A 57,671-nucleotide genomic window follows, 5' to 3' on the forward strand; every position below is an offset into this window, starting at 1 on the left:
TGTATGGGCTCCTTAGTAAAAGTTTGAACACTTATTACGTTACTTCTGATGGAAGTGGGAGTCCATACATCTGTTGACCTTTCAGGATTAAAATTTGTTCTAACTAAGGACGATTTAATCGTGGCGCGAGGTTTGTAACCTAGTGGGCTAAGTAAAAGCCGAGCAACAAAGAGTTAATCGTCCCTAGGACGAACCTTCAGGCAGCGCGTGTTTGGTATTTATGCTGCGTTATCGCCTATTTATGGGGAATAACCACACTACATAGGCTCTGCCTTGCCTAAATAGCAAACACACTGCTGCAAATTTAACCTCGAAAGATAAACAGGCCCTAACATGTTAATACAGTTTTTTTTCACGCTGCGTAAATACCGTTTACCGGTAAGCCTGCGCGAGTTGCTTGATTTAATTAACGCCTTAAAAAAGGGTGTTATATTTGCCGACGTAGACGCTTTTTACCATTTAGCACGTACCATAATGGTAAAAGACGAAACCCACTTTGACCGCTTCGACAAAGCCTTTAGCGACTACTTTAGTGGTATTGCTGACCTTGATTTGCTCGAGAGCTTAAAGCAACAGCACAACTTACCAGAAGATTGGCTGCGTAAAGAGTTTGAAAAAAACCTTAGCGATGAAGAAAAAGCGCAACTAAAAGCCATGGGTGGCCTCGACGAGCTAATGAAAACCCTAAAAGAGCGCTTAGAAGAGCAACAAAAACGCCACGCTGGCGGTAATAAATGGGTTGGCACCGGCGGCACGTCACCTTTTGGAGCATACGGCTATAACCCCGAAGGTGTGCGCATAGGCCAAGACGGCAACCGTAACCGCCAAGCAGTAAAAGTGTGGGATAAACGCGAATATCGCAATTTAGACTCCGACCGTGAAATTGGCTCGCGTACTATTAAACTTGCCCTTAAAAAACTGCGTAAATTTGCCCGCACTGGCGCCAGCGACACGCTAGATTTAAACGAGACCATTCGCGCTACCGCAAAACAAGGCGGTATGCTTGACGTAAAAATGGCACCAGAGCGCCACAATGCAGTAAAAGTACTCATGCTATTTGATATTGGCGGCTCAATGGATGACTACATTCATACCTGCGAAGAATTATTTAGCGCCGCCCACGGCGAGTTTAAACACTTAGAGTTTTACTACTTTCATAACTGCTTATATGAACACGTGTGGCAAGACAACCAACGCCGCCACTCAAACGTTATCGACACCATGACGCTAATTAATAAGTTTACCAGCGACTACAAAGTAATATTTGTAGGCGATGCCACTATGGGCCCGTACGAAATAGCCTACCCCGGCGGCTCGGTAGAGCACTACAACGAAGAGCCCGGCAGTGTATGGTTACAACGAATCACCAACCACTTTGATAAAGTGGCTTGGCTCAACCCACAACCCATTGAACACTGGCCGTACTATCAATCAATAGGTTTTATTAAAGAGCTGATGAACAACCGCATGTATGCGCTGAGTTTAGATGGAATAAGTAGAGCGATAAAAGAGCTGAGTTAATATTGCTATTAATGTCAGCTCAATGCTCTGATAAGCAAATGTGACACGCAAGCTTAGCGGTTAGTTTTTACCTTGATTGAGGTAGGTTGGTTTGAGCGAAGCGAAACCCAACGAAAAAAGGCAACGTCAATTATCATAGGCGTTTTGCATTATCGATTGGCTAAAAAGTGCCAAGTGTAGGTCGGATAAGCGAAGCGCCATCCGACACAGTAAAATATTTTGCCAATTTATTATCAGCATTTTATATTGCCTAGTGGCTGGAATGTGCCATTAGCAGCCCTTCAAGCCGTTAACCTGAAACTCTGTTGGGTGGCGCCTTCGGCTTAACCAACCTACCTTTTGACGGTACGGTACGGGGTAGGTCGGATAAGTGGCGAAGCCACGCCATCCGACAAAAATGATGAGTTTACTAGAAACAGCCAGACTTACCGCGTTGCCAGTTACTTATACGTTCATTTAATACGCAAACAAGCAGTTTTCAATTACCGCAGTGCCAAGTGTAGGTCGGATAAGCGAAGCGCCATCCGACACAGTAAAATATCTTGCCAATTTATTATCAGCATTTTATGTTGTCGAATGGCTAGAAAGTGCCAATTGCAGTCATTGCTAACGCCCGTGCAGGAGCGAAACGTAAATGCGTCGAATTAACACGCTTGTTATGCATTATTGCCACCACCCTTGATAAGGATCGAACTTTAGAACTAATTCATTAAGGGAAAATGAGTGAGTAATTTTTACTGATACATCTCTAAATTCGGAACCATCGTTTCTCCTAATATACAGATTCTCTGTATTTACGATTCCAAGCAACCCAGTTGGATCTTCAATATTTCCGTCCTTAGAAATTGAGTTTGACCACGTTACTGGAATTTGCTGATTATCTTGATCATATACTTTTACGGTTGTTACAAATACTTTTCGAGCAGATTTATTGAAAAGTGCTGTGCGTACTAAGGGGTCATTATGAGCTTTTTCAGAAAGCCCCACCTGATGCAAGCGTCCTGCTATTAACGTTTCATCCGACTTAATCTCATCGTATATACGTTTAGAAAGGAAGTAACTAAAGCATGCTGAAACAGCAGCGACTACCGCAGCAGATGCTGCGATAATTGTAGTTATGTTCGTGGTTGTGATATCTAGCATATTTCAGTTATCTCGCTACTTTTATTAAGGTGTGCATAACAGTGTAATAGTACGGTCCCTGCGGTCCATATATTAGTTTTTAAAGCCAAACGGGTAAAACCTTGACTTCAGACATTTAAATTCTAACTGTCCGATTATCGATCACTGCTGAACTTCGCAAAAGTGCCATTAGCGGACAGTGATAACACTGTAATTTGCAGCGAGCAAAGCGAGTCCGACAGAATTGCCTCGTTAAAGCTTTGCTCGCCAACATTACTGAATTACTCCCCCGTAGTTCCACACCATCGATTTACAATTGTCATTAAGTCAGCTTCTTGGATCGCGTCATTCGACCATCCACTTGCAAATTTAATATCGTTAGAATTGGGTAATTGTTCAGGTGATAGCTCTCGAATTCGAATTCTACTTGGAAGTGCTGCGGCCTCACCAACAAATATAGCTTCTCGTCTTGTAAGGGCTGATAACATTTTGGTTAAACCGCTTAAGCTATCAGGTAAAAACTTTGATACATGTTCTTGATCACTGGAATTCGACAACCTAAGAACAATCCAAGAGTTACACTGAGAAAGAACTGTACTTTCAACATCCGAAGGCCTTTGAGAAATAAGACCTAGTCCTAGCCCGTATTTCCGACCTTCTTTTGCAATACGACGAATAGCATCTTGAGCTTCTTTATATTGTGCTTCGCCATGATTCGGTACATAACGATGTGCTTCTTCACAGACAAATAGTACAGGGTCTTTCTCTCTTTCATCCCTTGTTTGCCAGAGCTTGTATTGAAATAGAAGGCGAGATATTAATGCTGTCAACGGTCCGGCTACTTCGTTTGGGAGACCTGATATATCGATAATACGGATATCTTTCCCATCCGCTTCACCTACAAATTGTGACAATATTTCCTGTAGCTTAGGCGAAGACTCCTCAGTATATTCTTTCAATAAAAAACTAAGTTGAGGGTTGGAACGAAGGACTTTGAGTTTTTTAAGTATATTATCAACTTTATCTCGGCCTGCAGATGCCGCTAAATGATCTTGTTTCCCCGCCTTACGGCCCTGAACCTTGTCAATGTGCTTTACAAATTGTGTCAACTTAAACGGAACTGGCTTATCTCTATCAAAATTCAAAACCTGCTCTTCAGTTTTATCGACGCTGAGTGCTGCTTCAGCCCCTCCATTTGGCTCTGCTCCGATATCCTGAACATATCCGGCTTCAAGTAATCTAGCGTAAGTGATTGCCTCGTAAATAATATTGTTTTGAGATGTAGCCTCGTGTTCAGTCTTACCAATAATCAATGATCTCAATTCATCACTAGACATCAGCCAATAAGGCAATTTTAAAAGCTCTGCTTCATCATCGGCTACAGAAGCATCATTATATGCTCGGTATACTTTTGCCCTATCACCAAAAGCACTAGCATATTCACCATGTGGATCAATCATTACAATTCTGGGCTTCAATGTTGTACCTTCTGGCTCATGATCTAAAACAGAATGTAAAATTGAAGCAACTGTTCCTGATTTACCGGAACCTGTAGACCCTAATATTGCAAAGTGATGACCAAAGAGTTTATCAATATTTGCTCTGCATATTGCATTGTTACCACCGATGTAATTACCTATGGGTACCATAGGAGTGATGGCTTCATCTTGAGCATTTGATTCCGCAGCTTTATATACAGCCTCTAGTTCATCATTAAGGCAGATATAAGCACTTTGAAGGGGCAAGGGATAAGTCTCAACACCACGGGAAAAATGAAGTTGAGAATTTTTGTTAGACCATATTCCTTGACCAAACAAGTCAGCTTCTAAAATACGAGCATCATCCGCAGCATTAATTATTTGACTAGTGTCATCAGAAATCAACTCTGATCTCATTTTAAGCGACCTAACAAAAGCAAATAGTAGCTTTCTGCCAAAATGAACTTTAATGATACTACCCATTTGGCCCACGGAATAAACTTGCCCATCAACAGCACGAATCAATTCGTTCACATTATCATCAATTTCTATACGTAAATTATTGCCGGATACCTCAATAATTTTCCCGATTTTTAGCTCTGTCCTTGCTTGGAAAACATTCTTCATGATACGTCCCCTGTTTTTATGAACTGAGTTAGTCCATCAAAACGCCACCATGTATATTTACTATCATCAGATTCAGCCAAAGGAGTTGTTGAATTATGATAAATTCCCAATTCACCAGCGACATACACTCTAGAACCAATCTTAGGACAGCAAAGCCAAGCATCTAAGGTTTTATTAATAACGACTCCATCTTTCGGTGCTTCTTGAATAAAAGCAATAACTGTCGTTTGGTTAGCTTCACTTCTTAACGCACTTTCTATTTCAGCGTTAATATGGTCATCCCCAAAGCTGTAGCCACAAGTAATTAATGTATTTTGCTGACCATTCATGAGAGTTTTTCGTAAACCTAGAAATAAACTGGCAAATGGATCTTTCTGCGTTTCTACATATTTTGTTGCTTGAGGGTAAATCATAATATTTGCAGGGTCTGATAAATATTTAGTTCCATACCGTGCACGCACTAGCCCTAAATTATTATCTCGGTGCCAATCTATCGAACCATGTAGTTTATATAGATGATAGGTATTTGAATCTATAGCGGTATTTGAAAACTCTTTTTCGGCATTCCAAAAACCTACAGCACCTCCTGAAAATCCATCGCATACAACTTTTTTGTGTAGAGCTAAGGCATCCTCTAGTAATGTGTCGTAATTAGTAGTAAAAAATGTTGTTTTTGAGCGTCGCTCTAGATTTGATTGGCTAATCAATAATGCTTCTATAAATTCAAAATGAGGTTTTATTTCAATAATTGGATTTTCTGCTTTGCCAACTTCCTCTTCTACCCCGTAGTTAGCATTGGCACCCACATATCCATATCTAATAATCCCACCAATAGCCTTAATGATTTCTAGATATAGCTGTTTTAACTCATCAGATGTATAACTATTAGCGCCAAGGTATGCGGTTTTTTGTTTTGAGCGCTCCGCGATAGCGAGAAGATCACCTAAGTGGCTCAAGTAATGTTCAACATGGCAGTCTTCGGTTAAGTCCTCTTTTAAAGAAGCCAAAATATTTTTTTCTTTAGCACCTGAATATTCTTGGATGATTTCCTCAACGCGATTAGTCAATGGATACATCAAAGGTATTTTTGAACCGAAGCTTATTCCAGCCCCAAAAAGCCAATTTTGTCTGCTTTGCGAGCTTAAAAGCTGCTTCAAGTTTTCCAATCTATTGTCAAATTCTTCCATAAGTTTCTCTCAATATTTTCGCTATAGAATACTCAATTAGGTGCAGGTGTGAATCGCATTAACGCTCAAATCCAATTCTAGTTAGAATACTACCTTGTAGATTATACAAACCACTTGGTTTACCTATCCCGTTGTTTCCTATACTTGTTTCACTCTCAATTACACTATTAAGAAACCGAAATATTTTTTCTGAGGGTTTTTCTTCACCTTCACATTGCGCTAACTCAATTAGAGCATCGTCTTTAAATTTCTTTGCGCCAATTACTGCTAGTTCATTTTGATTAACTCTGGTTATCTCAACTTTAGCTCCTAACTCTTGGTCTGGAACAATTTCATATTGATATAAATGATACTCTCGGGTTTGAGGACATTGCACACCTAAAATAAACTCTGCCTGATAAGCAGTAAACAACCGACTCATAGAGCAATGCTCTCTAGCTTTGTTTAATACTGCTTCAATAGAATGGCAGATTACTTGAGATACATACTCGGCGGTCAAAATTGTGTCTAAGTGACTATCTAAAAACATAGAGTCGTCATAATCAGTTTGTCTTAGGTGCTTATTAGTTTCACAAGACATCACTATTTGATAACTATCATTGTAATAAGTAGGAAATAGCTCTGTTAAATGGTTCTTCATTGAATTAATCAGATGCTGAGCAACTAAAGAGCTTCCAGCAAACGCAACACTACAAGCACCTTGATAACTATTGCCTGAGTAACCATTAAACCACTCACCACAAAAATTTAATCCTTTAACACGAATTGGAATCTCAATTACTTTTTTAAAGCCTTTAACTAAGACATGGTTGTTCTGTGTGATATGGGAGTCTGATGCAAAATAAATCCCTTCTTCAAATCCTCCTGAACTATGACCAGCAAGTACAAGTGTCATTTAAACTCCTTTGGCTGCTAACATCTTTATCAGCGGACACTTTCCCTATTTTGCGCGAAAACGTCCTTATTTCATGAGTTTCTATTAATAGCAAATAGTGTAAGTTATTGCCACCTATAAATATTAAGCCTAGTAAAGGTTATTTTACTATATAAAAAAGTGATAGTTTTCTCTGAGGATTACTGAGCTAACTATAGCTCCCCCCGAACGTCTGCTTCTCGCTCTAAGCTGACTATCAACGCTGCTAATTATGGGTATTTAGCTTCTAATCAGAGACTTCAAGATTGCAGGCTAAATTTAGCCTACAACTTATTAATTACGTGCTTAGCAACAGCAAGTGGCCTGCCAACTTTGCAACCCCCACCAAATCAAGTATTCAGTGATTGCTCGTTTTACTATGGGTCCTTCGTCTCGCACCTAAAATCACATCATCATCCACACTACAAATGCCACAGAAAAACCGACTAAGTACAGTAGCCCTACCCAGCTTAAACTTTTAAGTAGTACGCCGTGTTTAATGCTGGGCTCTGAGCGCACAAGGCTAAAGTTTAGCCAAGCAAATATAGGAGTGGTTACAAATGACAGTGTCATGGCAAAGGTAAGCATAGGACCTAAGGCTGATTCAAAAAATAAAATAACCGCCATACCAGCAAGTGCTTGCAGTATTAGCCATGTATTTAAGCTGTGTTTTGATTGCTTAAAACCAAGTAATTTATGCGATTCGTTTAAAGTACGCGCATAACCATCTAGTACCGTTAATGTGGTACCAAACATACATAAAAAAGCGATGGCTGATACTAGCGGCCTTGCCCACTCGCCAATGGTAAGTGCGTACATATCAATAAGCTGTTTGGCAAAAGCGACCCCACCGAGTTCTATATTACTGCTTTGCCCGTATTGCACTAATACACCTAAGCTAAAAAACACCAGCGCTAAGCCTGCGGTTAACCAGTAACCCACGTTAAAGTCGAACAAGCCTTCGCGTTTAGATATTGTTTGTTGTGCTTGTTTTTCCTTTAACCACAGTGAGCTAAGTGCGGATATTTCAATGGGGGCGGGCATCCAACCCATTAGTGCCACCATAAAGCTAAGCATGGCTAACTCATACGGTGAAGGGCCTACATAGTCAGCAGGTGCCATTGGGCCATTACTAAAGGCAATAGCAAGTGCTATTAATGTTGCTAATGTAAGTAGCCCCATAATGCCTTTTGCCACGTTATCTAGCGCTTTAAAGTGCCCTAGCAAAAGTATGGTTAAGCACACGCCAAGTAAAATCCAACACAGCAGTGTTATTTCTATTGTGATAGGTAGTGCGTAATGCAACAAGCTTGCGGTGAGTAATAATACGCCTGCGGTATTAACGATAGCGGCAACAACATTTAGGACAATGAAGCTGTAAAAATAAAATGGCCCTTTGCTTTTATAACCCTCTACTAGGCTATTTTTGGTAGCGAGTGTGTACTCCATGCCAAAGCGAAAAAATGGGTACTTTAAAACGTTTACTACTAAAATAAGCCAAAATAATTGCCAGCCAAATATGGCTCCCGCTTGGGTTGATGCCACTAAATGTGAACCACCAATTGCAGCGGTTGCCATTAGAATTCCCGGCCCCAATGCATTTAAGCGAGTTTGCCAATTTGATACTACAGAGCGCATGTGTGTACTTACTGTTTATTTATAATAATGAAATAAATTACAGAGTTTTAACGCAAAATGAAAGCTGAAAAGTATTAATAAATGAGGGGGTAAAACGAAGCTAATAAATAATGGTTTTAGGCCCTAAAAGTTAGGGCCTAAACTCTAAAAACGTTAACGAAGATCCATCTCTTGGATGATTTCGTGTGCAATTTCTGGGGTTGTTATTTCTGGTTTTTCATGCAAATTAGCTTTAATTTGCCCTTTGCGATGTTTTAGTGACGTATCTAGTTTTTTTGCGGCACTACTAATTGCTGGATACAGCACTTCGTTTTCGCCCTTAACCGATATACGTGCACCTTCGTAAATAGTGCTAATTTCCGCTTGAAGCTTGTTGTGAACTTTAGAAAGAATAATGTCGAGCGCGATCAAAGATGGAAAGTGATTCGCTATTTTTGAAAACTTTTCGTTTACGTGTTCTCTAATTGAATCAGTAACGTCAACATGGTGACCTGTAAGATTAATTTTCATTTTATATCCTTTTATGTGTTACTTCATAGTTAGTATTGGGGGCAATATGAATTAACACAAGGAGAAATGTAACTATTTAAGCAAATATTTGTTAGTAAAGCTGATTTAGATCACTCACTGAACATTAAACATGCAAAAGCCCGCATTATACGGGCTCTTTAAGCGGTTAAATAACATACTACCCGCGTTATATTTGTGCTATTAATCTGTGTATGAACAGCAATAATCAGCAAAGTCGCTTACTTTTACCTTAAAGCTTACGTTTGCATCAACATTAAATGATTCGCCCGCATTAAATGTTTTCCACTCGCTTTCACCTGGCAATAAAATATCCCACTGCCCTGCTAATAATTCCATACATTCTTTTTGGTTAGTGTCGAACACAAACTCACCTGGTTGCATAAAGCCTAATGTTTTTGCTTCACCACTGCCTAATAAAACGGTTCGGCTTGACACTTTGCCATCAAAATACACATTGGCTTTTTTAATTACACTAACATTTTCGAACTTTGACATATTTAGCTCCTGCTAATAATTTAAGATTTTTATTTATAAATTTTATCGCACTACCTTGCCTGATAGCTTACTTTCTTGCAAGGAAAGCAGTATTGCTTTAAGTGAAGTTGTTTCATATTCGTGCATAAAAAAACCCGCAACATATGCGGGTTTTTCAATTGCTTACTTTATTTAATCAAAGGCGATTAAAAAAGTTCGTTTGCTTTGTTTACTATGTTCTCAACAGTAAAGCCAAAGTGCTCAAACAGCTCACCTGCAGGCGCTGACTCACCAAAGGTAGTCATACCTACTACTGCGCCATTTAGGCCAACGTACTTGTACCAGTAATCAGCAATACCTGCTTCTACTGCTACGCGGCGTGAAACAGATGCTGGCAATACACTTTCTTTGTATGCTGCGCTTTGCGTTTCAAAAGCATCAGTACACGGCATAGATACAACACGTACCTTTTTACCTTGCTTGCGTAGTTCGCTTGCAGAATCTTGTGCTAGTTGCACTTCAGAACCCGTTGCAATGAAAATAAGCTCTGGATTGCCGTCGCAGCTAAGGATGTAACCACCCTTTTTAACGTCGCTCAGTTGCTGTGCGTTACGTGCTTGTTGCTCTAAACCTTGGCGAGTAAAGATTAGTGATGTAGGACCGTCTTTACGCTCAATAGCTTGTTGCCATGCAATTGCCGACTCAACTTGGTCACATGGACGCCAGTTGTATAAGTTAGGCGTTAAACGCATGCTTGCAATTTGCTCTACTGGTTGGTGAGTTGGACCATCTTCACCTAAACCAATTGAATCGTGCGTGTATACAAAAATGCTTGGTTGCTTCATTAATGCAGCCATACGTACGGCATTTTTTGCATATTCAACAAACATTAAGAACGTAGCACCGTAAGGAATAAAGCCTTTATGCAGCGCAATACCATTCATAATTGCCGACATACCAAACTCACGTACACCGTAATAAATGTAGTTACCGCTTGCATCGTCGCGTGTTAAGCCTTTAGAGCCATCCCAAATTGTTAGGTTTGAGCCAGCTAAATCGGCAGAGCCACCCATAAACTCTGGTAATAACGGGCCAAATGCGTTTAATGCATTTTGCGACGCTTTACGCGATGCAGGGTTTGCAGGGTTTGCTTGCAGCTCTTCAATGTACGCTTGAGATTTTGCAGCCCAATCGCCTGGCAGTTCGTTGTTAATACGACGCTTGTATTCTGACGCTAGCTCTGGGTATGCTTTTGCGTATGCTGCAAATTTTTCGTCCCAGCTTGATTCAAGCTGTTGACCTTTTTCTTTGCTATCCCATTGTGCATAAATGTCTGCAGGGATTTCGAATGCATCGCCAGTCCAACCTAAAAATTCGCGAGACGCTTTAATTTCGTCCTCACCTAGTGGTGCACCGTGACAATCGTGGCTACCCGACTTATTAGGTGAGCCGTAACCAATAATTGTTTTACAACAAATTAGTGATGGCTTATCGGTAACACTTTTAGCTTCTGCGATTGCAGCACTTATAGCATCGCTGTCGTGGCCATCAACACCGCTAATTACATGCCAACCGTACGCTTTAAAGCGAGCTGGCGTATCATCGGTAAACCAACCTTCTACTTCGCCATCGATTGAAATGCCGTTGTCATCCCAAAATGCAACAAGTTTACCCAGACCTAATGTGCCTGCAAGTGAACCAGCTTCATGAGAAATACCTTCCATTAAGCAGCCGTCGCCCATAAATGCATAGGTAAAGTGATCAACAATATCGTGACCTTCACGGTTAAACTGTGCAGCTAGCGCTTTTTCGGCAATTGCCATACCTACTGCGTTAGTGATTCCTTGACCTAACGGGCCCGTAGTAGTTTCGATTCCTGGTGCATAACCGTACTCTGGGTGACCAGGTGTTTTTGAATGCATTTGACGGAAGTTTTTAATTTCGTCTAACGGTAAATCATAACCCGTTAAATGTAATAAAGAATAAATAAGCATTGAACCGTGGCCGTTCGATAATATAAAGCGATCTCGGTCAGCCCACTCTGGGTTTGTTGGGTTATGTTTTAGATAATCGCGCCATAATACTTCTGCGATATCTGCCATGCCCATAGGGGCTCCAGGATGACCAGATTTGGCCTTTTGTACTGCGTCCATTGACAAGACACGAATAGCATTTGCAAGTTCTTTGCGAGATGGCATGAATTCTCCTACCTTAATATATTTTTGCGCGGGTATTTATGTATTCGATTATGCCGCCGTATAACTTGGCGACTAGTGTATAGTCCATTCTTACTTATTGTAGGGGCGGTGTGCAATTAAAAACCCATAATAATAGGTCATTATGAATATTTTTTGAGACCGAAAAGTTATTAAATATTTTATTTAGACGTCTAGGCGTAAAAACACTATGCAAGGTGTTTTGTTTTCGATAAAATACGCCCCTTAATTTTTAAGCGCTAATACCGACGTTTGTGAAGCGCAATATTTGTGAGCAGAAATACAATGGCAAAACATTTATTTACTTCTGAATCTGTTTCTGAAGGTCATCCGGATAAAATCGCCGATCAAATCTCTGATGCGGTACTTGATGCTATCCTTGAGCAAGATTCTCATGCCCGAGTTGCGTGTGAAACTTACGTAAAAACCGGTATGGTTATGGTTGGTGGTGAAATCACTACTAGCGCATGGGTTGATATCGAAGAAATTACACGTAAAACAATTCGCGACATTGGCTACACTAATTCAGATATGGGTTTTGATGCAGATTCATGTGCAATTTTAAACACTATTGGTAAACAGTCTCCTGACATTAACCAAGGTGTTGACCGTACTAGCCCAGAAGAACAAGGCGCTGGCGATCAAGGCTTAATGTTTGGTTACGCATGTAACGAAACTGAAGTACTAATGCCTGCTCCTATTACCTACTCACACCGTTTAGTGCAGCGCCAAGCACAGGTTCGTAAAAGCGGCGAGCTTAACTGGTTACGCCCAGATGCAAAATCACAAGTTACGTTTGCATACGAAAACGGCAAGCCAGTAGGTATTGATGCTGTTGTACTTTCTACGCAGCACAGCGAAGATATTTCACAAAAAGATTTAATCGAAGCGGTGATGGAAACTATCATCAAGCCGGTACTTCCTGCTGAGCTAATTACTAGCGCGACTAAGTTTTTTATTAACCCAACAGGTCGCTTTGTAATTGGCGGACCAATGGGCGATTGTGGCTTAACCGGTCGTAAAATCATTGTAGATACCTACGGCGGCATGGCTCGTCACGGTGGCGGTGCTTTCTCTGGTAAAGATCCATCAAAAGTTGACCGTAGTGCTGCCTATGCTGCACGTTATGTTGCTAAAAACATTGTTGCTGCTGGCCTTGCTGATAAGTGTGAGCTACAAGTATCGTACGCTATTGGTATTGCAGAGCCTACGTCTATAAGCGTAGAAACCTTTGGTACCAGCAAGCTAGAAGAAAGCCGTTTAATTGAGCTTATTCGTGAGCACTTTGACTTGCGCCCTTACGGTTTAATTAAAATGCTTGATTTAGAGCGCCCTATCTACCTTCCAACGGCGGCTTACGGCCACTTTGGTCGTGAAGAGTTCCCTTGGGAGCGTACTGATAAAGCAGAAGCACTTCGCGCTGCTGCTGGTCTTTAAGCCAACATACTATTAAAAATATAAACGGCCCTTTTAAGGGTCGTTTTTATATCTAAAGCTTATTATTCAAGCCGTGAAACATAAATCACTCTCGAATTGTTTTGCACTTTCGGTATATACTCGTTTTACTATAAAAGCTTAGGGAATTAAAAATGGCCGACAACTTTCGTGTTACCTTTGTAGGACTCGCTGAGGGCGTTGACAGCAAAGCTGTTACTGCCATGCTTGCTACTAAATTAAAAACATCAAATGAAAAAGTGTCGCTTTTTTTTAATGGTAAACCGCTATTTGTGCCAAGCAATAAAGACAAAGCCCTAAAGCAAGCCAAACTACTTGCCAGCTTAGGTATTAAAAGTAAGCTGCAGGCTGTTACCAACCCTAATCAAAATACTCAACTGGCAAGTGCAACGAGTAGCCAGCGCGATGACAGAATTTTTGATGCGCTTGATTACATTACCAGTAGCTTAATTCGCCTTGAAGAAAAACTAGACGAGCTTGAACAGCGCCTACCCGAGGTTGAAGCCACAGCAATTACCGATGAACACATAGAGTGGCAAGACGATGATCTTATGCTTGATGATGAGTTGCTCACACCACTGCAAAAACGCAGTAATGTGTTGTTATATTCACTCATAGCAACTGTGGTTACTTTGCTTATTTTATTAGCAATATATTTAACCGTCCCTAACTTATTCTCTTTTTAATTACGGGGTGAAGTCCTAAAGTGAGCAATAAACGTGCAACAATAAGAGCATCTGTCCGCGAACTGCGTAATAATTTATCAAGTAACCAACAATTAATTGCCGCCCAATCGCTAAAAGTGAATTTTATTCAATACTTAAATGGCAAAAAAAACACTAAAAAAGAGCATATTGCCATTTATTTTAGTAACGACGGCGAGTTAGATACCTCATTGTTAATTAATGAGTTGTGGGATAAAGGGCACACCCTTTACCTACCTGTAATCCACCCCTTTAACGGGGCTAATTTACTATTTCAGCGTTATGAAAAAAACTCACCCATGAAGGCAAACCGCTATGGTATCTTGGAACCTAAGCTCAATTGTACTCAAATATGCCCGTTACCAGAGCTTGATTACCTACTTATGCCATTAGTGGCATTTGATAACCAAGGTAATCGCTTAGGAATGGGGGGTGGGTTTTACGATCGGACATTGGCGCGGCTACACCAGCAACACTGGCAAAAGCCGCAACTTATTGGTTTAGCACATGAATGCCAAAAAGTAACAGCTTTACCCATAGAATCATGGGATGTGCCACTTAAAACAATTATCACCCCAAATAAAACCTACTGTTGGTAAAGCGTTACTTTGTATACCAGCAGAAATTTTTGACATAAATGAGCATAAAACAATGACACAAGACGAATTAAAAAAAGCAGCTGCTTGGGCAGCGTTAAAGTTTGTAAAAGAGAACACTATTGTAGGCGTAGGTACAGGCTCAACGGTTAATCACTTTATTGATGCACTAGGCTCAATAAAAGACACCATTAAAGGTGCAGTTTCTAGTTCAGAAGCCTCAACAGCTCGTTTAAAAGCGCTAGGCATTGAAGTATTTGAACTTAATGACGTTGATGTTTTAGATGTATACGTTGACGGCGCTGATGAAATTAACGCCCATAACGAAATGATTAAAGGCGGCGGTGCAGCCCTTACTCGTGAAAAAATAGTAGCAGCGGTAGCTAAACAATTTGTGTGCATTGTAGATGACACCAAATTAGTAGCAACCTTGGGTGGTTTTCCACTGCCGGTGGAAGTTATACCCATGGCACGCAGTTACGTAGCACGCGAATTATTAAAACTTGGCGGTGATCCTGTGTATCGCCAAGGTGTAGTTACCGATAACGGTAACGTTATTTTAGATGTACATAATTTAAAAATTACCCAAGCTAAACAACTTGAAACACAAATTAATCAAATTGTTGGCGTAGTTACCAACGGCCTATTCGCAGAGCGTGGCGCTGATAAAGTGATTATCGGCACTAAAAATGGGCCACAAATTAAATAGGATGAGGTTATGAGTAAGGTATCGTTGGCAAAAGACAAAATTAAAATTCTTTTGCTTGAAGGTGTTCACCAAAGCGCTGTTGAAACGCTAAAACGTAACGGTTATAGCAACATCGACTATGTTAAAACATCCTTACCTGAGGACGAGCTAAAAGAACGTATTAAAGACGTACACTTTGTGGGGCTTCGTTCTCGTACTCATATTAACCAAGCTGTGTTAGAAGCAGCTGAAAAGCTCGTTGCGGTTGGCTGTTTTTGTATTGGCACCAACCAGGTTGACTTAAATGCGGCGCGCGAACGTGGTATTGCAGTATTTAACGCACCATTTTCTAACACCCGCTCGGTTGCAGAGCTTGTACTTGGTGAAATACTGTTGCTATTACGCGGTATTCCTCAGCGTAATGCTGCTGCACATCGTGGCGGCTGGTTAAAAACCGCAAACGGCTCGTTTGAAGCTCGTGGTAAAACATTGGGTATTATTGGCTATGGCCACATTGGTACCCAGTTAGGTATTATGGCCGAAAATATTGGTATGCATGTTGAGTTTTACGATATTGAAGATAAGTTATCACTTGGCAACGCTAAGCAAGTACATAATTTAACTCAGCTATTACAACGCTCTGATATTATTACTTTGCATGTACCTGAAACCCCACAAACTAAGAACCTTATTGGCACTGCCGAACTTGCGGTTATGAAACAAGGCGCTATTTTAATTAATGCGTCTCGCGGTACTGTAGTTGATATTGATGCATTGGCAGAAGCGCTTACCGATAAAAAACTCAGCGGCGCAGCAATCGATGTATTCCCGGTTGAGCCTAAATCTAACGATGAAGAGTTTGTATCGCCACTGCGTAATTTCGACAATGTTATTTTAACGCCGCACATTGGTGGCTCAACTCAAGAAGCGCAAGAAAACATTGGTATTGAAGTAGCTGGAAAACTAGCTAAATACTCAGATAACGGCTCAACTATTACTGCTGTTAACTTCCCTGAGGTTTCACTACCAGAGCTTGCTAATCGTAGTCGCTTACTGCATGTACATCACAACCGTCCTGGCGTATTAACACAAATAAACCAAGCGTTTGCGCAGCACGGTATTAACATTGCCGCGCAGTACCTACAAACAGATGAGTCAATTGGTTATGTAGTTATTGATGTAGATACCGACCACTCAGAAGTTGCCCTTAAAGAGCTAAGCGCTGTTGAAGGCACGATAAGAGCACGTATTCTGCATTAACTAATTTAAGCTCTAGAAAATTTTAAGCCGCGTTTGCTTTATAACAAACGCGGCTTTTTTATTGCCCTACTTAGCGGTAAAACTAATTAAAAGAGTAATAAATTTAATTTTGATTAACGGCCTGCTCTATTCTTTTATCTGGCACTAACCATAGCAGCGCCACTGCTACATATATTACTTGTGCTAACCATGGTGCTACAAATGCTACGCCTACTGCCGATAAGTAAAGCGCCATAGACACTTTGCCTTTCCAGTCTGCACCGATTGCTTTGCGCAATACAGAGCTGCAGCCATCTGTCGCCATTATGCTGCGTTGTAAAATATTATACGCAATCGCCGCCATAAACAGCACGGCACCATAAGTCGCGGTAGGTAGCGGCTCAAAGTGATTACCTCCCATCCAACTGGTCGAAAACGGGAATAATGATAACCAAAAAAGTAAATTTAAATTTGACCACAATACCCCACCCGAAACACTGCCAGCAGCGTGTAATAAATGATGATGGTTATTCCAGTAAATCCCTACGTATACAAAACTTAAAACATAGCTAAAAAAGTTAGGGAGCATAGGCACAAGTGCTTCAATTCCCGCGCCTTCAGGTATTTTTAGCTCCAATACCATAATGGTAATAATAATTGCCAACACACCATCACTAAAAGCTTCTAATCGACCTTTTCCCATCTGTAACCCCATTCAACTTTAAGTAATTAGTTTGAGCCTTAATGGCTATTTAATATGATAAATAACAGTTTTTGTAGTAATGAATACTAACGATTAAATGAGTGCTGGTAAACTAATTGTTAATTTTGAGAGTTAACACCTAGTCTAAACGCAAAATTTACGCATAAAAAAGCGCGAGTTAAACTCACGCTTTAATTATGTGTATCGTGCTATCATTTTTAACTGATATCGCGATTGCTATAGCTACTTTTAGTCGCCTTTAACTTCTAGATTAATGTACTCTACAAGCTTTTCAGGCTGGCCTATTAGCATCATTATTTGTTGGTTAACTTCCATCATAGTTTTGCCTTCAGGTAGTTTTGCCGACACGCTAAATGAATTTAAGCCTTTAACAAAGCCGCTAATCGCTTCTGCAATTTCTTCAGTTACTGGCGCTTGCTGTAGCTGCTGCTCAACCATCATTTGCATTTGCTCAACACTCATACCTTGCTTAATAAGCTCGCTTTCTAGCAATGCTTTAAGCTCGCCTTGGTTATTAAGTTCAAAGTTAACACTGCGCGGCTCTAACTTACTCATAGCTTGCATTATTAGCGTTTGCTGCTGTAATTCTTGCTCATAAGTTAAAGGTTCGCTGCCCGCTGCTTGCTGCGCTTTACTGATCGCAAGCGATGCATCCATAAGTGCTTGTGTGTTTGCCAGACCCATATTCATATTAAAGCTAACAATGTCTTTTGCATCTAACTTAACTACCACATCGCTGTCGCCCGATTTTTCATCGTAATCAAGTGATGAATGTAAATCGTAACTGGCCGACGCTAACATAGTATTTGTATCGGCTGGTAATTTAGCCACAAAGTCTTTATTAAATTGAAAGCTTTTTACATCAAATGTAGTGTGTGGTGAAATTTTATCGGTTTCGTAGCCTGTCACTTCAATGCTTTGAATACTGGCAACATTATCGCCTTCAGAACTAATGACTTCCATATTGCTAATTTCTACACTATTGGAAATAACACTAGCCGATAAGTCTGCATACTTAAATGTAGCGCCGGTTTGCTCGCTCACTAGTGCTAGTTGCTTATCTATTTCTGCACGTACTTCTTTAGTGGCTACGTGATTTGCATAACTTACGCCACCAACACCGGCAGCTACAATTGCTGCAGCTATAACTAACTTTTTCATGTTATTTCCTTATTTAAGTCTTTATATAAATTGTTTCAGCTCAAGAGTAACATTGCAGAACATCACCGATAAGCGTTTTTGCTAATTAATTAAACTAAGTAACTCATGTACTGTTTTTATCGGGGTGATCTTAGCGCCCAGCCCTTCCATTGATTTATGGTAATTACGAAATGGAATAAATATTTCCGTAAAGCCATGCTGCGCAGCTTCTTTAACGCGCGGTACGCCACTGTCTATTGGGCGTACGTCGCCATTTAAGCTCAGCTCTCCCATAATACAAGTGGTACGTGGCACAACAAAATCATTTAAGCTGCTAAGTAGCGCAGCAACCAACGCTAAATCTATACAGGTTTCTGATTCATCAATTTTTAAGCCACCCACTATATTAAAAAACGTATCGTGAAATATTTTAGTTTTTGTGTGCTTACGCAGTATGCCGGTGAGCATTTTTATTCGGTTCATGTTTAAACCAACGCAAACACGCTGCGGAAATTCCGCCTCAATCTCAGTGGTTAAACATTGAATTTCGAGTAATAAATTACGATTACCTTTACGAATACACGTAATTGCAGAGCCAGGTGAATCTGTAGTTGAGCCTGATAAAAATATTTCGCTGGGGTTATCAACGCTGAGCATACCGCGTTCGCACATTCTAAAAATACCGACTGTATCTATATCACCAAAGCGGTTTTTATTTGCTCGTAAGGTACGAATTTGCCCATCGTTAGTATCTATATGCAATAGTGCGTCAACTATATGCACCAGCGTTTGCGGACCAGCTATTTCGTTGTTTTTATTTACATGGGCAATAATGAACATAGTGACATCATTTTGCTTACAGTATTGCGTAAGTGCTTGCGCGGCACTTTTTACTTGCGAAGGCGAGCCTGGGCTACCGTTAGCTGTGTCGGTGACCACTGCTTGAATGGAGTCTATTACTGCAAACTTAATTTTATTTTTATCGAGTTCTTCAATGATGGTTTCAACACTGGTTTCGGAAAGTAAATAAAGCGCATCAGGGTTATAATTTAACTTTAAACGATTCACTCTGTTTTTAAACTGCGATAAAGATTCTTCTGCGGTACAGTAAAGTGAGGGCATGCGTTGTGACATTCGTGCCACTAAATCAGATAACAAGGTTGTTTTACCAGCCCCTGGATCGCCAGAGATTATATTAACTGACCCCGTTGTTACACCGCCACTTAAAACACGATCGAGCTCGCCAATTTCAGTTAACTGTTTTTCAGTTTCTGCGGTAGCAATATCATTAATTTTTTTAGAACCGCCACCAATCCCCCCAGCATAACCACCTACACTTACGCGTGCCGATGCTTTTTTACTTTGCCCTGCTGACGGTTTAAATTCTGCTAATGTGTTCCATGCACCACAGCGGCATTGACCTTGCCAACGTTGGTAGTTCATGCCACATTCGGTACAAACAAACTCTACTTTTGCCGCTTTAGCCATTTATAACTTTACCTACTATTCTTTAATTTTAAAAATACTTAATGTTAAGTGCTTATTTTACCATTTTAAACTTTCGCCTAACAATGAGTCATACCAACAAGATAATTTAGCACTACTATTATTATCTATAAATGCTGTTTTCTTTTTTACTATACTTTAGGGCATACTTATTGCTTGAATAATAGTTTAAAGTAACTTGCCAATAAATTGGTATTTAACACATAATAACAAGCGCTAAACTGTAGTTACTCGAATAATCGTACCTATATTAACAACAATAACACGATACGACATTTATTGAGTTTTCTAATAAATGGATTTAATAGTATACCTACTTTTTTAATTAGACGGTGATGGTTTTATAAATGGCTGAAGACATACTGCTCAAGCACGAAGATCTTATATCTGAATTAAAACATTATTTAGGCAACCCTAAATTTGATTTAATTTTTAAGTCTAAAATAGCTGGGCTTACAAAGCCTGAACAGTTTTTAATGAAAATGGAAATGACACGCTTATCTCAGCCGATAGCGCGCTTTATTGACTTACGTGGTTTAGTGACTGGGCAGGTAAAGCCTTATGATCACAATGGCAAACAACATTTCATGGATGAAACAGCGATTGAAGTATTTGAAGCTGCGCTAAAACAACACGGTGGTTATACTCTCGCCGTTTATGAGGCAGTGATGAACACCGAAAATAATCATCGGGTGTTACAACGCAAAGCCACAGAAAAAATTGCAGAGCAAGCCATTGATGACTCCCTTAATACAAATATTATAAAGTTTGCCTCTTATGAAAACCGCCGTGAAGAGCGAATGAACTATTCAATTAAAGTAACGGTTGAGTACAACGACAAAAAAAGCATTGCTGCTAGCACTTCCGATATATCCCTCAGTGGTTGTAAAATAAAGCTAGCCACTCGTTATGTGCTAAAAAAAGGGCATTTAATCGCCATGCGTTTGGTAGGCCTAGAGCAAGACTTTGAGCTAGGTTTAAAAAATGGCATTCAGTATGAGGTTGTCGCCGTAGAAAATATTTCTAAAGAGTTTAATCATATTCGTTTAAAACGCACCTTTATTGAAAATAATGAAGCATTTGATAATTTTTTAGAAAGCTTTATCCACGGTAATAAACGTCGCTATAAAGTAAACCTTGATAATACGCTCGATGCTGTGGTTTCTAAGGGTTACGAGCAATACTATATTCCACGCGTCACCTCTTTATATGTATTTTTAAGTAAAAAAGACAATGTACTTTATCCTAGCTTAAGTCTAACCACAGAAAACAACATTTTTATTCAACGTTACTTTACCGATGAACGCCAAAACCCTTGTTTATACAGTGTGCTTAATGAGCAACGTATTAATGCATTACTTTTAAAACAGACTCCAGTTAAAGAAGATTATTTATATACTTTTACTCATATTTCAGCGGGCAAAATTTATTATTATTCTGCAACACGTAATGAGCTTGAACAAAACCCTCAGCTAAAAAACTTATTTTTAGCTTTTGGCAGTCAAAAAGACACCTGGCAGTGCTTTAAAATACAAATTATGCCAAGCCATCCAGATGACTCATTTATTCCTTTATCGTTACCAAACACTGTAAGTAAAAATATTGAAAAGCTCAATAAGCCGCCTTCTCCTCGGGTAGAAGGGTTAGTGAAAAATGTAAAATATATGGTGGTACTAACTGCTATTGGTAATAAAACTGAACAGCAACACTATCAGCAATTAAATTACGATAAAGCTTTGATTAATCAATTGAAGCATTTTGGCCATAGCAAAAGTAAGTCTGCGCCTTATTTAGATATTGTACCTTTAGAGTATGTAAATCTTCGCTCTGATAAGCGCTACTTATATAAAACGAATGTGTCGATTAGCGTAAACGATGAGGTAGTACATGGCCTTACTCGCGACTTTTCGGTTATGGGCTTGCAGCTTGAATGCAAACAACCAGTAAGCTTAAAAAAAGGCGACATTGTTTTACTCTCGTTTCCTGACTTACAAAAAATAACCAAAACATATCAGCTTTGTGAGCTAAAGTACGAAGTGATGGCTGTAAATAAGTCGTTCACTATTATTAATTTAAAAGCCAGCCGAGTTGCCGACTTACCCCATGCTGGAGTGCTGTTTTTTACGCAGTTAATTAACAGTAATAAAGATAAACTAAAAGTGTCAGAAGAAGCGCCTAAAGTGCCTGGGCTCTCTACAGCACTTAGAAATATGGTAACTAAAAGCGTTTGCCAGTTCCCACTTTATTTACATAAAGAAGGAGCGCACTTTAAAGCAGGTGCAATTGGCTTTGGCTTATACCCTAGCCCACTACATGTGCTTTTACAAAACTTTGGTTTGTTGGGTAATAAAACCGATTTATCGAGCATTATTACTGATGAGCAAATCGTTAATGTGATCACCCCACAGATAAAAGATCTTAGCCGCCAAGATCCGCCAAGCGCCTTTACACTTGTGATTAATTTTGATCCCCGTAAGGGCAGTATTTCAGAGTCTATTACCAGTTATTGCATAGCAGGTGAGGATTATAATGATTTTCAGGAACAAATAAGCAAAGGCTTAAAGTCGAATCTTATTTTTGTTATGCGCTTGTATATATCACGTACTGGACGCCCAGATACCGATTATTTATCTAACGAACTAAAATATGTGAGTCAATATGCGCTGCATAAAGCAAGGGAATTAGAAGAGGCATTGTGGTCTGTAGCGGGTGTCGGTGATATTGTCGATATCACCGAAGAAGCCTTAAGCCATTTAAAACTTGAACAGCAACAAGTTGACCAAATGGGTCGCCGCAAACTGCTTTGGCTAAACCGCCTGCGTTAAACAGTAGCCTCACTATTTAATGGTATAGCTAGCATATACAGTAATTGTAATAACGAGCCTTGGCAAATAGCTGCTTGGGCTTGCTCAACCACTTTTGCTTTACCATGTACTGCTACACCTAGCCCTGCTGTTGCCATCATTTTTAAATCGTTAGCCCCATCGCCAATCGCCACTGTTTGCGACTTTATTAATCCCAGCTGTTGCTGTAATGACTCTAAAATAACGGCTTTTTGCTGTGCATCTACAATTGTGCCTAATACTTTACCTGTGAGCTTATTATCTTTAAATTCAAGCACATTAGCGTGTACTTCATCTAAATTGATTAACGCTTGTACTTGCTCTGCAAAGGGTACGAAACCACCTGACGCAATGGCTAAGTGCCACTGATGCTGTTTAAGTATTTGGCAAAGCATTTTAATACCCGGCATTAAAGGTAAATTATTTTTTAACTCATCTATTAAGCTTTTTTCAATTCCGGTAAGTTTAGCGACGCGCTGATTTAGGCTTTCACTAAAATCAAGCTTACCAGCCATTGCCAGTGCTGTTACCGAAGCAACCTCATCGTATACGTTAGCTAAGCGTGCAATTTCATCTATGCACTCAATAGTAATAGCGGTTGAATCCATATCCATTACCAATAAACCTGGCTCATACAAGTTGGGTGGGCAAGCTATTTGCACTAGCTGAAAATCAAGTGTGCTGGAAAATTGTTGTAATACTAGCGGGTTAATCGGCAGCTCTGCTTGCTTAATATAAAAACACAGTGCCGCTGGTAAACTTAAGTCGGGCTGATACTGGCAAAGCCCTGTAACGGTTTGATTATGCTTCGCAAAAAAATCTATTATGGCTTTAATATGGGTAATACTAAAATTGCCAGCAAAGGCAATACTAAATAAACCTTGGTGTTTATTAGGTAGGTTTTTTAACGGTAAAAACACCTCATCCTGATAGCTAAACCATTTATTTAATACTAACTGCGTTAATGGTTGCTCAGCACCAGGCTGTGCCATGTTCGTTTGCGACATGGATTCTCCGTGAATTTTTTTGTTATCCTGATAGCTACTTACAAAATGTTAAATATATTACTTGCGCTAAATTCGCCATCAGGTGGGGTTTAAGGTTATAGTATACCCAAACAACTTGGGTATAGCATTTGTAACATCAAATCAAAATGCTGTCAGTAGTATATACGGTGACTATGAAAAATAACCATCTTAAAAACCCTATCACTGCCTCACAAAAAAAACGCTTAGTGCGTTTATTGCTTGCTACTGCCTGCTTAATATTACTGAGCTGGGTGGGCATTAATAGTAGTTTTCAAAGCCATCAATTACTTTATGACAGTGCCGATAGTACGGCAAAATCGCTCACCAAATTTATGGCATTAAATGCTAAAACCCCGTTAATTGAAAAAAACAAACCGCAACTTAATGCATTATGTAACAACATAAGCAAAGATGAATTTGTACTTTCAGCCACAATTTACGACCAGCAAGGCATGCTTATAGCCAGTAGCGATAATTGGCAATCGCTGCATGTTAGCGGCCAGCTATCTGAATCAACTCCTGGTGTTAGTAAACTTAAAACACCGTTTATAGAGCCCGTGGTAAGTGACGACGACAGACCTGTTGGTTTTGTATCTATTACTTATTTAACCCGTGCGGCAGTTACATCTAGCCACAATCATTTTCATGACTTAGGTCGCCAAGTATTATTAATGTTGGTAATTGCATGTATTTTTACTTGGCAATTTGGCCGTGGCTTAAAAATATGGCAGGTTAATCGTTATATACAAAAAACATCACAGCATGAGTCGTAAAGCTCTGTAGCTAGTTGCTCTTTGTGTTGTTTGGGCTTTAATTCACACAATACATCAAATACCCGCACTATTTGCAGCGGCGTATTGATCTCCCCTTGATAACCACATAGCGGCATTGATGGCGAGTCGGTTTCAAGCACTAGGTGCGATGTATTTATATTGGCAATTACATCGCGCGTTTTGACCGCTCGCGGGTAGCTAATAACACCGCCTACACCGAGCTTAAAACCTTGCTTAATATAATATTGAGCTTGTTGAAGTGATCCCGAAAACGCATGAATAACCCCTCCATACTTAGGCTTACAACGCTTAAACGACTGCGCTATTAAATCATGGCTTTGCCTATGATGCACAATTAACGGTAACCCTAGCTGATTAGCCAGTGCTATTTGTTGTTCAAATAAAAAGGTTTGTTTGGAGAGGTTTTCAATACTTCGATCTAGACCGCATTCGCCAATTGCCACCAGCTGGTTTTTATTGGCCGTAGCAAATGTAAATAGCAGCTCTATATGGGACTCTTGATGCTGATTTAAAAAGTAAGGATGCAGTCCTGCAGCTATTTTTACGCCTGCAAAGTTAATTTTAAATTCAAGTAATGCACGCGATTGGGCCAAACTAATACCGGGCACCACAAACTGCTCAACTCCCTTTGCTACACACTCGCTAATGAGTGACTCGCGGTTTGAGTCAAACTCTGTAAAGTCGAGGTGGCAATGAGAGTCAATAAATTGCATTGTTACTTACTCATCGATTTATTAAGGGTTTAAGCGTGTAATTTGCCAGCTGTTGTCTGCTTGGCGCTGATACATAAAGCGGTCGTGCAGGCGGTGTGCCCCACCTTGCCAAAACTCAATTTTTTGCGGTACAACACAATAGCCACCCCAAAAGTCAGGTAAAGGAATTTCACCTTTAGCAAACTTGTTTTTCATATTGGCAAAGGTTTCCATCAACACTTTACGCGATGAAACTGGGCGACTTTGTGCTGATGCCCACGCTGCTAGCTGGCTTTCTTTAGGGCGAGATAAAAAGTACTTAGCCACCGCAGAAGTAGGTAAAGGTTTAGCCTCGCCATACACAATTACTTGGCGTTCCATAGGGTGCCAAGGAAAGTGCAGCGATATTTTATTATTACCTTTAAGCTCCTGCGCTTTGCGCGAACCTGTATTAGTAAAAAACACAAAACCATCATTATCTAAATGCTTAAGCAATACAATGCGCTGCGAAGGCTGCCCGGTATCATCAACTGTCGCCACTACCATAGCGGTTGGATCAGGTAAATTACTTGCTACAGCGTGCTCAAGCCAGGTTTCAAACTGTTTAAACGGATCATCAAGCAAGTTATCTTCGCTTAACGCGTTTTGCAGGTATTCACGACGGATATCTTCGAGTTTCATAATAAATCCTTTAAATAAAGCGTTAGAAAAGAGCTTAGAGTAACGAGCTTAAATAGTGATGCTAGTAACAACAAACATCAAGCTTTAGGTACATTCGATACCGGTAAACACAAAATTTTTAGTGTATGCGATAGCAATAAACATCGAGCTTTAGGTATATTCGATAGCAATAAACACAGAGTCTCAAGTTTATGCGATAACAATAAATACAGAGTATCAGGTGTATCGTTGGGTTTCGTTTCATTCAACCCAACCTACGGTGTAAAGCGTTACATCTGCAAGTGTAGGAGTGCTAGCAAGGCGGTAGAACTATTTATGCCAAGGAGCATACGGTTTGTATGTGACTTAGGCTAAAAAAGCACGACAACGCAGCTAAAGCGAACTACACGCAGCAGACAGTTCACCTAAGTAGTTTAGCCTAAGACAAGGCGTCCAATCCGGCTTATCCCTATGAGCATACGGTTTGTATGTGATTAGGGTAAGTCGGATTGGATAACGCAGTATTAGGTTAAAATACGACGGTGATTACATTTGCTCCATGACTTCAATGCCTAGTAAGTCTAATCCCGTCTCTAATGTTTTAGAAACCAAATTACATAACACTAAACGGCTATCACGTACGTTTGGCTCTACGCCTTCTTTAAGTACTGGGCAGGCTTCGTAGAACGTCATATATAAGCTTGCTAGTTCATATAAGTAACCACATAGTACGTGTGGTGTGGCTTCGCTGATCATTAAATCAAGTACTTCTTCAAGCTGCAGTAACTTAAGCGCTAGCGCTTTTTCTTGCGGCTCTACGATAGTAACGTTTGAATTTAGTGTAGCTGCATCAACGCCTGATTTACGAAAAATACTGCGTATACGCGTATAGGCATATTGTAAGTAAGGTGCTGTTGCGCCTTCAAAGCTTAGCATGCTGTCCCAGTTGAAAATATAATCACTGGTGCGGTGCTTAGAAAGGTCGGCATATTTAACTGCGCCAATACCTACTTTGCGGGCAATTTCGCTGCGCTCTTGCTCTGATAAATCAGATTCACGCTCGGCTAATTTTATTGCTGCGCGATTAATCGACTCTTCGAGTAAATCGGCAAGTTTAACTGTGCCACCGGTACGGGTTTTAAATGGTTTGTTGTCGGCGCCCATCATGGTGCCAAACGGGCAAAACTCATAGCTAGTTTCATCGCGTAAAAAACCAGCTTTACGTGCTGTAAGCTCTACTTGGTTAAAGTGCAGGCTTTGGCGCGCATCAACAAAAATTAAGATACGATCGGCACCCAACTTATTTGAGCGGTAATCACATGCGGCTAAATCTGTAGTTGCATATAAAAAGCCGCCACCCGATTTTTGTACAATAAATGCCGATGGTTCGCCATCTTTGTTTGCTAGTTCATCTAAAAATACAACCTGTGCGCCTTGCGACTCCACGGCAATATTTTTATCTTTTAATAAACTAATAATGTCATTTAGCTCAGCGTTGTATGCGCTTTCAGCCATAATATCAGCTTGTGTAAGCGTTACATTTAAGCGCTTATATACTTCTTCAGAGTGCTTAACTGAAGTGGCAATAAAAAGCTTCCACAGTTTTTCACAATGCGCGTCGCCGCCTTGTAATTTAACTACATAATTACGTGCTTTGTCGGCAAAGCCTTCTTCATCGTCAAAACGTTTTTTAGCGTCGCGGTAAAAGGTTTCTAAATCGGCAAGTGCTACTGTATCTAAATCTACGCCTTGGCTAATTTGATCTTCTAAATGCGCAATCAACATACCAAATTGTGTGCCCCAATCACCCATGTGATTTTGACGCACAACGCTATCGCCTCTAAATTCAAGCGCACGCACAATCGCATCACCAATAATGGTTGAGCGTAAATGGCCTACGTGCATTTCTTTAGCAAGGTTTGGCGATGAGTAATCAACAACCACTTTTTGTGGATTAGCGTGTTCATTAACCGCTAATTTTGCATCACTGTTCGCCGCTTTAACGCTTTGTGCTAAAAATTCAGGCTTTAAATGAATATTTATAAACCCTGGGCCGGCAATTTCAGTTTTTTCGGCAATGTCGCTTACATCTAGGTTATCAATAATTTTTTGCGCAAGCTCTCGTGGGTTGCTTTTCATTTTTTTAGCCGCGCCCATGGCAGCATTAATTTGGTAGTCACCAAATTGTGGACGAGTACTTTGTGTAACTGCTGGGTTAGTATCTGCTGGTAAGCCTACAGCTGTCATAGCGGCAATGGCTTTTTCTACTAAAATAGTACGAATGTTCATATTTTTTACCTTAATAAGCCCGCCAAAGCAGGCTTTTAAAATTTTACTAAGCTGGCTTTAGTTTTCGCGTGTATGGCTAAAGGTGACTTCTGGGTAGCGCTCTACTGATAAATTAAGGTTTACACGGCTTGGCGCTATGTAAGTTAAATTATCGCCGCCATCGAGTGCTAAATTACTTTCGCACTTGCGCTTAAAGTCTTCAAACTTTTTAACGTCGTCGCTACTTACCCAGCGGGCTGTATTTACGTTAACCCCTTCGTAAATTGCATCTACGTTATATTCTGCTTTTAAGCGCGCTACAACCACATCAAACTGAAGTACACCTACTGCGCCTACAATTAAATCGTTGTTTATTAGCGGTCTAAATACCTGTACAGCACCCTCTTCTGAAAGTTGTACTAAGCCTTTTAATAACTGCTTTTGCTTAAGCGGATCACGTAAACGAATACGGCGGAATAATTCCGGTGCAAAGTTAGGAATACCACTAAACTTAAGCTTTTCACCTTGAGTAAAAGTATCACCTATTTGAATCGTACCGTGGTTATGTAAACCAATAATGTCGCCAGCAAATGCATCACCTGCGCGCTCACGATCGCCAGCCATAAACGTAACCGCATCAGAAATACTTACTTGTTTGCCAATTCGCACATGATTCATTTTCATGCCTTGGCTGTATTTACCCGACACTATGCGCATAAAGGCAATTCGGTCGCGGTGTTTCGGGTCCATATTGGCCTGAATTTTAAATACAAAGCCAGTAAAGTTCTCTTCAGTGGCAACTACTTGGCGGTCTTCTGTTTCACGTGGTAATGGCGTTGGCGCCCATTTAGTTAAGCCGTCAAGTACATGGTCAACACCAAAGTTACCTAGTGCTGTACCAAAATAAACTGGCGATAGTTCGCCGGCTAAAAACAGCTCTAAATCAAATTCATTGGATGCGCCAATAACCAGCTCTAGCTCATCGCGTAATTGCGCGGCAAGATCGTCACCAATAGCATCAACCAGTTCTGGGTTATCTATCCCTTTAATGGTGCGCACGTCTTGAATTTTATGACCTTGGCCAGTTTTATATAAAACCGCTTCATCGTTATGAATATGATAAACACCTTTAAAGCCTTTACCGCTACCAATTGGCCAAGTAATAGGCGCACACGCTATTTTAAGCTCGGTTTCAACTTCGTCAAGCAGCTCCATTGGGTCGCGTATATCACGGTCACATTTATTCATAAAAGTAACAATTGGCGTAGTACGCAGGCGTGTTACTTCCATTAATTTACGCGTACGGTCTTCTACACCTTTGGCCGCATCAATAACCATTAAGCACGAATCGACTGCTGTTAGGGTACGGTACGTATCTTCTGAGAAGTCTTCGTGTCCAGGTGTGTCGAGCAGGTTAACCAAGGCGTTTTTATACGGAAACTGCATTACTGAGGTAGTAACAGAAATACCACGCTCTTTTTCCATGTCCATCCAGTCAGATTTAGCATGCTGGTTAGAGCCACGGCCTTTTACTGTACCGGCTTTTTGGATAGCTTGTCCGAATAAGAGTACTTTTTCGGTGATGGTGGTTTTACCCGCATCTGGATGCGAAATAATCGCGAAGGTACGTCGTTTATTAATTTCACTGAGGAGATTTTGCTCTGCCATTAAAAAAGTTCTTTTAGTTTGAATACGGACATTTATGTATGCTGACGTTTCAGAGCTAATATTGCTCAACCCCGAAAGCTCAACACACCCTAGGAAGAACCCAATTTGGCTCCTCACACGCGATCCGTTATGTTAATCGTAATTGAAGACTATTTTCGCTGATCTTCACTCTATAAACAATCAATGCTTAGTTATTAACTGATTCTTTTTTTATTAACTCTCCCAGAGCGCGTATTTACTCAATTATTGTCCTAAATTGTGCTTAGTTATAAATATTACCAGCACAATAAACAAACGCTAAGCTTGAGTAATATAGCTGTAAAACATATTATTACTAACATTACATGGAGGATGTGTTGTTTGGTAATGAAAACCAGTAAGTTAAGCATTAGGTTATTATGGTATATAACGCCGTTAGTTATACTTCCGCTGTTATTTTTAGGTGGTTTTACGCTAACTAATGTAACCAACTCAACACAAAAACAAGCTGATTTAATTATGAGCCGGTTTGTTGAACAACAACAACAAAAAGTATTTAACTATATTGACTCATTTCAATCCACTGCCAAGCTATTATCCACCTCACCCGTATTGAACGATTTTTTAGCTAACGATTTACATGCTGATGGTGGCTACACCTATCGCCTAGGTGCGTTAATGGATGTGTTTGCCAGTTATAGCGAGGCCTATCCCGATATTATTAGCATTAACTTAATGTCGGTAAATGGCAAAAGCGATGCCTACTACTCAAGTAATTTAAGCATAGCGCCAAAATCGTATCCTTTTTTTGACAAAGTACAGCAAAGTAATTTAAGCCAACAGCAGTTTATGATGCAAAAAGCAGATGGCACCACCAGCTTGTATTTTATTCAGCGTATTTATAGCATTGACTACTATCTTAAGCGCCCACAACAGCTTGGTTTTATAGTACTGCATATTGATCCTTCTATTCTTAACACCAGTATTTTAGAAGCCCCCTACAACAACACCCTCAACTTACTCGTTAGTAATGAGGGGAAAATTTTATTTAGTTCCGATTATAATATTCGTGGCCAATATATTAGCGAATTTGAGCTCAACCAAGTACATAACTTAGCCGACATTGGCTCTTTATCAACCATAGAGCTTTCGAGTATAGATAAAATAGAGCGGATGATTTTTGCGGTGCAAATGAGCGGTGGTTATTATGTATCGACTATTCCTAAAGCCGTTTTGTATCAATCGGGTAAGGCTATTAGCTTAATTACCGGCTTAATTGTTATTATTTCGGTTATTACGCTGCCAATACTTATTTTTATTGTAGTGCGTAATTTATTACTTAATCCTATTGAGCTATTAGGTGCAGCTAGCCACCGTGTAGGTGATGGCGATTTAGGTGTTTCACTGCCCGCGCACACCGATGATGAAGTAGGCATATTGTTTAACGACTTTAATCACATGGTTAATCAAATTAGGCATTATCAAGAGCAATTAGAAGAATATAAACATCACCTCGAAGACAAAGTAGAAAGCCGTACCAAAGCGCTAGAAACCATGAACAGCCAGTTAGAGCTTGCGATTGGCCAAGCAGAGCAAGCAAATCAACTTAAAAGCCGCTTTTTGGCTAATATGAGCCACGAAATTCGTACCCCACTCACCGCAATAATGGGCTTTACCGAACAGCTTTTACATAACGATAAAATCACCAACAACAAACAGCATTTAGGCACTATTTTACGCAACTCTAAGCATTTACTAGAGTTAATAAATAACATTTTAGATTTGTCTAAAATTGAAGCCGAAAAAATTGCTGTAGAGCAAGCCCCACTAAATGTAGTGCGCTTAATGCACGACATTGAGTCAATTATTGAACCGCTGGCACAACAAAAAAAGCTAAAGCTTAGTATTAATTATCAACTCCCGTTACCACACACTATAAACAGCGACGAAACCCGCTTAAAACAAATACTGATCAACATTGCCAGCAATGCAGTTAAGTTTACCGAGCAAGGCCATGTATCTATAACGGTTCATTACCTAGCAAGCCAAGAGCTGATGTTTGTAATACAAGATAGCGGAATTGGTATGGTTGAAAGTCAAATTAAGCGCTTATTTACTCCTTTTGAGCAAGCAGACGCTACCACAACCCGTCGCTTTGGCGGCACCGGGCTTGGGCTATGTATTTCAAAAAATTTAGCACAACGTCTTGGCGGTGATATAACCGTTAAAAGTGAATTAGATGTAGGTAGCTGCTTTACTATAACCATAGCCTGTAATTTACAAACGCCATTAGCCGATAACCTGTTTTTAGAGCAATCCAATCAACTCATTCCAGAAAAAGATCCGCTGCTTTCCTTCGCTAGTAATAATTTTGATGCACATATTTTAGTGGCCGAAGATAACCCCGATAATCAATTATTAATAAAGCTGCTGCTGCAAACTTGGGGATTAGAGCCCGACATAGCAAACAATGGCGCTGAAGCGGTAGAAATGGCGCTAGTAAACGACTATCAGTTAATTATTATGGATATGCAAATGCCAGTAATGGGTGGCCTAGAAGCGACTAAAATATTACGCCATGCAGCATACGACGGCCCTATAATCGCACTCACTGCGAATGTAATGAACCATGACGTAGACACATATATTGCTGCAGGATGCGACAAGGCTTTGGCGAAACCTATAGATAAAGATGCCCTAGAAAGCGTATTAGTAAGTTACCTACACCTTGAAAAAGACAATCAAAATAAATGGGACGACATACTCAAAAGTGAAAAATTCCAACAAATAAATGCAAATTACGTCGCTAACCTGCCAACTTATTTAGATGAAATAAAAAGCTTACAATTTTCGGGTAACTTAGTCGCATTACGCACATTAGCACATAATATAAAAGGCAGTGCTGGGTGTTTTAACTTTGATGATATTTATCACTGTGCTGCGCGTTTAGAAGATCATTTAAAAAGCGATAGCAAAGCCGCGTTAAACGAATTAACAGCTAACTTAATTAACGCTATTGAGCAGGTTATTAGTGAGCAAAGTAAGCCGGTATAAGTTATCGGCTTACTGCAACAATATTCTTTATACAGTTATCACTGCAAACTCTTCACTACAAAATATTATTGAAAGTTTAAGCCCAGTGCCATGCCCATTAAAATAGCGTCTTCAAATCCGTTTTTAGCAGGATTGTCGCTTGGGTAATAGTTTTTACGCACTGACATTTCTATAAAGCCTGCATTTTCGTAGAGCTTTATTGCGGGGATATTTGATTCGCGTACTTCTAAAAATAAATTTTCAGCATTTTGCTGCTCACCATAATCAATAAACTGGTTCAGTAGCTGTTTTGCAATGCCTTTTCCTTGCTCGCTTGGGGCAACGCAAATATCCATCAAGGTAAAGTCGGGCCCGGCCTTTTCGCCAATATAAAAACCTACCATGGTATCACCGTTAAACGCTGCTAAATTAAAATAGCGCCCACCAATACATGAGCTCATGGTATTTAACGTCCACGGGTGGCTGTGGCATGCGGTTTCTATAGCCATTAATTGCGGTATAGCGGTTGCGTCTACTGATTTAAAGTTTATCAAGATGGTCACTCATTAAAGCCCATAAAGCACGTTTATCGGCAGTACTTAGCTGTGAATTTGTTAAAGCTAACTGATCGCCATGTAATTGCATTGCCGTGCCTTGTATTACACTATTGATGGTAATGGGGGCTATGGCACGCTTTATATCTGCAAATAACTGGCTTGTGAGCGAAATAGGCTCAGGCGCGACGCTGTTTGCTTTAGTGTCAGTTGCTTTATTATTTATTGGCTGGTTATTAACCGTTTGATAATGCTGATTTAATTCGAGGTTTTCTATACCAAAAACAGCTGCGTAACGTGAATGCATAACGACTCGATGAAATTAGTAAGTAAGGTAATATAAGAAGTAATAAATTCGATGTAAAGAAGAAATGGCAGGGGCGGAGAGATTCGAACTCCCAACCGTCGGTTTTGGAGACCGCTGTTCTACCAATTGGAACTACGCCCCTGCAATACCGACGAATTATAGAGACCTTTGGCCAAAGGTAAAGAAAAAAATCATCTTTTTGGTTTGATTGCCTTTTAAATAAACAAAACGACGAATTAGCAGGCTAATTCTTCATTTTTTAATTACTTAGACTCAGGCAAATATTAATAGCCGAGCACTAAATTAATTATTTTTACGTTTTGTGAATAAAAATATAATAGCAATAAAGTGCTGTAGCTTACTTTATCTCACTGTGCTGATACTACTATTTGTTGTGGTTCAATAAAACTAGGCACTAATTTAGATAGTTTGCTAATAACTTACTGATAGCTTGCTGATAATTTGCTGATAATTATTAGATGGTTTCTAGGCAGCTTTTAGATACTTTTTAAATAGTTTTTACAATTTGAATAACTCAAGCTCCCTGCCTTACTAATTTTAGCATGCTCTTAAATCTTCGCTATTCCCTTTAAACTTGCTCTTGTAGCTAAATTATCACCTTCAAACCATATTGATAAGAACAAAGCGTACTATTCCGCCCCCCTTTGGCTATCGCCTTTTGGCGCATTTTTAGAGCCATGCTGGTGATAATATTACCGGTTACACAAAATAAAATGTAAAGCCGATAGCATTGACACAGAGTCGATTCCTCCTTACCATTGGAATAATAGACCAGTCGTTATAATTTGAGGTGTTTTAGTTATGAGTGAAAAAGTAAAGCCGAAAGACGTTCTAATTGAGACGGCATCACGCTTATTTAGAGTGCGCGGATATTGCGGAGTGGGCCTAAATGACATAATTGAAGAAAGTGGCGTACCTAAGGGCTCCTTGTATTACTACTTTCCAAAAGGCAAAGAGCAGTTGGCGACTGCTGCAATTAACAATACTAAAAGACTTGTTATGGAAGATATTCAAAAAAACTTTGCGGGTGTATCCAATCCAATAGATGCTTTTCAAGCTTATGTTTATGAATTATCCAGAGTGTTTGGACAAGGCGGAACCCCTCTTGGCTCTCCAATTGGCACTATTGCTGGAGAAAAACATTCCACTAGTGAACCTATTCGCTTGGCGTGTGAAGCGACCTTTAAAAGTTGGCAATCTATTTATACTGAAAAGTTTCTTGAAGCAGGCTACACAGAGCAACAGTCCACTAGTTTAGCTACTGTTTTTCATGCGTTAACTGAGGGCGGTATTCTCTTAGCTTTAACAATGAAAACGGGCAAGCCGCTTGAAACAATAGCAGAGCAAATTCCCTCATTGCTTATTAAAAAGTAAATTTAAAAAGTAAATAAAGTATCAATCAACACAGGTCAATTTAGTTAATCAGCGAAGAGAGTTTTAATGTCTACAATTGCATATGAACAAGATAAAACAGTTATAAGACCAGTCCCTATTCTAATATCCTTTTTAATTGCCGGATTCATTGGCTTATTTAGCGAAACAGCTTTAAATATGGCACTTGGCAATTTAATGAGTGAATTAGATGTTGTTTCCTCTACCGTGCAGTGGATAACAACAGGTTACTTACTGACTATGGGGATCCTCATTCCCGTTTCTGCACTATTAATACAATGGTTTAGTACACGGCAATTATTCGTTGCTTCGTTACTTTTTTCGATTATTGGGGCGATAGTTTCCGGTATAGCCCCCTCTTTTAGTGTTTTGCTATTAGGTCGTATTATTCAGGCAATCGGAACCGGCTTATTAATTCCCTTAATGTTCCATACAGCCCTCATCATTTTTCCTGTTCATAAAAGAGGCACTATTATGGGATTGATTGGCCTTGTTATGATGACAGCACCGGCTGTTGGACCAGCTACTTCGGGGCTAATTATTGAGCTGTTGAGCTGGAATTGGATTCTTTGGTTACTCATTCCGTTTCTTGTTTTTTCATTAGTATACGGGCTGGCTTATGTGCAGAACGTTTCTGTTTTGAGTAAGCCTAAAATAGATGTGCTGTCAATTTTGTTATCGACTGTCGGGTTTGGTGGCATTGTATATGGCTTTAGTATTGCGGGTGAAAAAGGATGGGGGAACTTACTGGTAATTAGTACCATTATAATTGCGCTAATCTCTCTTATTATATTTTCGTTAAGACAGTTTAAACTCGATAAACCAATGTTAGATTTACGTACTTTAAAATATCCAAAGTATACTTTAGGTTTATTGAGTGTATCTGCCACATTCATGATTATTTTATCAACCATGATTCTTTTGCCTTTATATTTACAAATTGGCCTTGGATTAACTGCGCTTACTGCTGGCCTTGTGCTTATGCCAGGTGGAATAATAAATGGGGCTTTGTCTCCGATCGCGGGGCGCATATTTGATAAGTTTGGCTCTAAGTGGCTACTTACACCTGGCTTTATTATTATGATTATTACGCTATGGAATCTGTCGAATGTAACCACAGAAACCTCTATTGCAATGGTTATCTTTTTGCATTCATCTCTCATGATTGGCGTAACATTAATTATGATGCCTGCGCAAACAAATGGTTTAAATGAGCTCCCCAGAGAACTATATGCTGACGGGACCGCTTTAATAAACACTTTACTGCAAGTATCAGGCTCAATTGGCACCGCCTTGGCGATTACAATCATGTCGGCTTCTCAAAATAGTTTTTTGGAAAACGTGGCCGATCCATCAGCGCCCTCTGCAGTAAGTAGCTCATTAACAGCGGGTGTACAAACAGCGTTTATTTTGGGAATTGTACTTGCGATTAGCGGGTTAATTATGTCGTTCTTTATAAAGTCATCTAAAAATACTTAAAGTAATATTAGCAACAAAAAAGCCCATGAAATCATGGGCTTTTATTTTTATATACTGATAATACTAGCTAGTAGCTAACGCGCGATTATTCCCACTCAATAGTTGCAGGTGGTTTACCCGAAATATCGTAAACAACTCGCGAAATACCATCAATTTCATTAATGATACGGTTTGAAACCACACCTAAAAATTCATATGGTAAATGTGACCAGCGCGCGGTCATAAAGTCGATAGTTTCCACGCAGCGCAGTGATACAACCCAATCGTATTTACGCGCATCACCCATAACCCCTACCGATTTAACCGGTAAAAACACAGTGAACGCTTGGCTTACTTTATGGTAAAGCTCTGCTTTGTGAAGCTCTTCGATGAAAATAGCATCGGCGCGACGCAGTAAATCACAGTATTCTTTTTTAATTTCGCCAAGTACACGCACACCTAAACCTGGTCCAGGGAAAGGATGACGGTAAAGCATGTCGTACGGTAAACCTAGCTCTAGGCCAATTTTACGTACTTCATCTTTAAATAACTCACGTAGTGGCTCAACTAGGCCCATTTTCATGTCAGCTGGTAATCCGCCCACATTGTGGTGCGATTTAATTACGTGTGCTTTACCGGTGGCAGATGCCGCAGATTCAATTACGTCTGGATAAATTGTACCTTGCGCTAACCATTTTGCATTTTTAAGCTTTTTAGCTTGCTCATCAAATACATTAATAAACGTGTGGCCAATGGCTTTACGCTTATCTTCTGGGTCTGACTTACCAGCAAGGTCATTTAAAAATTGCTCTTCGGCTTCAACTTTAACAATGTTTAGGCCAAACTTATTACCAAACATGTCCATAACTTGCTGGCCTTCGTTTAAACGAAGTAGGCCGTTATCAACAAATACACAAGTTAGCTTTTCGCCAATTGCACGGTGAATAAGCATAGCCACAACCGATGAATCAACACCGCCCGAAAGACCTAAAATAACTTCGTCATCGCCAACCGTTTCTTTAATGCGCTCAATGGCATTATCGATAATTTTTGCTGCAGTCCATAATTTTTCACAACCACAAATATCAATAGCAAAACGCTCTAATAAACGCTGCCCTTGATGTGTGTGCGTTACTTCTGGATGAAACTGTACGCCGTAAAAGCGTTTTTCTTCGTTCGACATTGCCGCATGCGGACACGTAGATGTTTTAGCTGTGGTTTTAAAGCTTTGTGGAATATCCATTACTTTATCGCCATGGCTCATCCATACATCTAGTACGCCATTGCCGCCGTCGGTGATATGATCTTCTATCGCATCAAACAACGCACAATTACCCACTTTTTCTACTTGGGCGTAACCAAACTCTTTTTTATCAGAGCTGTGTACACTGCCGCCAAGCTGAGCTGCCATAGTTTGCATGCCGTAGCAAATACCTAGTACTGGCACACCAGCATTAAATACATATTCAGGAGCGCGTGGGCTGTTTTCAAGTGTTGTCGACTCTGGGCCACCAGAGAGAATAATACCTTGTGGGTTGAACTCGCGAATTTGCTCTTCGGTCACATCCCATGCCCACAGTTCACAGTAAACACCAATTTCGCGCACACGACGGGCAATTAATTGAGTGTATTGTGAACCAAAGTCTAAAATGAGAATTCGTGAATCGTGAATGTCTTTGCTCATGGAGTATCTCGTAAAGTCAGATGCTAAATAATGCTACTGATATAGTGAGTAGCTATTTAAAAAGGGCTAGTAAAACTAGCCCATAAATTGATGTAATTACGGCTGATTAGCCTAAACGGTAGTTAGGTGCTTCTTTAGTGATTTGCACGTCATGTACATGCGACTCACCCATACCAGCTGAAGTAACACGTACAAACTGTGGTTTGGTGTTTAGCTCTTCAATAGTGGCACAACCGGTTAAGCCCATTGCGCTACGCAGGCCGCCCACTTGCTGATGGATAATAGTTGCAATAGGACCTTTGTACGCTACGCGACCTTCAATACCTTCTGGTACTAACTTGTCGGCTTCGTTTGACTTTTGGAAGTAACGATCTGATGAACCTTCTTTTTGATCCATCGCGCCTAACGAGCCCATACCACGGTATGATTTGTAGTAACGGCCTTGGTAAAGCTCTACTTCGCCAGGTGCTTCTTCAGTACCAGCAAGCAAAGAGCCCACCATTACACACGATGCACCAGCAACAAGTGCTTTTACAATATCGCCAGAAAAACGAATACCGCCATCGGCAATTACCGGAATATCGCGGCCTTTTAAGCCATCAACAGCATCTGAAATAGCCGTAATTTGTGGCACACCACAACCCGTAACAATACGCGTAGTACAAATAGAACCTGGGCCTATTCCTACTTTAACCGCATCGGCTCCAGCGTCTGCAAGCGCAACAGCGCCTTCTGCTGTTGCTACGTTACCAGCAATAATTTGTAAGTCTGGGTATTCTTTGCGGGTTTTCGCAACGCGGTCAATAACACCTTGAGAATGGCCGTGCGAAGTATCGATAAGTAATACGTCAATACCTGCTTCTACTAATGCAGCAATACGCTCATCAGTACCTGCGCCAACACTCACAGCAGCACCTACACGCAAACGACCTTGGTCGTCTTTACAGGCATCTGGTTTTTCTTGTGCTTTTTGGTAATCTTTTACGGTGATCATGCCCTTTAGTTTAAACGCATCATCAACCACAAGAATTTTTTCAATGCGGTGTTCGTGCATTAAGCCTAAAATCTCTTCGCGCGCAGCACCTTCGTTTACAGTAACTAGCTTGTCTTTTTTAGTCATAACAGTAGAAACAGGCTGTTCAAGCTTAGTTTCAAAGCGCATATCACGCCCTGTTACAATACCAACAAGATTGTTATCGCTATCGGTTACTGGAAAGCCCGAAAAACCTTTTTCTTGCGACAGCTCAAGTGCATCTGCAATGGTTAAGTCGGCAGTTACTGTAATAGGATAAGTAACAATACCCGCTTCATAGGTTTTAACTTTACGAACGTTTTTCGCTTGTTCTGCAATAGTCATGTTTTTATGAATAAAACCAAGACCACCTTCTTGCGCAAGGGCAATAGCTAAACGAGCTTCGGTAACAGTATCCATAGATGCTGAAACAAGCGGCAAGTTAAGTTTGATTCCACGCGTTAAGCGAGTTGAAATATTTGCCGTATGTGGCAAAACAGTAGAATGACCAGGTACTAAAAGTACGTCATCAAAGGTAAGAGCTTCTTTAGCGATTCTAAGCATTTTGGCAACTTCTCACATGGTGGATCTAAGATAAGGAATTGCGGCCAAATTTTAACAGCGTTGCTGGCACTAGTAAATCATATTTTGTAAATATTTATGATAAACTAGGGTTATAAATAGTTTTTGGTAGTTTTTTATGTTTTCGAAGCCTTTGCAAACGATTTACACCGTGTCACGCCTTAATAGAGAAATACGCGCCCTACTCGAGCAAGGCTTTGCCTCGCTGGTACTAACTGGCGAAATTTCGAACTTTATTACTCCGGCGTCTGGGCATTGGTATTTTTCGTTAAAAGACGATAAAGCACAAATAAAAGCAGCCATGTGGCGCGGCAATAATCGTAACCAAAGTTACCGACCCATTAACGGTGCGCAGGTAACGGTAAAAGCGCGCGTTTCACTTTATGAACCACGCGGCGACTATCAACTTATTGTTGAGCATATGGAACCTGCTGGCGAAGGACAACTTAAGCAAGAGTTTGACGCCCTAAAAATGCGTTTAGCCGCTGAGGGGCTATTTAGCTCGGTTTATAAAAAACCTCTACCGCAAAACATTAACCGTATCGGGGTAATAACCTCTGCAACTGGCGCGGCCATAAAAGATATTTTAACCGTACTAAAACGCCGCGCACCGCAGTTAGAAGTTATTATTTACCCTGCTATGGTGCAAGGTAAAGACGCACATCTGCAGTTAATTAAACAAATAGAGTTGGCTAATATTCGCAGCGAAGTAGACGTGCTTATTTTAGGGCGTGGTGGCGGCTCTTTAGAAGATTTATGGTGTTTTAACCATGAGCAACTTGCACGCGCTATATTTAATAGCCAACTGCCTATTGTGAGCGCGGTAGGCCACGAAATCGACACCACTATTAGCGACTATGTAGCCGACGTACGTGCAGCTACGCCTTCTGCGGCGGCAGAGCTGGTAAGCCCTAATACGCAAGAGTTACATAATAAAGTAACTCAGCTAGTTAACCGTCTTGCTAATGCGTTTAAACACGATATGAGCGAAAAGCGCGCTCAAGCATTACAACTACAGCACAGGTTAAATTTATGCCATCCGCGTAATCAGTTAAATCAAAAAGCGCAGCGCTTGGATGAGCTAAGCATTGCACTACAACAAGCTATGCGTAATAGTTTATATCAACAAGAGCGCACCCTTAATAATTTAACGCCTAGATTAATGCGCCAATCACCCGACAAAAAGCTCACTCAAGCAAGTCACCAACTCGCACAATTACAAACTCGGCTTAACCAAGCAATACAGCAGCAATTACAGCAAGCTAATAACAGCTTAGCACTGCAGGCAAGTCGCCTAGATTCGGTAAGTCCACTTAATGTATTAGCGCGAGGCTATAGTATTACAAAAACAGATAAGCAAAAGGTGGTTAAATCGGTAGCGGATGTAAAAGTCGGAGATACTTTAATTACTGAACTGGTTGACGGCACGTTACACTCGCAAGTACTAAGTTAGCAGCGTCTTACTCTTTAGTGCTCACTATAAAGTCTATCTGTTCATCGGTTGAATTTGACGAAGTGAGCTTAAATTGCTGCCACCATGGCATTAGCGCTAACTTATCGTTCAGCTCGCGCCACTGCACATGCCCTTGCTGATTAGTTTTATCGGCAACTAGGCTAAACTTACAAAGTGTTTGTTTGCACTCTAAACTAGTTAGTTGCGCGGTATTACTTAAATCGCTGGTAATTAAAAAATCAGTTAGCGCGGTTTCTACTTCGTAGCTCCACTGGCTATTTTCATCCTCAGCTATAAACTTCTCTTCTAACTGCTTAGCAAAATCAAGCTGATCTAGTTGCGCTAATTTTAACGCTTGTTCAACGCGTTTAAGTTGTTTGGTTTTAAGCTCAAGCTCATTGGTAAGCGTGGCAATTTTATGCGTATATGGCGCAATACTCTCAGCCTGAAAGTTACCATCGGCAGGGTTAACATGCTCGTCAGTACTATTGAGTGACTCATCGTTAGCTTGCTTTATAACAATACTTTTATAAGGAAACGGCTGGCTTTGTTGCGCTTGAATAGGCATAGAATGTAAAAACAAAAAGTAACCACTGGTTAATCCTACGCCTAAAATAAAACAGCACAGGCCAAGTAAGTTACTTTTGTTTAGCATTTTAAATTGCTCATTACTTTATAGCATAGAGCTAGTATGCGATTCATTTTCAGGCTCAGGTTTAGCTAAAAAGTTTTGGTTCATACTTTTTGCAGGGCATTCGCAATCTGGGCGACCAATAATTTTTGCCGGTACACCTACCGCTGTAGTGTGTGGCGGTACATTACTTAGCACAACAGAGCCTGCGCCAATACGCGCGCCCGCACCCACTTCAATATTGCCTAATATTTTAGCCCCAGCACCAATAAGTACCCCGGCTCTAATTTTAGGATGACGATCGCCTTGTTCATTGCCCGTGCCACCTAAAGTAACCGACTGCAGTATTGATACGTTATCTTCAATTACCGCCGTTTCACCAATAACAATACCGGTTGCATGGTCAAACATTATTCCTTTACCCACTTTACAAGCAGGATGAATATCAACGCCAAATACTTCTGAGCTACGGCTTTGAATAAAACGCGCCAACTCTTTACGGTTTTGCGTCCACAAACAATTAGCTAAACGATGCGCCTGAATAGCATGGAAACCTTTTAAATTTAATATTACCGTAAGGTAAGTTTCGGCTGCAGGGTCACGATCTTTTACCGCTTTAATATCGTGAGCAACGTGCGTTAGCATACGCTCACACCTTACAAACGACTGATCAAATAGCTCACGAATAGTAAATGCCGACACCACCGCATCTGCCAATTTATTAGCAACAATAAAACTCAGCGCCGCCCCTAAACATTCATGGTTCAAAATACACGAATAAACATGGCTCGCTAAAAGAGGTTCGCGTTTTACTACTTCATTTGCTTCGCTGCGAAGCTGTTGCCAAATTTCATGTCGCATATTACTGCCTTTGTTGATCAAAAAGAGCCTTTTGCTAAGTTTAACGGATTTAGCCGATAAGGTGTTAATTCCTTCTTTATTTTATCTGGTTATTAGATATAACCGTAATGAGCATAAGGTAGTACAGCAAAGCCCACATTAGCTTAAATCTGTCACTTGCACGCTATTTTTACCGGCTATTTTTGCTTTATAAAGCAGTTTATCTGCTTCATTAAGTAAATCTTCAGCGCAGCTGTTATTACTTGGTATTATGGTCGCTATTCCCACACTTACAGTAACTATTTTACTTGGTAATGAGTGCTTATTTTCGATATTTAGTGCCTTTAATTGCGTAACAATCCGATCTATGTTGGCCGTTGCTTGTAAAGAGTTTGTATTGCCGTAAATTAATACAAACTCTTCGCCTCCAAAACGTGCACATAAGTCGCTCGGCCTTTTACTATATTGCTTTAACAAGTTAGCAATTTGTTGTAAGCAAACATCACCTTGTTGATGACCATAGGTATCGTTTAACAGTTTAAAATTATCTACATCTATCATCGTAATTGATAAAGGCAGACCTAAACGCTCGCAGCGCCTCCACTCACTATTTAATACGCTATCAAAATACCTGCGGTTAGCAATTTTCGTCAACCCATCAAGTCTTGCCAACTGTTTAGCTTTATTTTCGGCCTGTTTTCGCTCGGTTATATTGTTATGGTTAATAACATAGTATTCACTGTTATTATGACTAAATGGCATCACCCTCATCATAAACCAACGTTGTTCATCATCGCTGTGACATGGATATTCTAAATAAAAATCAGCCTGTTTATGGCTTATTACAGCAGTAATTCCCTTCAAAGCACTGACACCAAACTCATCGCCTTGTTCAGCCGCCTTTTTGCATTCATGTAAATAATTATACTGTTGTGACATAGCTATATAATTACTGCTATTTTGTACGCCAAAAGATTGCCAACTTTTATTTTCATAAATAATTTCACCAACCTTATCAATAACCACAATGTGATCAGGTATGGTATTTAATATCGATCGTAAAAATACTTTGTCGTCTAACATCTCTCCTCCATACCTATTTAATGTCACTTTATTTACTGTAATTAATAACTCAAAAAAGCAGTTTTTAACTAACTAAAAAAATACCCCGAATATATCGGGGTATTTTACTAAGTTAATTTTAATTGTTGCACTAATTACTTACTTAAATACTTTATCTACTGCTATTACTGCAATATTTTTTGCCGGAATAGCTAATTTGTAATCGGCAATCACTTTATCTTCTGCAACAAGCTCTGCTGGTTTATCGGTATTATAAACCATTGGCGATGTTTGCTCAGGCGCTAAACGCTTTTGCATATCAGCGCCGTCACCGGTAATAAATACATAATGGATATTATCGGTTTGTAGATTATCTTTAATAACGCGGTTTACATCCTTTACTGTTAGCGTTTTAAGTTTGTTAGTTACGTAACTTACAAAGCTGTCGGTGTTGTAAAACTCGCTATCAAGTGCATAACCTAGTTGGCGATTTTGGCTTGCCACCATTTGCGGCACAAAGTTAATTAAAAAGTTACGTGTGGCTTCAAAGTCGTCTTCACTCATGCCATTTTTAATTAGCTTATCAAGCTCAAACAAGGCGGTACGAGTCGCAAAATGCGCATCGTTATTAGAGCGAAGTGGGCGTAACCACACTTGAAATATTTGCTCAGAGCGCCCTAGGTTTGCATCAGGCTTAGTTTGAAACATACCACGCGGAAAGTATTCAATGTACGCGTAATCGCCATAGTTCATGCCACGGGTTTCACGAACACGCTCATATAAAAAGCTGTTAGAACTACGGTGCTCACCAAAGTAAGAACGCACTAACCACAGTGCAGTCCAGTCCTCACTACTTCTTATTGTATCAATTGGAAAACCAAACGATACCGCTGTCGACTGCGCACTCTTTTCAACAATAGTAGCATGATGGCCTTTAAGCTCAGGCGCATCAGGAATACTTAAACGGCTTTGCTCGCCTTTAGGCAGGCCTGCTAAATCAGCTAACATAGTGGCTTTTAGTTTTTCCGGTACTGCACCAATTAAGCCAAGTGTTAGCTTAGATTGCGTAAGCTCTGTGTTATAAAACGTTTTAACATCATCAAGCGTAAGTGCTTCTAAATCTGAAATATCACCATAGTTGTAGCTTTCATAAGGATGGCCTTTGTAAAGCGCGCTGTAGAGTACTTCTTTACCTAGTTCTTCATCGTTAGATGCTTTTAAGCCCGATTTAATACCGTCAATTAGCTCTTTTTTAAGGCGCTTAAAGTCATCTTCTCTAAAACCGGGATTAAGTAACTGATCGCTCACTAATGCATACCACTTAGCAGCGTTATCTTTATGAATACGCCCTTGAAACGACAGCATTTCTTTATCTATTTGATAACCAAAGCTACCTGCCAGCGGATAAAGTGCTTGTTTAATATCTTTATAGCTTGTTGATTGTGAGCCACCTTGCGCCAGCATAGCTGCAGTTAATGCGCCAAGGCCTTTTTTACCTTGCGGATCGGCAGCAGCCCCGGTATTGAATAAAAAGTTAACGTCAATTAATGGCGAGCTGTTAGTTTTATCTAGCACTTTAAATGCAGCAGCCTGAGGTGCTTGCTCCAGTTTTGCAACCAGTGCGTTTAAATCAACCTCTTGCTCAAAGTTTGGCGCTTTATCAAGTGCCGACATAGTCACGGTAGTGCGTGCATTATCAACAAAATACTTGTTAGCAATTGCTTTAATATCTTCAGCTGTTATTTCATCTGAGGTTTTATATAGCTGATTTATTACCCTAGGGTCACGCTCAAAATGCATATAGCTTGCAAGGGTTGCAGCAATTGCTTGCGACGAATCTAAACCATTTATAAAGCTGTATTTAAGGTTAGATTTTAAGTCGCTGAGTTTTTGGCTATCTACTAACTCAGTACGCGCTTGGGCGTAGGTACGATTGATTGCATCGCGTACTTTGGCTAAATCGTCTGCTTTTTCTACTTTTACAAATACATGCAGTAAACCCGGATCTTTGGTTTCTGGGTTATAGCTAAACATTTGGCTGGCAATTTGTTTATCTACCACTAGCTCTTGGTATAAATCTGAGTTGTTTGAAAAATAAAGCTGCGAGAGTAAATCAAGCGCAGCTCTGTCTTTTTTAGCCGGCTCCCACGCAGTGCCTTTATACGATACTAATAACCAATGCCCTGGTAAGCCTGGGTTTTGTTGATGACTATACTTTGGCGCTTGCTGTGTTGGCTCTGCTTTAATGTCGGCAACATAGTCACCCTTTTTCCACGCACCCCAGTGCTTTTTAACCATAGCCATAGTGGCTTTTGGGTCTACATCACCCACAATTACAAGTGATACATATTCGGGCTTATAAAATTTGGCAAAAAATTCTTTACCATAAGCCATTTGATCAGGCATGGCTTCTATGTCTTTAAAAAAGCCCATAGTGGTGTGTTTATAAGTGTGTTGCTCAAAGGCCTCTTCGCGTACTGCGCTAAGTAATTTACGCACTGGGCTGGCATTATTTTTTAAGTACTCGCCTTTTACCGTTTGCGCTTCGGTTCTAAATTGCTCTTCGGTATAGGTTAAGTTTTGAAAAATATCAGCTTCAAGTTCAAGTACTTTATCAAGATGCTGCTTTGAAAAGTTTAAATGATAGTTAGTGTAATCGTTGGTGGTGTAAGCGCGGTTATCAACGCCAGAATTTTTTAAAATACTTGAATACACAGCCTCAGGAAATTTTTCAGAGCCTTTAAACATCATGTGTTCAAAAAAATGCGCAAAGCCCGTTTTACCCGCTTGCGTTTCATTACGTGATCCTACCGATACAGGAATTTGCAACGAGACTACATCAGGGTAATCGGTTTTAACCACCATAACGCGCAAGCCATTTTCAAGCTCTTCTAGTAAGTAGTCTTGTGAAAAAACGCCCTCGCCCGTAGTGTTTGTTTGTTGTTGTGTTACTGCTTGGCTCGTTTGATTTTGTTCAATAGCGCAACCCGACAGTGCCAGCGATACCGCTAAACTGGTTGCTAAAAATTTAAATTTCATTGTTTTTCCTTTTATAGCAATCAATTTTAATCGCTAAACGTTGAGCTAGTTTAATAAAAAGTACCATCTGATTATGCCGCAAAGCCGCCAATAATAAGAGCCTAAAGCGTTGTTATTATGTAAACAACTGTATCAAATTTACTAATTGGTAACGAGCTTGTATGAATAAACCTCACTACGATTGAAAAACTTTCATTAAATAAAGCTATCTAGCCATCTAAATGGCTGCTATATTAATTCCATCGTAACAAACTAAGCTGGAATGAGGATTATGGCTTTATCACTTCAAGAGAAAATAGAAGATAGCAATCAAGGCGTATACCTTATTGGTACTACGCCGCCAAAAATTGGTACCGATAAAGCGCAACTAAAAACCATTGCAGAAAAGCTATTGGGTCGCCTACACGAAATTGAATACGACGGCGTAATAATTTACGACATTCAAGACGAAAGCAGCCGTACTAATCAAGCGCGTCCGTTTCCATTTAGGCAAACTGTCGATCCACGTGAATACAGCAACCTATTACGTGGCTTATCGCACCTTGATGTAATTACCTATAAAAGTGTGGCGCAACGCAGTGCGAACGAGTTTAAAGATTGGCTAAGTGAAACTAAAAACGACTACGATTTAAAAAATATTGTTTTAGTAGGTAGCCCATCATCGATAGGCGATATAAAACTAAGCCTACCAGATGCGTATAAAACGCTGGCAGAGCAATCTGATGACTTCTTTTTAGGCGGCGTTACTATTGCAGAGCGTCATTCTAATAAACGTAATGAACACGAGCGCCTAATAGAAAAAACCGCTCAAGGCTGTAAGTTCTTTATTTCGCAAGCGGTTTACGACGCACAAGCAACAATAGAGTTAATAACTAGCTATGCACGTAGTTGTAAAGCACAAGGGCTTGAGCCTAAGCGCCTTATTTTAACTTTTACTCCGTGCGGCGGCGAAAAAACCTTAGAGTTTATGCAATGGTTGGGGATCTCAGTGCCAGAGGCCACTAAATGGCGCATGCTTGATGCGAACAATACGCTGAGTGAGTCGGTACGTATTTGCCGCGAAAATCTCGATTTAATACTTAAAAGCTGTGCGCATTTAAACGTGCCGCTGGGCTTAAATATAGAAAGCTTAACTAACCGTAAAGAAGAAATTGACGCATCAATTAACTTATACCGCTTATTAAAAGCCACCATGGAATTAAATCTAGCTGAAAAGTTAATAGCTTAAGGGCTAAGCATTTAATACAAAACCAGATTAATTAGTTACACTCTTTGGCAAGCCTTATAGCTTGCCTTTTTTTATTTTAAATTTGAGAAGTAACGTATTTAGTTAAAGGTAAGGGGGAATTAGCAGTTATGTGCTAAATGCATTTTGCGCTTTATTATCAATGTTAACTATGTTTACTTTTGTTGCTGGCCGCTTTTGTTACTAACCTTTTGCCCTGAATAGCTTTTTAACGCAGCTCCCATAGCAGCGCACATAACACCAAAAATAACTCCTTCGTTAGATATAAACCTAAAGCTGGTAAAAACATCTAATAAACTTATTATTGCCAGCGATAAAACTAAACCTATGCCTGAATACAGCAACCATATTTTAGTAACTTTGTTCATAAATTAATTCCTTTTAAATGCTAAATTTAGCCTAATACAACCCCGCGGCTATTTTTCGGGGTCGTATTATTTCACTGACAATTGAAAGCCAAAACTAAAAAACTGTTATTTACGTCTTCTACTTGGCTCTCTTTGTCCTGTAATGCGTTTTTTATCGCGGTCTTTTCGTGATTTATTGGTGTTTTTGCGGTTATCTTTTGGCTTTTTGTTTGGATCTGGCTCGTAGCCTGCTAGCCACTGTGGCGTTAAGCGGGTATCTAACAGTACTTCTATTTCTTCAAGTAACCATTGCTCGTCAATACTTACTAGCGACATTGCAAGCCCTTGCTCACCAGCGCGACCTGTACGGCCAATGCGATGTACGTAGTCTTCGGCTATGTATGGCAGTTCAAAGTTAATTACAAACCTAAGTGTCGGAATATCCAAACCACGTGCGGCTACATCGGTAGCAACTAATACACGGGTAATGCCTTCTTTAAAGTTTTGTAGTGCACGGTCGCGTGCGCCTTGTGATTTATCACCATGGATTGACTCGGTTTTTAAACCGTCTTTACACATTTCTTTAGCCAGTTGGTCGGCCATTTGTTTGGTGCGAGTAAAAATAAGCACTTGGCGCCAATTTTTCATGCCGATCATGTGCGATACCAGCTCGCGCTTGCGATCCTCGTCTACTGAGTAAATTACTTGCTCAACCTCAACTGCTGCTGAGTTGCGTTTATCAACTTCAACTAATTCTGGGTTTTTAAGTAGTTTTTTACTAAGCGCAAATACGCTGTCATCAAAAGTCGCCGAAAATAACAAAGTTTGGCGATCGCCTGGAATATGGCGCAATATACGTTTAATTTCGTCAATAAATCCCATATCAAGCATACGATCGGCTTCATCAAACACCAGTGAGTCAACACTTGAAAGCACCACACTGCCTTTAACAATATGATCGAGTAAGCGCCCCGGGGTGGCTACTATTACTTGCGCATCTTTTAGGGCTTTTATTTGTGGGCCTATGCTTGCGCCGCCATACGCTAATGCCCCTTTAATATTGGTGCCTTGGGCATATTTTTCAAAGCTGGCAAATACTTGCTGAGCAAGTTCGCGAGTTGGCGTTAAAATTACCACGCGAGCAACACCTGGCTCATCTTTTTTAGGGGTGTTTAAAAGTTTGTGTAGCAGTGGTAGTACAAACGCTGCGGTTTTACCTGTGCCAGTTTGTGCACTGCCCATTACATCACTGCCCGCTAAAATAGGCGGGATGGTTTTAATCTGAATTGCGGTAGGTTGAGTGTAATTATTTTGCTCAATCGCAGTTAATAACAACGGGTCGAGATTAAGTGATGAGAACGTAGTGGCAGACATAGGCTTAGCTTTAAAATGACAAAGAGCGCTATTGTACTCATATTCACTCATGCCGTAAATTAGAGTGCTTGAGAAAACTATTTAATCGTATTTATCTGCTTTTATTTGTGCCAATAAAAAAGGCGCTAAATAGCACCTTTTAAAATTCATCTCGTTTTTAAGCTGGTTTTAAATTTGCTTTGCGCTCGTTGTAAAAAGCAATCAAATCATCAACCGTAGCTTGGCAGTACTCGCGAATACCCGATACCACCATGTGCTTTTCACCAAAACCCACTTTTTTACCGTTTTCTAGCAAATTAAAGCGCAAAGTAATTTTGCCGCGTTTACCTGCGTATTCAAAACTAGGCTCTGCAAATTCAAGTGTCGGTGCACTAATTTCAACAGTATCAAGATTTATAATCATCGATTCGTAAATAATCATCGGGCGTGCAGGGTTAATCATTACCTCTTGCTTACCCATGAGCGGAATAATCACGTGCGGAAACGCCGCGCCTGAAAACTCAACATAATTTTTAATTAAGCTATTAGTAAGTGCTGGGCATTTGCTGGTTTTACCTTCGCGTTTTACCTTTAAAATTACTTTATCGCCGTTTGTTACATCAAATTCATCGGCCTCTGCAGGGAAGCTAAGTTTGGTATTTTCGTCAACCATACCCGCAAAAGTAAACTCCATGCGTTCACTAATACCGTAACGATCTAATACTAATGAAAAAAGTAAGTCTCCTGGAGCACAAAATTTCTTCGCATCTTTATCGTGAAGTGGGTTGTAATCATCAGCAATACACTTGGCGAAACGACAGCCTTGCTCACGAGAGATCGAAACATAATCAGCATGTTGCTGATAAAAAGGACTTAACATAGGGTGTTCACTACTTAAACGGCTTATAACCTGGCTATACTAACAGAAAAAATAAAATGAGAGGTCGAATCTGTTAGATTAGTTACTAAATAAAACAGAGTAATAAAAAAATAATGACTTTTTATTTATTAGCATTATCGATTATATGTGTTTTTCCGTACTGTAAAGTATCAATAATACGGCAACCACTTTGGCACTACTTAATGGCTTTAAGTGTTATATGTGCGTATTTTGAGGGTTATATAAATTTATATGGACTGCTCAGTACTGGGCTTTACGTTGTTTTATATCACTTTGTGCTATATACAAAGCAAACAATAATACGCGCTATTTTAAGCACTGTGTTTATAGTTTCCTCATTGGCATTAGCGCTTCATTGGGTGCCTGGTTTTAACAACCTTCCTATTGCTATAAACGAGCATATTACCAGCGATGCAATTGCTTTTACCCTTTATGCTAATTTTGATAAAGCTATGGCTGGCCTCTTTCTTTGTGCTTACTTTTATTCAAATATAAAGCCTTTAAAAGCAGAGTCTAAAAAGACGACTTCATTAATTAACCCCCCTATTTTAATAATTATTACTACCATTTTAGCCGCACTTACTGCAGCTTTAATGCTTGGGCTGGTAAGCTTTAACCCTAAGGTTCCTGACTTCTGGTTAGCATTTATTGCTATAAACCTTTTATTTACCTGTGTTGCTGAGGAAGCTTTATTTAGAGGCTTATTACAAACCAAGCTTAGCCAAATTATTACGCCTACCCGCTTGGCAATATTTGCGCCTGTAATTACTGCAGGTATTTTTGCTTTGGCACATTTTGCTGGGGGAGTTAGCTATGTATTAGTTTCATTTATTGCAGGTTTGGGATATGGCTATGTTTTTTATAAAACGCAGCGTTTAGAGTGGGCTATTTTATGCCATTGGTTAGTAAATATTTGTCATTTCTTTTTGTTTACTTATCCTATGCTAAGTAAAACCGAGTGCATATAAAGTCATTTACAAATACTAACAATTTACTCAGTAGTAAACATTGCCCACATTCGATTTTGTTAGTAATTTACTACTTCAAACAATAAATTAAAGGACTAATTAATATGCTACGTTTTATGGCAATAATAACTGCACTGGCTACTTTAAGTGGTTGCTCAAACATGACTTTTCATACTGATATAGACAACGACGTTTTATCTCAAGAAATTGGTACCTACGTTAATAAAAGAGATTTGCAGCAGTTTTACAGCGACCAAGAAGCACACGAAAGTGGCGCTACACTTTTAGGCCGAATAGCAGGTGAAAGCTGTGATGGCGATGGTATGGGTAACAATAATGTAAGCTATAACCGTTCTAAATCAAATGCTATTGATTTACTTAAAGCTGATGCCATGCGCAGAGGCGCAAATGCTTTTACTATTAACTCTTGTAGCGAAACCTCTGTATCGTATTGCGACCTATCTGTTTTATGTACCGGACAGGCCTACGACTATTAATAAATCATATATTAAGTGCAAAGCTCAGTAGCACACGCTTTCCAGACTCGATTTTAGATACGCTGTGTTCGTACTTATCGGGCCTAAATAAATACACCCTATTAAACCAGTTAATAATACATTTAGCGCATTTAAACACCCCACCGCTTTTAGGTTTTACTAATACAAAGTTGAGTTTGTAATAGCGCCCTTGCTGCACCGGATCAATGTGGTTCATTACGCTGTGATTAGTTGGGTAAGTAACAAGGTTTATCGAAAATGTATTACTGCTAAAAATGGCTTTGTTTTTAACGGTTGCAATCATACGGCCTCCTATGAGTTTATATGCCGCATTGTAGCATTTAGTAAATTATGAATGCTTAGACTAAACAATATCAAAATACGATGTCATATAACTAAACAACCTGAAACAAAAAAGCCGAACTTATTTACTAAGCTCGGCTTTTAAAAATGCATTATTTAGCAATTATGAACTTGGGTATTCGCGGTAGGCACGTTCGATATTTTTAGCCTGCTTTTTAGAAATACCTAAATGCGCCAATGCTACACGTAAACGAGCACGCGATAGGTCAGAGCCTAATATTTCCATAGCATCAAGCACAGAGGTAGATGACGTTTTACCCGTAATTGCCACAAAAATCGGCTCTAAAAAGTCTTTAATTTTAAGCTCGTGGAACGTTGCTACTTCTTTTGCAATGGCAAAAATAGCTGGTTTATCAAAGCTACGTAGGCCTTCTAGCTGCCATACAAAAAATTGTAGTGCTTGGCGAATTACGTCTTCATCGGCTTTGCCCGCTGTTAATAGCGCAGGATCATAAGTAGGTATACCACCAACAAAATGCCCAGCTAAGTCAACTAAGTCCGACAATGTGTTAATACGTGCTTTGGCTTCTGGTAATACTTTAGCTAGCATTTCGCCATTAAACTTCCAATCAACAAAGCGCTGAATTAACTGCTCGTCAGTTAGGTTTTCGCGGATCCACATGCCGTTTAACCAGCTAAGTTTATCTACGTCGAATACTGGGCCACCTAGTGATACGCGCTTCATATCGAAGTTTTCAATCATTTCGTTAAGAGTGAATTTTTCACGCTCATCTGGCATTGACCAACCCATGCGGCCTAAATAGTTAAGCACGGCTTCTGGCAGGTAACCCATTTCTTTATAGTAGTTAATAGAGGTTGGGTTTTTACGCTTAGACAGTTTTGACTTATCTGGGTTACGCAGTAGCGGTAAATGCCCAAGTACTGGCGCTTCCCAACCAAAATCTTCGTAAAGTTTTAATAGTTTAGGCGCTGAGTTAATCCACTCTTCGCCACGGAAAATATGGCTAATTTGCATATGGTGGTCGTCAACTACGTTCGCTAAAAAGTAAGTTGGGAAGCCATCAGCTTTTAATAGCACTTGCATATCGACGTTTTCCCACGGGATCTCAATTTCGTCGCGTAGGTAGTCGTTAAATTTAAAAGTGCCTTCGCTAGGGATTTTCATACGTATAACGTAAGGTTTACCCGCTGCTAGGTTTGCTTTAATTTCGTCGTCTGTGTGGTTTAAGCCACGGCCGTCGTATTTAGGGCGTAGACCTTCTGCCATTTGCTCTTCGCGCATTTTATCCAGCTCTTCGCTTGTTGCAAAACAGTAAAATGCTTTGCCGTCGTCAACGAGTTGGTGTGCGTATTTTTTGTATAAATCGCTACGCTCAGACTGGCGGTACGGGCCAAACTCACCGCCCACATCTGGGCCATGATCCCACTCGAGCCCTAACCAACGCAAACTATCCATAATTGCTTGCTCTGACTCGGCAGTGCTACGTACTTGGTCGGTATCTTCAATGCGAAGTACAAATTCACCACCTTGCTGTTTAGCAAAACAGTAATTAAATAAGGCGATATAAGCGGTGCCAAGATGCGGGTCGCCAGTTGGCGACGGGGCAACACGGGTGCGAATTGTCATGGTAATGTCTCTTTTAATAAGTGAGATGGTAAAGTTATTTATGCTGCTACTTTGTTTATATAAGCAATAATATCGTTTGATTCGTATAGCCAAGTTACTTGGCCATTTTGCTCGATGCGCAGACAAGGCACTTTAACTTTTCCGCCTTGTTCTAGCAGTTCTTGACGATATTGCTCATTACTTTTTGCATCACGCGCTTCTATTTTAAGGCCTTCGCGCTTAATAGCACGGCGCACTTTTACACAAAACGGGCATGCTTTAAATTGATAAAGCTTAAATTGTGCGGTTTGCTGATCAAGCTGCTGTTGCACTTCTGGAGCACGTTTTTTACTACGTGGCGTAAATACAAAATTAAAGAATAAAATTATACTTCCTAATAACCAACGAACTAATTTCATTAACTGCACTCTATTTACAACAAATTTAAGGTGCCAGATTTTAACACAAAAATAGCAGCAAAAAAGCTCAAATATACTCAGCCAGTATATTTGAGCTTTGTAAGCTCAACCTCGGGTCAGGTTAATTATTTAGCTACTAAAATGGGAGCTTATTTATTCAGCTATACTGCTTTTTATTACAGTAAAATTAAGTCATCGCGATGCAGTACTTCTGCCCCGCCATCGTAATCAAGTAATTCACCTATTTGCTTAGAGTGCGCGCCTTTAATTTTATTAACTTCGCTGCTGCTAAAGCGGGTTAACCCACGAGCAATAAGTTGTTTGTCGCTATTTATTACACTTATTAGATCGCCGCGCTCAAATGCCCCCAACGCATTGGTCACGCCTTTAGCAAGTAAGCTTGCACCTTTAGTTTGCAGCGCGGTTATTGCACCTGCATCAATAACAATTTGCCCGCTACTTTTAGGTCCAGCGAGTAACCACTTTTTACGCCCTTCTTTTGGCGCAGTGAGCTTTAAAAAACGTGTGCCGGGCAGTTGCTCGCTCATACATTTTAAAATGACATTTTTACCCGCACCTTTGGCAATTATAACCTCAACCCCAGCACGCCTTGCAATGTCGGCTGCTTGCAGTTTGGTTGCCATACCGCCGGTGCCCAAGTTTGTGCCACTACCACCAGCAAGCTGGCGCAATTCGTCGTTAATATCACTCACTTCACCAATTAATGTGGCATCGGCATTAGTGCGCGGATCGCTGGTAAATAATCCTTCTTGATCGGTGAGCAATAACAGCTTATTGGCATTAGCTAAAATAGCCACCAACGCTGATAAATTATCGTTATCACCTACTTTTATTTCACTAGTAGCAACCGCATCATTTTCGTTAATGATGGGCACTACGTCGTAGTTTAATAATGCATTTAGTGTATCGCGGGCATTTAAATAGCGCTCTCTGTCGTTAACATCGGCGCGGGTTAACAGCATTTGCCCTACGTTTACACCATACAAAGCAAACAAGCTTTGCCAAATATGAATGAGCTGGCCTTGACCAACTGCTGCTAGCATTTGCTTATCTATTACGCTGCGGCCACAGGGCTTTAGTAATTGCTCTCGTCCGGCCGCCACGGCTCCGCTCGAAACTAAAATAACGTGATGCCCTTGCTTTTTAAGCTCACAACATTGGCGCACTAGTTCAACCATATGCGCTTTATCTAGCTTATCGGTGCCGCCAGTCAGTACGCTTGTACCTAGCTTTACAACGATTACCTGATCCCTTTGCATTTATTTTTACTACTGAATAATTAAAGATGAATTTATTTATACCAGCTGGGTATTTTTCAACAAGTAAAATATATTCATGCTAGGATCTGATTTTATTCAATTGTGTAAATTACCTGCTATGCCTGCCAGTTTATGTTTAATTATTGCCACCTTTTTATGGGGTAGTTCCTTTATTGCACTTAAGTATGCCATTGCTATTTACGACCCCGCTTTGGTGATATTTTTACGCATGCTAACCACATTATTTTTATCGCTGTGCTTATGGCGCTATGTAATACGCTTTGAATACAGAGTTGGTGACTGGAAGTATTTAATTGCTATGTCGCTGGCTGAGCCTTGCTTGTACTTTTTATTTGAAGGCCATGCAATGGAATATACCTCGGCATCGCAGGCGGGGGTAATTGTGTCGTGCTTGCCTATTATTATTGCTGTACTGGCTTTTTTTATGCTTAAAGAATACATCAGTAAATCTATTATTATTGGCTTTACTTTTTGTATTGGTGGCAGCATTTTGCTCACTGTGCTTTCACCAAACTCCGATCAAGCGCCTAACCCATTATTAGGTAATTTTTTAGAACTTATGGCCATGGTATGTGCGGCGTTTTATACCGTTTGCATTAAACACTTAGCGAGTCGTTATTCACCGTTAACGCTTATAGCGCTGCAAGGCATTAGTGGCAGTTTATTTTTTGCACCGTTTTTGCTTTTTATCGACCTACCAAGCGAAAATCAACACAATATAACCGCTTTATTAAGTATTTTATATTTAGGCTCGTTTGTTACTTTAGGCGGTTATGGTATGTATAACTACGCTATTAGTAAGGTATCGGTATTAACCGCAGCGGCTTATTCAAATTTAATTCCTATATTTACGCTGATTCTTTCGGCCATCATTTTAAATGAAGTGCTTAACTTGTGGCAGTGGCTGAGTATATTTGTGGTATTTGTTGGCGTAATGATCAGCCAACGTCATCAAGAATTAGTGGTTGATATCCCCAGCGCCGAGTCGGGCGAGGATATTTCCACCGATCTTACTACCTCCGATATCATATCGGCCGAAACCAATAGCCTAAATTCGGTTCCCGATGCTAACGCGTCAAAAGGGTAGCACGTTAGTAAATACAATTGTGCAGTGTGTAAAAATGTGTTTTCTGACCCATGAATTACCTCGCTGCCGGTTACTTTATAATGCTGCAAGGTGCCATTTTGTAATTGCAGGGTAAACTGCTCTCCCACTTTAACGTGCTGTAAAAAAGCAAAGTGAGTGTCGTTATGCCCTGCAATGAGTGCCCCAGCTTGTTTACTACCAAGCTCTGCTGCGGGTAAAAAGTGGCTGGGCGCAAAGGCTAAATTACGCCCGCTAGCACCTGCTAATACGGTGAGTTTTTCATTATGCGCCGGCCAATTTAATTGTGCGGTTACATAACTATCGGCGTAAAACCATGGCTTAACTTTTGCTTCAGGCGTTTTAAGAGCCTGCTGCCAGGCCTGTTCAATTAGTAATTGCGCCAGCCATGCTTTGCCTTGCATGTAAGCGCCATGACCAAATAACCCCAAACCAAGTATTAATAGCCCCGCGCTTAGCCACTTTTTCATTTAAAACGCCTTACTAGCACAAACCCACTTAACAATAAAATTCCTAATATTATATGTACTTTGCTTTGCCCATCGGTTTGTGGCAAACGCATTGCCATACCCTGAGGAACTGCGTTAGTAGCATTAGCTGTTTGTTGTGCTATTGGATTAATTTGTGTTTGCTCTATTGCTATAAAAGCCGTGAATGGGCTGAGTAATTGATGAGTAAGCGCCAATTGTTGCACTTCGTCTTTAACTGCATTTTGTGAGTTATAGAGCAGCAACGACTTAATTTTTTGACGAGCCCACAGCTTAGCAATTCCTTTAGCATTTGAGCCTGCTTGTGTGTTTAGGTTAATACTAATAGGCCCTTGTGCAGTTTGCCCGTTTAATATT

48 protein-coding genes, 1 tRNA gene and 1 pseudogene (1 of these 50 running past the window's edge) are annotated in these 57,671 nt (G+C 40.2%); 16 read left to right on the forward strand and 34 right to left on the reverse strand.

Features of this window, described 5'->3' with window-relative positions:
- The first annotated feature begins 333 nt into the window (after positions 1 to 333).
- Positions 334 to 1,521, forward strand: a complete 1,188-nt coding sequence (locus AAEY55_RS06730; RefSeq protein WP_350550602.1) for a VWA domain-containing protein — start codon at positions 334 to 336, stop codon at positions 1,519 to 1,521.
- A gap of 663 nt (positions 1,522 to 2,184) precedes the next feature.
- On the opposite strand, the gene AAEY55_RS06735 is transcribed toward AAEY55_RS06730, so the two are convergent.
- The 8 genes from AAEY55_RS06735 to tkt all read right to left on the reverse strand — a co-directional run bounded on the left by AAEY55_RS06735 (position 2,185) and on the right by tkt (position 11,689).
- Complete coding sequence (locus AAEY55_RS06735) at positions 2,185 to 2,664, reverse strand: hypothetical protein (protein WP_350546101.1); 480 nt, start codon at positions 2,662 to 2,664, stop codon at positions 2,185 to 2,187.
- A 260-nt stretch (positions 2,665 to 2,924) separates the two neighbouring features.
- Positions 2,925 to 4,748, reverse strand: a complete 1,824-nt coding sequence (locus AAEY55_RS06740; protein WP_192542206.1) for an ATP-binding protein — start codon at positions 4,746 to 4,748, stop codon at positions 2,925 to 2,927.
- Entirely contained in the window at positions 4,745 to 5,935 is a 1,191-nt protein-coding gene (locus AAEY55_RS06745; protein WP_188161734.1) for an SIR2 family protein, read from the reverse strand. The genes AAEY55_RS06740 and AAEY55_RS06745 overlap by 4 nt, the downstream gene beginning before the upstream one ends.
- Before the next feature lie 58 nt (positions 5,936 to 5,993).
- The gene (locus tag AAEY55_RS06750; protein WP_188161733.1) at positions 5,994 to 6,830 is read right to left on the reverse strand and encodes a hypothetical protein; all 837 of its coding nucleotides are present in this window, start codon (positions 6,828 to 6,830) and stop codon (positions 5,994 to 5,996) included.
- Between the two features lie 423 nt (positions 6,831 to 7,253).
- Positions 7,254 to 8,426: an NRAMP family divalent metal transporter gene (locus tag AAEY55_RS06755; RefSeq protein ID WP_407072704.1), complete on the reverse strand. Its 1,173-nt coding sequence runs from the start codon at positions 8,424 to 8,426 to the stop codon at positions 7,254 to 7,256.
- A gap of 213 nt (positions 8,427 to 8,639) precedes the next feature.
- Positions 8,640 to 8,996 (reverse strand): ribosome hibernation-promoting factor, HPF/YfiA family, encoded by a 357-nt coding sequence (gene hpf / locus AAEY55_RS06760; RefSeq protein ID WP_011327370.1) that lies wholly within the window; start codon positions 8,994 to 8,996, stop codon positions 8,640 to 8,642.
- 201 nt (positions 8,997 to 9,197) lie between these two features.
- Positions 9,198 to 9,512, reverse strand: coding sequence for a pyrimidine/purine nucleoside phosphorylase (locus AAEY55_RS06765; protein WP_011327369.1), 315 nt, complete (start codon positions 9,510 to 9,512; stop codon positions 9,198 to 9,200).
- A 185-nt stretch (positions 9,513 to 9,697) separates the two neighbouring features.
- Complete coding sequence (tkt, locus tag AAEY55_RS06770; RefSeq protein ID WP_350550606.1) at positions 9,698 to 11,689, reverse strand: transketolase; 1,992 nt, start codon at positions 11,687 to 11,689, stop codon at positions 9,698 to 9,700.
- A 303-nt stretch (positions 11,690 to 11,992) separates the two neighbouring features.
- Between tkt and metK the strand changes: the two genes are divergently transcribed.
- The 5 genes from metK to serA all read left to right on the forward strand — a co-directional run bounded on the left by metK (position 11,993) and on the right by serA (position 16,410).
- Positions 11,993 to 13,144 carry a methionine adenosyltransferase gene (gene metK, locus AAEY55_RS06775; protein ID WP_011327367.1) on the forward strand — a complete coding sequence of 384 codons (1,152 nt, stop codon included), beginning with the start codon at positions 11,993 to 11,995 and terminating at the stop codon, positions 13,142 to 13,144.
- A 152-nt stretch (positions 13,145 to 13,296) separates the two neighbouring features.
- Positions 13,297 to 13,848 (forward strand): hypothetical protein, encoded by a 552-nt coding sequence (locus AAEY55_RS06780; RefSeq protein ID WP_011327366.1) that lies wholly within the window; start codon positions 13,297 to 13,299, stop codon positions 13,846 to 13,848.
- A 20-nt stretch (positions 13,849 to 13,868) separates the two neighbouring features.
- A complete protein-coding gene (locus AAEY55_RS06785) occupies positions 13,869 to 14,465 on the forward strand; it encodes a 5-formyltetrahydrofolate cyclo-ligase (RefSeq protein WP_089367824.1) in 597 nt (198 codons plus the stop codon).
- A gap of 52 nt (positions 14,466 to 14,517) precedes the next feature.
- Entirely contained in the window at positions 14,518 to 15,171 is a 654-nt protein-coding gene (gene rpiA, locus AAEY55_RS06790) for a ribose-5-phosphate isomerase RpiA (protein ID WP_350550610.1), read from the forward strand.
- 9 nt (positions 15,172 to 15,180) lie between these two features.
- A complete protein-coding gene (serA, locus tag AAEY55_RS06795) occupies positions 15,181 to 16,410 on the forward strand; it encodes a phosphoglycerate dehydrogenase (protein WP_011327363.1) in 1,230 nt (409 codons plus the stop codon).
- A 103-nt stretch (positions 16,411 to 16,513) separates the two neighbouring features.
- Here the strand turns inward: serA and AAEY55_RS06800 are convergent, their stop codons facing one another.
- The 3 genes from AAEY55_RS06800 to radA form a co-directional block, all read right to left on the reverse strand.
- Positions 16,514 to 17,092: a TMEM175 family protein gene (locus tag AAEY55_RS06800; RefSeq protein ID WP_011327362.1), complete on the reverse strand. Its 579-nt coding sequence runs from the start codon at positions 17,090 to 17,092 to the stop codon at positions 16,514 to 16,516.
- Between the two features lie 249 nt (positions 17,093 to 17,341).
- A complete protein-coding gene (locus AAEY55_RS06805) occupies positions 17,342 to 18,274 on the reverse strand; it encodes a hypothetical protein (protein ID WP_089367823.1) in 933 nt (310 codons plus the stop codon).
- A gap of 81 nt (positions 18,275 to 18,355) precedes the next feature.
- Entirely contained in the window at positions 18,356 to 19,741 is a 1,386-nt protein-coding gene (radA, locus tag AAEY55_RS06810; protein WP_011327360.1) for a DNA repair protein RadA, read from the reverse strand.
- Between the two features lie 365 nt (positions 19,742 to 20,106).
- On the opposite strand from radA, the gene AAEY55_RS06815 reads away from it, so the two are divergent.
- The gene (locus AAEY55_RS06815) at positions 20,107 to 22,584 is read left to right on the forward strand and encodes a PilZ domain-containing protein (RefSeq protein WP_350550617.1); all 2,478 of its coding nucleotides are present in this window, start codon (positions 20,107 to 20,109) and stop codon (positions 22,582 to 22,584) included.
- On the opposite strand, the gene serB is transcribed toward AAEY55_RS06815, so the two are convergent.
- Positions 22,581 to 23,609, reverse strand: coding sequence for a phosphoserine phosphatase SerB (gene serB / locus AAEY55_RS06820; protein WP_011327358.1), 1,029 nt, complete (start codon positions 23,607 to 23,609; stop codon positions 22,581 to 22,583). The genes AAEY55_RS06815 and serB overlap by 4 nt on opposite strands.
- Before the next feature lie 173 nt (positions 23,610 to 23,782).
- Here serB and AAEY55_RS06825 point away from each other — a divergent pair, with 173 nt between their 5' ends.
- Positions 23,783 to 24,403, forward strand: coding sequence for an AhpA/YtjB family protein (locus AAEY55_RS06825; RefSeq protein WP_011327357.1), 621 nt, complete (start codon positions 23,783 to 23,785; stop codon positions 24,401 to 24,403).
- On the opposite strand, the gene AAEY55_RS06830 is transcribed toward AAEY55_RS06825, so the two are convergent.
- The 4 genes from AAEY55_RS06830 to prfC all read right to left on the reverse strand — a co-directional run bounded on the left by AAEY55_RS06830 (position 24,370) and on the right by prfC (position 29,712).
- Positions 24,370 to 25,137 (reverse strand): TatD family hydrolase, encoded by a 768-nt coding sequence (locus tag AAEY55_RS06830; RefSeq protein WP_011327356.1) that lies wholly within the window; start codon positions 25,135 to 25,137, stop codon positions 24,370 to 24,372. The two genes, AAEY55_RS06825 and AAEY55_RS06830, sit on opposite strands and share 34 nt — an antisense overlap.
- A gap of 21 nt (positions 25,138 to 25,158) precedes the next feature.
- Entirely contained in the window at positions 25,159 to 25,797 is a 639-nt protein-coding gene (gene pdxH / locus AAEY55_RS06835; protein ID WP_011327355.1) for a pyridoxamine 5'-phosphate oxidase, read from the reverse strand.
- Positions 25,798 to 26,322: 525 nt separating this feature from the next.
- Entirely contained in the window at positions 26,323 to 28,065 is a 1,743-nt protein-coding gene (argS, locus tag AAEY55_RS06840; protein WP_089367818.1) for an arginine--tRNA ligase, read from the reverse strand.
- A gap of 57 nt (positions 28,066 to 28,122) precedes the next feature.
- On the reverse strand, positions 28,123 to 29,712 hold the full coding sequence (gene prfC, locus AAEY55_RS06845) for a peptide chain release factor 3 (protein ID WP_011327353.1): 1,590 nt from the start codon (positions 29,710 to 29,712) through the stop codon (positions 28,123 to 28,125).
- Between the two features lie 366 nt (positions 29,713 to 30,078).
- Between prfC and AAEY55_RS06850 the strand changes: the two genes are divergently transcribed.
- Complete coding sequence (locus tag AAEY55_RS06850; protein ID WP_350550622.1) at positions 30,079 to 32,745, forward strand: ATP-binding protein; 2,667 nt, start codon at positions 30,079 to 30,081, stop codon at positions 32,743 to 32,745.
- 65 nt (positions 32,746 to 32,810) lie between these two features.
- On the opposite strand, the gene rimI is transcribed toward AAEY55_RS06850, so the two are convergent.
- From rimI to AAEY55_RS06865, 3 genes are all read right to left on the reverse strand, one after another.
- Positions 32,811 to 33,278 (reverse strand): ribosomal protein S18-alanine N-acetyltransferase, encoded by a 468-nt coding sequence (gene rimI, locus AAEY55_RS06855; RefSeq protein WP_306288156.1) that lies wholly within the window; start codon positions 33,276 to 33,278, stop codon positions 32,811 to 32,813.
- Complete coding sequence (locus AAEY55_RS06860) at positions 33,265 to 33,585, reverse strand: hypothetical protein (protein ID WP_350550625.1); 321 nt, start codon at positions 33,583 to 33,585, stop codon at positions 33,265 to 33,267. Before AAEY55_RS06860 ends, rimI begins: the two co-directional genes overlap by 14 nt.
- A 65-nt stretch (positions 33,586 to 33,650) precedes the next feature.
- Positions 33,651 to 33,727, reverse strand: a tRNA-Trp gene (locus AAEY55_RS06865).
- Positions 33,728 to 34,407: 680 nt separating this feature from the next.
- Here AAEY55_RS06865 and AAEY55_RS06870 point away from each other — a divergent pair.
- Together AAEY55_RS06870 and AAEY55_RS06875 are read left to right on the forward strand one after the other, a co-directional pair.
- Entirely contained in the window at positions 34,408 to 34,980 is a 573-nt protein-coding gene (locus AAEY55_RS06870) for a TetR/AcrR family transcriptional regulator (RefSeq protein WP_011327349.1), read from the forward strand.
- 66 nt (positions 34,981 to 35,046) lie between these two features.
- A complete protein-coding gene (locus tag AAEY55_RS06875; protein ID WP_011327348.1) occupies positions 35,047 to 36,477 on the forward strand; it encodes an MDR family MFS transporter in 1,431 nt (476 codons plus the stop codon).
- An 85-nt stretch (positions 36,478 to 36,562) separates the two neighbouring features.
- Here AAEY55_RS06875 and guaA read toward each other — a convergent pair whose 3' ends face one another.
- Entirely contained in the window at positions 36,563 to 38,140 is a 1,578-nt protein-coding gene (gene guaA, locus AAEY55_RS06880; RefSeq protein ID WP_011327347.1) for a glutamine-hydrolyzing GMP synthase, read from the reverse strand.
- Between the two features lie 106 nt (positions 38,141 to 38,246).
- Positions 38,247 to 39,716: an IMP dehydrogenase gene (gene guaB / locus AAEY55_RS06885; RefSeq protein WP_011327346.1), complete on the reverse strand. Its 1,470-nt coding sequence runs from the start codon at positions 39,714 to 39,716 to the stop codon at positions 38,247 to 38,249.
- A gap of 136 nt (positions 39,717 to 39,852) precedes the next feature.
- Here guaB and xseA point away from each other — a divergent pair, with 136 nt between their 5' ends.
- Positions 39,853 to 41,187 (forward strand): exodeoxyribonuclease VII large subunit, encoded by a 1,335-nt coding sequence (gene xseA, locus AAEY55_RS06890; protein ID WP_089367813.1) that lies wholly within the window; start codon positions 39,853 to 39,855, stop codon positions 41,185 to 41,187.
- 7 nt (positions 41,188 to 41,194) lie between these two features.
- Here the strand turns inward: xseA and AAEY55_RS06895 are convergent, their stop codons facing one another.
- The 4 genes from AAEY55_RS06895 to AAEY55_RS06910 form a co-directional block, all read right to left on the reverse strand.
- On the reverse strand, positions 41,195 to 41,842 hold the full coding sequence (locus AAEY55_RS06895; protein ID WP_089367812.1) for a hypothetical protein: 648 nt from the start codon (positions 41,840 to 41,842) through the stop codon (positions 41,195 to 41,197).
- Positions 41,843 to 41,860: 18 nt separating this feature from the next.
- Positions 41,861 to 42,679, reverse strand: coding sequence for a serine O-acetyltransferase (cysE, locus tag AAEY55_RS06900; protein ID WP_011327343.1), 819 nt, complete (start codon positions 42,677 to 42,679; stop codon positions 41,861 to 41,863).
- A 138-nt stretch (positions 42,680 to 42,817) separates the two neighbouring features.
- Positions 42,818 to 43,741: a sensor domain-containing diguanylate cyclase gene (locus tag AAEY55_RS06905; RefSeq protein ID WP_182677709.1), complete on the reverse strand. Its 924-nt coding sequence runs from the start codon at positions 43,739 to 43,741 to the stop codon at positions 42,818 to 42,820.
- Between the two features lie 138 nt (positions 43,742 to 43,879).
- Complete coding sequence (locus tag AAEY55_RS06910; RefSeq protein WP_350544560.1) at positions 43,880 to 46,759, reverse strand: insulinase family protein; 2,880 nt, start codon at positions 46,757 to 46,759, stop codon at positions 43,880 to 43,882.
- 271 nt (positions 46,760 to 47,030) lie between these two features.
- Here AAEY55_RS06910 and AAEY55_RS06915 point away from each other — a divergent pair, with 271 nt between their 5' ends.
- On the forward strand, positions 47,031 to 47,987 hold the full coding sequence (locus tag AAEY55_RS06915; protein ID WP_011327340.1) for a methylenetetrahydrofolate reductase: 957 nt from the start codon (positions 47,031 to 47,033) through the stop codon (positions 47,985 to 47,987).
- 173 nt (positions 47,988 to 48,160) lie between these two features.
- Here AAEY55_RS06915 and AAEY55_RS06920 read toward each other — a convergent pair whose 3' ends face one another.
- The 3 genes from AAEY55_RS06920 to AAEY55_RS06930 all read right to left on the reverse strand — a co-directional run bounded on the left by AAEY55_RS06920 (position 48,161) and on the right by AAEY55_RS06930 (position 50,585).
- Positions 48,161 to 48,373, reverse strand: a complete 213-nt coding sequence (locus tag AAEY55_RS06920) for a hypothetical protein (RefSeq protein WP_089367810.1) — start codon at positions 48,371 to 48,373, stop codon at positions 48,161 to 48,163.
- Positions 48,374 to 48,478: 105 nt separating this feature from the next.
- A complete protein-coding gene (locus AAEY55_RS06925; protein ID WP_041454344.1) occupies positions 48,479 to 49,726 on the reverse strand; it encodes a DEAD/DEAH box helicase in 1,248 nt (415 codons plus the stop codon).
- A gap of 157 nt (positions 49,727 to 49,883) precedes the next feature.
- Positions 49,884 to 50,585, reverse strand: coding sequence for a DUF3581 domain-containing protein (locus AAEY55_RS06930; protein ID WP_011327338.1), 702 nt, complete (start codon positions 50,583 to 50,585; stop codon positions 49,884 to 49,886).
- A gap of 203 nt (positions 50,586 to 50,788) precedes the next feature.
- Here AAEY55_RS06930 and AAEY55_RS06935 point away from each other — a divergent pair, with 203 nt between their 5' ends.
- Together AAEY55_RS06935 and AAEY55_RS06940 are read left to right on the forward strand one after the other, a co-directional pair.
- Positions 50,789 to 51,574, forward strand: a complete 786-nt coding sequence (locus tag AAEY55_RS06935; protein WP_244181061.1) for a CPBP family intramembrane glutamic endopeptidase — start codon at positions 50,789 to 50,791, stop codon at positions 51,572 to 51,574.
- A 104-nt stretch (positions 51,575 to 51,678) separates the two neighbouring features.
- Complete coding sequence (locus AAEY55_RS06940) at positions 51,679 to 52,071, forward strand: hypothetical protein (RefSeq protein ID WP_011327336.1); 393 nt, start codon at positions 51,679 to 51,681, stop codon at positions 52,069 to 52,071.
- A gap of 4 nt (positions 52,072 to 52,075) precedes the next feature.
- Here AAEY55_RS06940 and AAEY55_RS06945 read toward each other — a convergent pair whose 3' ends face one another.
- From AAEY55_RS06945 to proB, 4 genes are all read right to left on the reverse strand, one after another.
- Complete coding sequence (locus AAEY55_RS06945; RefSeq protein WP_011327334.1) at positions 52,076 to 52,375, reverse strand: hypothetical protein; 300 nt, start codon at positions 52,373 to 52,375, stop codon at positions 52,076 to 52,078.
- A 162-nt stretch (positions 52,376 to 52,537) separates the two neighbouring features.
- Positions 52,538 to 54,022, reverse strand: a complete 1,485-nt coding sequence (gene gltX / locus AAEY55_RS06950) for a glutamate--tRNA ligase (protein ID WP_350544553.1) — start codon at positions 54,020 to 54,022, stop codon at positions 52,538 to 52,540.
- 38 nt (positions 54,023 to 54,060) lie between these two features.
- Positions 54,061 to 54,420, reverse strand: a complete 360-nt coding sequence (locus tag AAEY55_RS06955) for a glutathione S-transferase N-terminal domain-containing protein (protein ID WP_197182207.1) — start codon at positions 54,418 to 54,420, stop codon at positions 54,061 to 54,063.
- A gap of 176 nt (positions 54,421 to 54,596) precedes the next feature.
- Positions 54,597 to 55,700: a glutamate 5-kinase gene (proB, locus tag AAEY55_RS06960; RefSeq protein ID WP_011327331.1), complete on the reverse strand. Its 1,104-nt coding sequence runs from the start codon at positions 55,698 to 55,700 to the stop codon at positions 54,597 to 54,599.
- A gap of 118 nt (positions 55,701 to 55,818) precedes the next feature.
- On the opposite strand from proB, the gene AAEY55_RS06965 reads away from it, so the two are divergent.
- A complete protein-coding gene (locus tag AAEY55_RS06965) occupies positions 55,819 to 56,808 on the forward strand; it encodes a DMT family transporter (protein WP_041454657.1) in 990 nt (329 codons plus the stop codon).
- On the opposite strand, the pseudogene AAEY55_RS06970 reads toward AAEY55_RS06965, so the two are convergent.
- A pseudogene (locus tag AAEY55_RS06970) lies at positions 56,808 to 57,296 on the reverse strand (class GN sortase); the annotation flags it as partial. The gene AAEY55_RS06965 and the pseudogene AAEY55_RS06970 sit on opposite strands and share 1 nt — an antisense overlap.
- Positions 57,293 to 57,671, reverse strand: partial view of a marine proteobacterial sortase target protein gene (locus AAEY55_RS06975; protein ID WP_089367806.1) — the final stretch only. Its footprint extends 1,616 nt past the window's final position; 379 of the gene's 1,995 nt are visible here — the last part of the coding sequence; the start codon falls outside the window, past its right edge; its stop codon occupies positions 57,293 to 57,295. The gene AAEY55_RS06975 and the pseudogene AAEY55_RS06970, both read right to left, overlap by 4 nt.

Origin of the sequence: Pseudoalteromonas sp. 120-MNA-CIBAN-0494 (genome assembly GCF_040308885.1) — a bacterium.
In the GTDB taxonomy this organism is placed as follows: domain Bacteria; phylum Pseudomonadota; class Gammaproteobacteria; order Enterobacterales; family Alteromonadaceae; genus Pseudoalteromonas; species Pseudoalteromonas nigrifaciens.

Excerpts from the sequence above, each read along its gene's own strand:
- AAEY55_RS06730 (WP_350550602.1), top strand. The coding sequence starts at position 334 with ATGTTAATACAGTTTTTTTTCACGCTGCGTAAATACCGTTTACCGGTA.
- AAEY55_RS06735 (WP_350546101.1), bottom strand. The coding sequence starts at position 2,664 with ATGCTAGATATCACAACCACGAACATAACTACAATTATCGCAGCATCT.
- AAEY55_RS06740 (WP_192542206.1), bottom strand. The coding sequence starts at position 4,748 with ATGAAGAATGTTTTCCAAGCAAGGACAGAGCTAAAAATCGGGAAAATT.
- AAEY55_RS06745 (WP_188161734.1), bottom strand. The coding sequence starts at position 5,935 with ATGGAAGAATTTGACAATAGATTGGAAAACTTGAAGCAGCTTTTAAGC.
- AAEY55_RS06750 (WP_188161733.1), bottom strand. The coding sequence starts at position 6,830 with ATGACACTTGTACTTGCTGGTCATAGTTCAGGAGGATTTGAAGAAGGG.
- AAEY55_RS06755 (WP_407072704.1), bottom strand. The coding sequence starts at position 8,426 with ATGGCAACCGCTGCAATTGGTGGTTCACATTTAGTGGCATCAACCCAA.
- hpf (WP_011327370.1), bottom strand. The coding sequence starts at position 8,996 with ATGAAAATTAATCTTACAGGTCACCATGTTGACGTTACTGATTCAATT.
- AAEY55_RS06765 (WP_011327369.1), bottom strand. The coding sequence starts at position 9,512 with ATGTCAAAGTTCGAAAATGTTAGTGTAATTAAAAAAGCCAATGTGTAT.
- tkt (WP_350550606.1), bottom strand. The coding sequence starts at position 11,689 with ATGCCATCTCGCAAAGAACTTGCAAATGCTATTCGTGTCTTGTCAATG.
- metK (WP_011327367.1), top strand. The coding sequence starts at position 11,993 with ATGGCAAAACATTTATTTACTTCTGAATCTGTTTCTGAAGGTCATCCG.
- AAEY55_RS06780 (WP_011327366.1), top strand. The coding sequence starts at position 13,297 with ATGGCCGACAACTTTCGTGTTACCTTTGTAGGACTCGCTGAGGGCGTT.
- rpiA (WP_350550610.1), top strand. The coding sequence starts at position 14,518 with ATGACACAAGACGAATTAAAAAAAGCAGCTGCTTGGGCAGCGTTAAAG.
- serA (WP_011327363.1), top strand. The coding sequence starts at position 15,181 with ATGAGTAAGGTATCGTTGGCAAAAGACAAAATTAAAATTCTTTTGCTT.
- AAEY55_RS06800 (WP_011327362.1), bottom strand. The coding sequence starts at position 17,092 with ATGGGAAAAGGTCGATTAGAAGCTTTTAGTGATGGTGTGTTGGCAATT.
- AAEY55_RS06805 (WP_089367823.1), bottom strand. The coding sequence starts at position 18,274 with ATGAAAAAGTTAGTTATAGCTGCAGCAATTGTAGCTGCCGGTGTTGGT.
- radA (WP_011327360.1), bottom strand. The coding sequence starts at position 19,741 with ATGGCTAAAGCGGCAAAAGTAGAGTTTGTTTGTACCGAATGTGGCATG.
- AAEY55_RS06815 (WP_350550617.1), top strand. The coding sequence starts at position 20,107 with ATGGCTGAAGACATACTGCTCAAGCACGAAGATCTTATATCTGAATTA.
- serB (WP_011327358.1), bottom strand. The coding sequence starts at position 23,609 with ATGTCGCAAACGAACATGGCACAGCCTGGTGCTGAGCAACCATTAACG.
- AAEY55_RS06825 (WP_011327357.1), top strand. The coding sequence starts at position 23,783 with ATGAAAAATAACCATCTTAAAAACCCTATCACTGCCTCACAAAAAAAA.
- AAEY55_RS06830 (WP_011327356.1), bottom strand. The coding sequence starts at position 25,137 with ATGCAATTTATTGACTCTCATTGCCACCTCGACTTTACAGAGTTTGAC.
- pdxH (WP_011327355.1), bottom strand. The coding sequence starts at position 25,797 with ATGAAACTCGAAGATATCCGTCGTGAATACCTGCAAAACGCGTTAAGC.
- argS (WP_089367818.1), bottom strand. The coding sequence starts at position 28,065 with ATGAACATTCGTACTATTTTAGTAGAAAAAGCCATTGCCGCTATGACA.
- prfC (WP_011327353.1), bottom strand. The coding sequence starts at position 29,712 with ATGGCAGAGCAAAATCTCCTCAGTGAAATTAATAAACGACGTACCTTC.
- AAEY55_RS06850 (WP_350550622.1), top strand. The coding sequence starts at position 30,079 with ATGAAAACCAGTAAGTTAAGCATTAGGTTATTATGGTATATAACGCCG.
- AAEY55_RS06860 (WP_350550625.1), bottom strand. The coding sequence starts at position 33,585 with ATGCATTCACGTTACGCAGCTGTTTTTGGTATAGAAAACCTCGAATTA.
- AAEY55_RS06870 (WP_011327349.1), top strand. The coding sequence starts at position 34,408 with ATGAGTGAAAAAGTAAAGCCGAAAGACGTTCTAATTGAGACGGCATCA.
- AAEY55_RS06875 (WP_011327348.1), top strand. The coding sequence starts at position 35,047 with ATGTCTACAATTGCATATGAACAAGATAAAACAGTTATAAGACCAGTC.
- guaA (WP_011327347.1), bottom strand. The coding sequence starts at position 38,140 with ATGAGCAAAGACATTCACGATTCACGAATTCTCATTTTAGACTTTGGT.
- guaB (WP_011327346.1), bottom strand. The coding sequence starts at position 39,716 with ATGCTTAGAATCGCTAAAGAAGCTCTTACCTTTGATGACGTACTTTTA.
- xseA (WP_089367813.1), top strand. The coding sequence starts at position 39,853 with ATGTTTTCGAAGCCTTTGCAAACGATTTACACCGTGTCACGCCTTAAT.
- AAEY55_RS06895 (WP_089367812.1), bottom strand. The coding sequence starts at position 41,842 with ATGCTAAACAAAAGTAACTTACTTGGCCTGTGCTGTTTTATTTTAGGC.
- cysE (WP_011327343.1), bottom strand. The coding sequence starts at position 42,679 with ATGCGACATGAAATTTGGCAACAGCTTCGCAGCGAAGCAAATGAAGTA.
- AAEY55_RS06905 (WP_182677709.1), bottom strand. The coding sequence starts at position 43,741 with ATGTTAGACGACAAAGTATTTTTACGATCGATATTAAATACCATACCT.
- AAEY55_RS06910 (WP_350544560.1), bottom strand. The coding sequence starts at position 46,759 with ATGAAATTTAAATTTTTAGCAACCAGTTTAGCGGTATCGCTGGCACTG.
- AAEY55_RS06915 (WP_011327340.1), top strand. The coding sequence starts at position 47,031 with ATGGCTTTATCACTTCAAGAGAAAATAGAAGATAGCAATCAAGGCGTA.
- AAEY55_RS06920 (WP_089367810.1), bottom strand. The coding sequence starts at position 48,373 with ATGAACAAAGTTACTAAAATATGGTTGCTGTATTCAGGCATAGGTTTA.
- AAEY55_RS06925 (WP_041454344.1), bottom strand. The coding sequence starts at position 49,726 with ATGTCTGCCACTACGTTCTCATCACTTAATCTCGACCCGTTGTTATTA.
- AAEY55_RS06930 (WP_011327338.1), bottom strand. The coding sequence starts at position 50,585 with ATGTTAAGTCCTTTTTATCAGCAACATGCTGATTATGTTTCGATCTCT.
- AAEY55_RS06935 (WP_244181061.1), top strand. The coding sequence starts at position 50,789 with ATGGCTTTAAGTGTTATATGTGCGTATTTTGAGGGTTATATAAATTTA.
- AAEY55_RS06940 (WP_011327336.1), top strand. The coding sequence starts at position 51,679 with ATGCTACGTTTTATGGCAATAATAACTGCACTGGCTACTTTAAGTGGT.
- AAEY55_RS06945 (WP_011327334.1), bottom strand. The coding sequence starts at position 52,375 with ATGATTGCAACCGTTAAAAACAAAGCCATTTTTAGCAGTAATACATTT.
- gltX (WP_350544553.1), bottom strand. The coding sequence starts at position 54,022 with ATGACAATTCGCACCCGTGTTGCCCCGTCGCCAACTGGCGACCCGCAT.
- AAEY55_RS06955 (WP_197182207.1), bottom strand. The coding sequence starts at position 54,420 with ATGAAATTAGTTCGTTGGTTATTAGGAAGTATAATTTTATTCTTTAAT.
- proB (WP_011327331.1), bottom strand. The coding sequence starts at position 55,700 with ATGCAAAGGGATCAGGTAATCGTTGTAAAGCTAGGTACAAGCGTACTG.
- AAEY55_RS06965 (WP_041454657.1), top strand. The coding sequence starts at position 55,819 with ATGCCTGCCAGTTTATGTTTAATTATTGCCACCTTTTTATGGGGTAGT.